General features: G+C 37.6%; 45 protein-coding genes. 23 read left to right on the top strand and 22 right to left on the bottom strand.

Annotated elements, in window-relative coordinates:
* Positions 1 to 278: 278 nt before the first annotated feature.
* Positions 279 to 614, bottom strand: coding sequence for an AzlD domain-containing protein (locus GJV03_RS07265; protein WP_151958089.1), 336 nt, complete (start codon positions 612 to 614; stop codon positions 279 to 281).
* A gap of 1 nt (position 615) precedes the next feature.
* Positions 616 to 1,278 (bottom strand): AzlC family ABC transporter permease, encoded by a 663-nt coding sequence (locus GJV03_RS07260; RefSeq protein WP_151958090.1) that lies wholly within the window; start codon positions 1,276 to 1,278, stop codon positions 616 to 618.
* Between the two features lie 116 nt (positions 1,279 to 1,394).
* On the opposite strand from GJV03_RS07260, the gene GJV03_RS07255 reads away from it, so the two are divergent.
* On the top strand, positions 1,395 to 1,943 hold the full coding sequence (locus GJV03_RS07255) for an XRE family transcriptional regulator (RefSeq protein ID WP_151958091.1): 549 nt from the start codon (positions 1,395 to 1,397) through the stop codon (positions 1,941 to 1,943).
* 103 nt (positions 1,944 to 2,046) lie between these two features.
* A complete protein-coding gene (gene pyrF, locus GJV03_RS07250) occupies positions 2,047 to 2,742 on the top strand; it encodes an orotidine-5'-phosphate decarboxylase (RefSeq protein WP_004720776.1) in 696 nt (231 codons plus the stop codon).
* A 197-nt stretch (positions 2,743 to 2,939) separates the two neighbouring features.
* Here the strand turns inward: pyrF and GJV03_RS07245 are convergent, their stop codons facing one another.
* A complete protein-coding gene (locus GJV03_RS07245) occupies positions 2,940 to 3,848 on the bottom strand; it encodes a LysO family transporter (RefSeq protein WP_004720775.1) in 909 nt (302 codons plus the stop codon).
* 88 nt (positions 3,849 to 3,936) lie between these two features.
* Complete coding sequence (locus tag GJV03_RS07240) at positions 3,937 to 5,460, bottom strand: NAD(P)/FAD-dependent oxidoreductase (RefSeq protein WP_154129755.1); 1,524 nt, start codon at positions 5,458 to 5,460, stop codon at positions 3,937 to 3,939.
* 154 nt (positions 5,461 to 5,614) lie between these two features.
* Between GJV03_RS07240 and GJV03_RS07235 the strand changes: the two genes are divergently transcribed.
* Entirely contained in the window at positions 5,615 to 6,625 is a 1,011-nt protein-coding gene (locus tag GJV03_RS07235; protein ID WP_004720772.1) for an AraC family transcriptional regulator, read from the top strand.
* A gap of 108 nt (positions 6,626 to 6,733) precedes the next feature.
* Positions 6,734 to 7,882, top strand: coding sequence for a cell division protein ZapE (gene zapE, locus GJV03_RS07230; protein ID WP_004720770.1), 1,149 nt, complete (start codon positions 6,734 to 6,736; stop codon positions 7,880 to 7,882).
* A gap of 151 nt (positions 7,883 to 8,033) precedes the next feature.
* Here the strand turns inward: zapE and GJV03_RS07225 are convergent, their stop codons facing one another.
* On the bottom strand, positions 8,034 to 9,386 hold the full coding sequence (locus GJV03_RS07225; RefSeq protein WP_004720769.1) for a potassium transporter TrkG: 1,353 nt from the start codon (positions 9,384 to 9,386) through the stop codon (positions 8,034 to 8,036).
* 8 nt (positions 9,387 to 9,394) lie between these two features.
* On the bottom strand, positions 9,395 to 10,045 hold the full coding sequence (locus GJV03_RS07220; RefSeq protein ID WP_004720766.1) for a TrkA family potassium uptake protein: 651 nt from the start codon (positions 10,043 to 10,045) through the stop codon (positions 9,395 to 9,397).
* Positions 10,046 to 10,290: 245 nt separating this feature from the next.
* Here GJV03_RS07220 and GJV03_RS07215 point away from each other — a divergent pair, with 245 nt between their 5' ends.
* Both GJV03_RS07215 and GJV03_RS07210 read left to right on the top strand, forming a co-directional pair.
* Positions 10,291 to 10,836, top strand: a complete 546-nt coding sequence (locus tag GJV03_RS07215; protein ID WP_154129763.1) for a hypothetical protein — start codon at positions 10,291 to 10,293, stop codon at positions 10,834 to 10,836.
* A gap of 48 nt (positions 10,837 to 10,884) precedes the next feature.
* Positions 10,885 to 11,385 carry a hypothetical protein gene (locus tag GJV03_RS07210; RefSeq protein WP_154129754.1) on the top strand — a complete coding sequence of 167 codons (501 nt, stop codon included), beginning with the start codon at positions 10,885 to 10,887 and terminating at the stop codon, positions 11,383 to 11,385.
* A 563-nt stretch (positions 11,386 to 11,948) separates the two neighbouring features.
* On the opposite strand, the gene ilvA is transcribed toward GJV03_RS07210, so the two are convergent.
* Positions 11,949 to 13,487, bottom strand: a complete 1,539-nt coding sequence (gene ilvA, locus GJV03_RS07205) for a threonine ammonia-lyase, biosynthetic (RefSeq protein WP_004821288.1) — start codon at positions 13,485 to 13,487, stop codon at positions 11,949 to 11,951.
* A gap of 115 nt (positions 13,488 to 13,602) precedes the next feature.
* On the opposite strand from ilvA, the gene rpiA reads away from it, so the two are divergent.
* From rpiA to GJV03_RS07180, 5 genes are all read left to right on the top strand, one after another.
* Positions 13,603 to 14,274, top strand: coding sequence for a ribose-5-phosphate isomerase RpiA (gene rpiA / locus GJV03_RS07200; protein ID WP_035372052.1), 672 nt, complete (start codon positions 13,603 to 13,605; stop codon positions 14,272 to 14,274).
* A 96-nt stretch (positions 14,275 to 14,370) separates the two neighbouring features.
* Entirely contained in the window at positions 14,371 to 15,042 is a 672-nt protein-coding gene (locus GJV03_RS07195) for a YgjP-like metallopeptidase domain-containing protein (protein ID WP_056510895.1), read from the top strand.
* A gap of 52 nt (positions 15,043 to 15,094) precedes the next feature.
* A complete protein-coding gene (locus tag GJV03_RS07190; RefSeq protein ID WP_154129753.1) occupies positions 15,095 to 15,451 on the top strand; it encodes a VOC family protein in 357 nt (118 codons plus the stop codon).
* A gap of 28 nt (positions 15,452 to 15,479) precedes the next feature.
* The gene (locus GJV03_RS07185) at positions 15,480 to 15,902 is read left to right on the top strand and encodes a VOC family protein (RefSeq protein ID WP_154129752.1); all 423 of its coding nucleotides are present in this window, start codon (positions 15,480 to 15,482) and stop codon (positions 15,900 to 15,902) included.
* A gap of 54 nt (positions 15,903 to 15,956) precedes the next feature.
* Positions 15,957 to 16,388: a GNAT family N-acetyltransferase gene (locus tag GJV03_RS07180; protein ID WP_154129751.1), complete on the top strand. Its 432-nt coding sequence runs from the start codon at positions 15,957 to 15,959 to the stop codon at positions 16,386 to 16,388.
* Here the strand turns inward: GJV03_RS07180 and GJV03_RS07175 are convergent.
* Complete coding sequence (locus GJV03_RS07175) at positions 16,378 to 17,199, bottom strand: alpha/beta fold hydrolase (RefSeq protein WP_154129750.1); 822 nt, start codon at positions 17,197 to 17,199, stop codon at positions 16,378 to 16,380. The two genes, GJV03_RS07180 and GJV03_RS07175, sit on opposite strands and share 11 nt — an antisense overlap.
* A 3-nt stretch (positions 17,200 to 17,202) precedes the next feature.
* Positions 17,203 to 17,955, bottom strand: coding sequence for a hypothetical protein (locus GJV03_RS07170; RefSeq protein ID WP_154129749.1), 753 nt, complete (start codon positions 17,953 to 17,955; stop codon positions 17,203 to 17,205).
* Between the two features lie 448 nt (positions 17,956 to 18,403).
* Between GJV03_RS07170 and GJV03_RS07165 the strand changes: the two genes are divergently transcribed.
* The 5 genes from GJV03_RS07165 to clpA all read left to right on the top strand — a co-directional run bounded on the left by GJV03_RS07165 (position 18,404) and on the right by clpA (position 24,233).
* Complete coding sequence (locus tag GJV03_RS07165) at positions 18,404 to 19,510, top strand: GGDEF domain-containing protein (protein ID WP_154129762.1); 1,107 nt, start codon at positions 18,404 to 18,406, stop codon at positions 19,508 to 19,510.
* A 114-nt stretch (positions 19,511 to 19,624) separates the two neighbouring features.
* Entirely contained in the window at positions 19,625 to 20,674 is a 1,050-nt protein-coding gene (argC, locus tag GJV03_RS07160; RefSeq protein WP_004720740.1) for an N-acetyl-gamma-glutamyl-phosphate reductase, read from the top strand.
* Positions 20,675 to 20,756: 82 nt separating this feature from the next.
* Complete coding sequence (locus GJV03_RS07155; RefSeq protein ID WP_004720739.1) at positions 20,757 to 21,500, top strand: DUF6776 family protein; 744 nt, start codon at positions 20,757 to 20,759, stop codon at positions 21,498 to 21,500.
* 21 nt (positions 21,501 to 21,521) lie between these two features.
* Positions 21,522 to 21,947, top strand: coding sequence for an ATP-dependent Clp protease adapter ClpS (gene clpS, locus GJV03_RS07150; RefSeq protein ID WP_004720737.1), 426 nt, complete (start codon positions 21,522 to 21,524; stop codon positions 21,945 to 21,947).
* A gap of 9 nt (positions 21,948 to 21,956) precedes the next feature.
* Positions 21,957 to 24,233, top strand: coding sequence for an ATP-dependent Clp protease ATP-binding subunit ClpA (gene clpA / locus GJV03_RS07145; protein WP_004720735.1), 2,277 nt, complete (start codon positions 21,957 to 21,959; stop codon positions 24,231 to 24,233).
* 59 nt (positions 24,234 to 24,292) lie between these two features.
* On the opposite strand, the gene GJV03_RS07140 is transcribed toward clpA, so the two are convergent.
* Complete coding sequence (locus GJV03_RS07140; RefSeq protein WP_151957525.1) at positions 24,293 to 25,201, bottom strand: alpha/beta hydrolase; 909 nt, start codon at positions 25,199 to 25,201, stop codon at positions 24,293 to 24,295.
* Positions 25,202 to 25,418: 217 nt separating this feature from the next.
* On the opposite strand from GJV03_RS07140, the gene GJV03_RS07135 reads away from it, so the two are divergent.
* Positions 25,419 to 25,772, top strand: coding sequence for a YnfA family protein (locus tag GJV03_RS07135; RefSeq protein ID WP_004720731.1), 354 nt, complete (start codon positions 25,419 to 25,421; stop codon positions 25,770 to 25,772).
* A gap of 13 nt (positions 25,773 to 25,785) precedes the next feature.
* Here the strand turns inward: GJV03_RS07135 and GJV03_RS07130 are convergent, their stop codons facing one another.
* The 5 genes from GJV03_RS07130 to GJV03_RS07110 form a co-directional block, all read right to left on the bottom strand.
* Entirely contained in the window at positions 25,786 to 26,853 is a 1,068-nt protein-coding gene (locus GJV03_RS07130) for a hypothetical protein (protein WP_151957524.1), read from the bottom strand.
* 134 nt (positions 26,854 to 26,987) lie between these two features.
* Complete coding sequence (locus GJV03_RS07125; RefSeq protein WP_004720727.1) at positions 26,988 to 27,218, bottom strand: hypothetical protein; 231 nt, start codon at positions 27,216 to 27,218, stop codon at positions 26,988 to 26,990.
* Between the two features lie 242 nt (positions 27,219 to 27,460).
* Positions 27,461 to 28,543 carry a tRNA (uridine(54)-C5)-methyltransferase TrmA gene (gene trmA / locus GJV03_RS07120; RefSeq protein WP_151957523.1) on the bottom strand — a complete coding sequence of 361 codons (1,083 nt, stop codon included), beginning with the start codon at positions 28,541 to 28,543 and terminating at the stop codon, positions 27,461 to 27,463.
* A gap of 152 nt (positions 28,544 to 28,695) precedes the next feature.
* Positions 28,696 to 29,595 carry a LysR family transcriptional regulator gene (locus tag GJV03_RS07115; RefSeq protein ID WP_105712741.1) on the bottom strand — a complete coding sequence of 300 codons (900 nt, stop codon included), beginning with the start codon at positions 29,593 to 29,595 and terminating at the stop codon, positions 28,696 to 28,698.
* A gap of 88 nt (positions 29,596 to 29,683) precedes the next feature.
* Positions 29,684 to 30,112: an HD domain-containing protein gene (locus GJV03_RS07110; protein WP_004720720.1), complete on the bottom strand. Its 429-nt coding sequence runs from the start codon at positions 30,110 to 30,112 to the stop codon at positions 29,684 to 29,686.
* Between the two features lie 121 nt (positions 30,113 to 30,233).
* Here GJV03_RS07110 and GJV03_RS07105 point away from each other — a divergent pair, with 121 nt between their 5' ends.
* A complete protein-coding gene (locus GJV03_RS07105) occupies positions 30,234 to 30,569 on the top strand; it encodes a hypothetical protein (RefSeq protein WP_151957522.1) in 336 nt (111 codons plus the stop codon).
* A 211-nt stretch (positions 30,570 to 30,780) separates the two neighbouring features.
* On the opposite strand, the gene GJV03_RS07100 is transcribed toward GJV03_RS07105, so the two are convergent.
* Positions 30,781 to 31,734 (bottom strand): LysR substrate-binding domain-containing protein, encoded by a 954-nt coding sequence (locus tag GJV03_RS07100; protein ID WP_151957521.1) that lies wholly within the window; start codon positions 31,732 to 31,734, stop codon positions 30,781 to 30,783.
* 345 nt (positions 31,735 to 32,079) lie between these two features.
* On the opposite strand from GJV03_RS07100, the gene GJV03_RS07095 reads away from it, so the two are divergent.
* The 3 genes from GJV03_RS07095 (at position 32,080) to GJV03_RS07085 (ending at position 36,178) form a co-directional block, all read left to right on the top strand.
* Positions 32,080 to 33,303 carry an acyl-CoA dehydrogenase gene (locus GJV03_RS07095; protein WP_004821319.1) on the top strand — a complete coding sequence of 408 codons (1,224 nt, stop codon included), beginning with the start codon at positions 32,080 to 32,082 and terminating at the stop codon, positions 33,301 to 33,303.
* A gap of 251 nt (positions 33,304 to 33,554) precedes the next feature.
* The gene (locus GJV03_RS07090) at positions 33,555 to 34,871 is read left to right on the top strand and encodes an MFS transporter (RefSeq protein ID WP_056510935.1); all 1,317 of its coding nucleotides are present in this window, start codon (positions 33,555 to 33,557) and stop codon (positions 34,869 to 34,871) included.
* Positions 34,872 to 34,948: 77 nt separating this feature from the next.
* Positions 34,949 to 36,178, top strand: coding sequence for a CaiB/BaiF CoA-transferase family protein (locus GJV03_RS07085; protein ID WP_004720710.1), 1,230 nt, complete (start codon positions 34,949 to 34,951; stop codon positions 36,176 to 36,178).
* A 147-nt stretch (positions 36,179 to 36,325) separates the two neighbouring features.
* Here the strand turns inward: GJV03_RS07085 and ppk1 are convergent, their stop codons facing one another.
* The 4 genes from ppk1 to GJV03_RS07065 all read right to left on the bottom strand — a co-directional run bounded on the left by ppk1 (position 36,326) and on the right by GJV03_RS07065 (position 40,905).
* Complete coding sequence (gene ppk1, locus GJV03_RS07080) at positions 36,326 to 38,431, bottom strand: polyphosphate kinase 1 (protein WP_154129748.1); 2,106 nt, start codon at positions 38,429 to 38,431, stop codon at positions 36,326 to 36,328.
* Between the two features lie 205 nt (positions 38,432 to 38,636).
* Complete coding sequence (locus GJV03_RS07075; RefSeq protein WP_016539444.1) at positions 38,637 to 39,065, bottom strand: hypothetical protein; 429 nt, start codon at positions 39,063 to 39,065, stop codon at positions 38,637 to 38,639.
* A gap of 137 nt (positions 39,066 to 39,202) precedes the next feature.
* Entirely contained in the window at positions 39,203 to 40,123 is a 921-nt protein-coding gene (gene argF, locus GJV03_RS07070) for an ornithine carbamoyltransferase (RefSeq protein WP_004720705.1), read from the bottom strand.
* Between the two features lie 128 nt (positions 40,124 to 40,251).
* Positions 40,252 to 40,905, bottom strand: coding sequence for a TetR/AcrR family transcriptional regulator (locus GJV03_RS07065; RefSeq protein ID WP_004720703.1), 654 nt, complete (start codon positions 40,903 to 40,905; stop codon positions 40,252 to 40,254).
* Positions 40,906 to 41,141: 236 nt separating this feature from the next.
* Here GJV03_RS07065 and prpB point away from each other — a divergent pair, with 236 nt between their 5' ends.
* Together prpB and prpC are read left to right on the top strand one after the other, a co-directional pair.
* On the top strand, positions 41,142 to 42,026 hold the full coding sequence (prpB, locus tag GJV03_RS07060) for a methylisocitrate lyase (protein ID WP_004720700.1): 885 nt from the start codon (positions 41,142 to 41,144) through the stop codon (positions 42,024 to 42,026).
* A 4-nt stretch (positions 42,027 to 42,030) separates the two neighbouring features.
* On the top strand, positions 42,031 to 43,167 hold the full coding sequence (prpC, locus tag GJV03_RS07055) for a 2-methylcitrate synthase (protein WP_004821331.1): 1,137 nt from the start codon (positions 42,031 to 42,033) through the stop codon (positions 43,165 to 43,167).
* Between the two features lie 56 nt (positions 43,168 to 43,223).
* Here prpC and GJV03_RS07050 read toward each other — a convergent pair whose 3' ends face one another.
* Both GJV03_RS07050 and GJV03_RS07045 read right to left on the bottom strand, forming a co-directional pair.
* Positions 43,224 to 43,811: a hypothetical protein gene (locus GJV03_RS07050; RefSeq protein ID WP_234624019.1), complete on the bottom strand. Its 588-nt coding sequence runs from the start codon at positions 43,809 to 43,811 to the stop codon at positions 43,224 to 43,226.
* Between the two features lie 12 nt (positions 43,812 to 43,823).
* Positions 43,824 to 44,447 (bottom strand): hypothetical protein, encoded by a 624-nt coding sequence (locus GJV03_RS07045; protein ID WP_154129747.1) that lies wholly within the window; start codon positions 44,445 to 44,447, stop codon positions 43,824 to 43,826.
* Positions 44,448 to 44,523 lie beyond the last annotated feature (76 nt).

Here is a 44,523-nt window from a genome sequence, read left to right as displayed (position 1 = left end):
TTTAATTACTTGAAAAAGAATTTATCTGCTGTAAGGATTAAAATCTAGAGAAGGCAGTGTTTTGAAAATTTTTATTTGGTGGAGTAAGTGAAGTGCTTCAAAATGATCAATATAAAATGAATTTTAAGCGCTTTATGATTGATTAAGTATTCATAAAAATAAGCATAGAGATTAAAACATTATCTTCAATCAAAAATTAAGCACACGTAGTCACTTGCATTATGCTGTTAAAAAAGCGCTTTGATTGTTGTAAAACGCTTTTTTAAGCTTTAACAGTTCTATTGGGCTAACCAGAAAAATTCTGCCAAGCGGAATATTGTGGTGACCAGCATTGCGATCACAATCGTCGTGATAAGTGAGTGGTTTTTCCAAATCAGAAATAAGCCTACCAATACCCCCATGATTTTGCCTAAGTCTGCCCAATCCGCACCTTCAAAAAAAGTGCTGAGAATCGCAATAGAAAACAGTAAAGTTGTTGCGGCATCATTAAAAAGTTGCTCGCGTTGTTGAGTGATCGTAAAATATTGGCCGAGTGAAAGTCCTGCATATCGGATCAGATAAGTCCCCATCGCCAGCAGCATGATCCCGATTAAAATGATAAATTGCTGATGCATGTTATTTTCTTCCTACAAGCAAGCCAAATAATGACATGAGTATTGGAATCCCTAAGGGGAGAAATGGAAAAGTAGCGAGGCTGATGACTGCACCAGTCATTGCCGATTTTCGAGCAGATTTTCTTTTTAATGCTTTAAAGGTAAGTGCAAACAATACGACAGGAAAAATCGTATCGATACCCAGTAATTTTGCATAAGCTAAATGACTTCCCAGTACATAACCGCTTAAAACGCCTATGGGCCAAGCAAATAAAATTCCGACTCCGCACAGCCAATAAGCACTCAGTTTTAGCTCATTTGAAGATTGGCTTAAACCAAATAAAACACTTTCATCATTCATAATATGTGTAGCAAAATATTTTAATTTATTTTTTTTTATAAAATGGGTAATTGCTAAACCAAAAGGCAGATGTCGTAAATTAATCAGCAATCCGACAATCGCAGCTGTAATTGGACTGCTTCCAGCAGCAATCATGCCAATGAAAGTAAACTCGGCAGCACCAGCCAAGACACAGATTGAAAGCAGTAAAGGTATCCAGATCGGCAGTTGATAATTGACTGCAAACGTACCTAATGAAATCCCGATCAGTGCGGTTGCGATACAGAGAATCACGATTGATTTTATCAGGGGCTTGGGTAAATTTTTTATTTCTTTATACTTCATTTAGATGAGCCTTGCTTGGGGTAATAAGATCGTTCGATAAAATGAACGATCATTTGTTATAATAGTTTGATTATTATTGTTCGTCAAACCGAACGATCGTCTTTTTTGGAAGGATAATGTCTATACCAATTGAAATCATTGCAAATAATCTGCAAAAAGAAAGAAAAAGTGCTGCATTATCTTTGGGAGAAGTTGCTCGACGTGCAGGCATTGCGAAGTCCACACTTTCGCAACTTGAATCTGGGCAGGGTAATCCGAGTCTCGAAACATTATGGGCACTTTGCGTGGCTTTAAATATTCCTTTTGCCAAACTTATGGAAGCACAAGCTCAAGCCACACAAGTGATTCGTTATGGTGAAGGTGCTTCAGTTGTTTCTGAAATATCAAATTATCAGGCTGTTTTGTTGGCGACATGCCCACCCAATGCACGACGAGATGTGTATATGCTTACAACTCAACCGGGTGAGCCGCGTTGCAGTAAACCACATCCTATTGGCAGTGTGGAGCATATTATTATCATGCAGGGCTCTGCCAAAGTCGGTTTATTAGACAGTGCTGAGTTGCTTCAAGTAGGGGACTATATTTCCTATCCAGCAGATCAAGCGCATATTTTTGAAGCACTGGAGCAAGACACACGTGCAATTTTGATTTCAGAGCAGAGATAAATCATAAGCAAGATGTAAGAATAGTTGATTGTTTTGTGATGAAGTCGATTTTCTGGCTTTGTACATGGCGTGAATCACTTTATAATGAGCGCAAATTTATGTGATGGAACTGAGATTCGTGAGTATTATTGTTGCCTTAGATGCAAAAAGCCAATATGACGCCCTAGCAATTGCTGATCAGCTTGACCCATCACTATGTCGTTTAAAAGTCGGTAAAGAACTATTTACCCATGAAGGCCCTCTGGTTGTGAAAGCACTACATGATAAGGGCTTTGAAGTATTCCTCGATTTAAAATTTCATGATATTCCTAACACAACTGCGCAGGCAGTTTGTGCTGCGGCCGATTTGGGCGTATGGATGGTCAATGTCCATGCCTCAGGTGGGCGTAGAATGATGGAAACTTGTGTAGAACGCTTAAAAGCAGGTAACTATAAAACCCAATTGATTGCGGTTACTGTACTTACTTCAATGGAACGTGAAGACTTGCGTGAAATTGGTTTAGACATTGAGCCATTTGAACAAGTGAAACGTCTGGCTAACTTGACTCAACAGAGTGGTCTAGATGGCGTGGTATGCTCGGCTCAGGAAGCCAAGATGTTACGTCAGGAGTTAGGTGCTGAATTTGCTTTGGTAACACCAGGGATTCGTCCGGCTGGTGCAAATGCAGATGATCAAAAGCGTATTGTAACGCCTAAGCAGGCCATGCTTGATGGTTCTACTCATTTAGTAATTGGTCGTCCAATTACTCAATCAGAGCATCCAAGTAAAACCCTGCAAGATATTTTAGCTACCCTATAAAAATAAACCCTCTTTTTCAGTTGATCAAGAGGGTGATTTCTTTGATTTATATAATAAAAATTGATGTATATACACTGTAGTGTACCTGCGCTACTAGATCTTTTCTTCAATAGTTTAATTAATCTTTTATATTCCAATGATTCTATTGAACAGTATTACTATCTCGTCAGATAAAGCACGATATTCAGAACTTAATTTTAAAGTGCAGCCAGAACACTTACCGCAATTGGCGCCAATACCGACAGAACAAAACCACTGACCATAGCATGTGGAATATAATCATTCCCGCAAGCTTGTTTCACCATGGGTAAGGTGACGTCCATTGCGGTTGCACCAGCAGAAGAAATTGCTGAACGTGGATAACGCCATCCAATCATATACATAAATAAAATGGCAAAAATCTCCCTAAATAAATCGTTCATTAACGCAATACTTCCCAGATGGGCATTCTTTAATTCAGTCACCACAATCCCTGTCATCGAATAGAAGCCGTAACCTTGCGATAGCATGATTAAATCTTTCATACTGATATCTTGAATCAAAAAAAATGCCGCAACAGCACCCAATAGTGAGCCAATCACGCAGGCAATCGGTACCAGCATAATTTTCCAGTTTAACCAAGAACGATCCAGTGGCGAGTAAGCCAGATCCAAGCCGATCAGTAACATGTAAACTAAAAGTAAATTCCATGTGCTGACATGTAGAGGAACATGAAAAAGGTGGGCTAACTCTGCTAAGCCATAACCTACAGCCAGGGCAATAAATGCATAGCTGATGTTGAGTAATGAACCCATCAATAATTCAGCAGAAACTTTACCTTGTGATGGTTTATAGCCAATCGCTGTAAATACCAGATAACAACAGAAAAATGCACCCAATGATGTGGTGAATGCAATCGTGATTGAACTGGTGAGAATCTGTGCAGGGCTGGCAATGTTATGAATTGTTTGAGAAAACTCCATTGCAATCGCAATTAAAAGAATATAGGTAAAATAAGGCAGTATTTTAAAAGCTATTTTTTCAATGGATTGTGGAATTCTGCGGGCTAAAATAAACCCTAAACATAAACAAAATAAAAGTTGGAAAATAAGCCAAAGTGATTGCATGAAAAAATAGATAGGCAATGGATACCTATCTATTATAGTCGAAGCGCAGAAAAGCGGTTGAAAATTTATAGAAGAATATCAACCAAGTTTATGCAGCTTTTGATTTTTGTTTTGCGCTTTGCTCACGGCCTAATAAGCGGAAATCTGCTGGGTTTACTTTGCGAGTGCTGAGCCAAAATTTCCAGGTATAGGTTGGCCATAATGCAAAGTTTTTACCGCCATCTTGTTGGTACCAACTGACACAGCCAGATTGCCATACCGTACCTTCAAGCTGTTTTTGTACATTTTCATTAAATTGATCTTGTACTTCAGCTTTTACCGTCACTGCTTGCGTCTGTGTTTTTGCAACCATTTGAATCAATTGCAAAATATAATTCACTTGAGATTCAATCATGAAAATTACAGAGTTATGACCCAGTACGGTATTCGGACCAAGCAATTGAAATAGATTAGGAAAACCTTTAGTACTGATCCCATAAAAACTTTCTGCACCATCTTTCCATGCCGTTTTTAATTCAACACCGTGTTCACCATAGCAATCAAATGATTTTAAATAGATCCGTGGGTCTGTAATAAAACCAGTACCATAAATTAAACAATCTATTTGACGTTCTTTGCCATCCTTGGTGATGATGCTATTTTCTGTAATTTCCTGAATTCCATCGGTGATTAATTCAACATTTTTACGATTAAATGTTGGAAAGTATTTGTTGGAAATCAGGATACGCTTACAGCCCATAATATAGTCAGGGGTCAGTTTTTTGGCGATTTCTTTGTCTTTGACTTGGAATTTTATATAAGCTTCCGCAAGTTTCTGACCATATTTCATGATTTGTGGTTTTACAATGGGGACGACACGTGATTCATTTGACCAGTACAAACGAGCACGGTGTAATTTTCTAAACCATTCAAAGCGACTAAATAGATTTTTATCAAGCGCATTATAGGCACGTTCATCACGAGGAATCACCCAAGCAGGGGTTCTTTGAAATACATAAAGATTTTGAACTTTTGCAGCAATTTCAGGAATATATTGAATTGCACTACCCCCAGTACCAATGGATGCTACATTTTTTTGATTTAAATTATAGTCATGTTTCCAGTGAGAAGAATGGAAAACTTCACCTTTGAATTTTTCAATCCCTTTAATTTTAGGAATCTGTGCTACATGTAATGGCCCCGATGCAAAAATAACAAATTGAGCCTCAATTTTTTGTCCACTTTTTAGTGTTAAATGCCAATTGAAATTGTGCTCATCATAACGTGTAGAGACCACTTCTTGATTAAATTGGATGTATTTCTTTAAATTGAATTGCTGAATTAAATCTTGAATATAGTCAAAAATCTCAGGCGCTTCTGCATAGCGTTTTGACCAATCCGTTTTAGGTGCAAAAGAAAGCGAGTACATATGTGATTGAACATCACAAGCCGCACCTGGGTACTGGTTCTCACGCCATGTGCCACCAACATCATCTGCTTTTTCTAAAATGATAAAATCATGAATATTGGCTTGCAATAGGCGGATTGCCATGGCTAAACCACCAAATCCAGATCCAATAATTGCAACTCGCGTTGATTGGGTTTTTGTTTCAGTCGTAGGGGCTGTACTCATTTTTGTTCGCTCTGACTTTTCCAGTTTTACATAGAATATCGGAAATGCAGTGCTGGAAATATGATTGCACTGACACAAAAATTGATATATTCGGCAATTTGCAAAAAACCATCTTTGTAGTACAAAGTTTGGGTAGAAATCAAATGATGATCCAATGAAACGCTCGATTCTCGGTTTAATGTATTTAATTCATGGTATGCGTAATGCTGGAATCGATGTAGATTCACGACTTGCTAGTATTGGGATCAAAGCAGATGCACTTGATCCCAGTTCAATCATTCACCCCAGCTTAGAGTGGGATATACAAAAAGTGATTGGGCAGGGTGTACAGCCAGAAACAGGCTTGTTTATCGGTCAGCATTATTCTTTGGCGGGTTATGGTCCGCTGCTTATGCTCTTGGTGACATGCAGTAATGTTGGTGATGCGATTCAAAATGGTGTGCATTATCAGGGTTTAACCTATTTATACGGTGTCTTAGGGCTTGAGAAAGGCGATCATCAAGTCGCATTAACCTACAAGCCTGTAGACTTAGAAACAGAAATGGGTTTGTTGAGAGCGCAATGTGAAATCTCTGGAACTTATAAATTTCTGGATGATATTTATAAAATGATGGGACTTACAGCGCCCAGCGTGAGAATCGAGTTACCCTTTCAGCAGCCTCAGGATTTAAGTGTATTAAAGCAATATCATGATTATTATGGTTCAGATTTACATTTTAATTGTGAAAAAGCCGCTTTTTGGATCAATGAAGATGTGATGCAACTGCCGATTCCATCCGCAGATCCGATTACACATCGGGTTTACGAAGCCAAGTGTATTGCTGAAATTGAGCGATTAAATGCCGAAGAACAGAAAATTGCGCCGTTGATTCAACGGGTAAATGATTATTTGGAATTACAGCAAGGGATTATTCCGTCGATGGCTGAAGTTGCACAGGCGTTGAATGTGCCTGAAAGAACCTTGCGCCACCAGTTGCAGCAATTAAATACCAGTTATAAACAAATTCGGGAACAGTTGATTAAACACAAAGCTTTACGATTGATTGAATATAAGGAATATTCAATTGAGGTGATTGCGGAATTACTCGGCTACTCAGAACCCGCTGCATTTAATCATGCTTTTAAACGTTGGTTTGGGCAAAGCCCGCGTCAATATGGTAAATAAACAGGTAGTGCTGATATGAGATATAGAGTTAGAATTATCCCAAAGTTTTATTTATCAAAAATGAATATTCGATATACTTCCTTTAGCCTTTAAAAGTAACAAAATGATATGTTAGATCAGAATACAACTTCAACAGCATTTACTCCCGTATCACCCGCTGAGCGTTATGCAAAAGCATTGTCATCTGGACAGTTTTTACCAGATGATGCTCAGGCTCAAGCAGTACATGAGTTGGAGCGGGTATGGCAAGAATTGATCAATCGTTATAAAGCATCGAAAAAAGCTTTTCGTCGTTTCCGCCGTCAAACTGCACCGAGAGGTGTATATATGTGGGGTGGTGTAGGGCGTGGAAAGACATGGCTCATGGATCAATTTTACGATTCGATTCCTTTTCGCCGTAAAACCCGTATGCATTTCCATCACTTTATGCAATTTGTGCATAAAGAGTTAAACAAGCTTTCTGGACAGCGTAATCCTTTAGATATCGTTGCAGATCAAATTTATAAAGAAGCTGTGGTGATTTGTTTTGATGAGTTCTTTGTATCGAATGTAACCGATGCAATGATTCTCAGTGATTTATTCCAAAAATTATTTACCCGTGGCATTACCTTGATTGCCACATCAAATATTGCCCCAGATGGTTTATATAAAAATGGAATCCATCGTGATCGTTTTATTCCAACGATTGAAATGGTAAAAAAACATTGTGTGGTATTGAATGTTGATGCGGGTGTTGACTATCGTTTACGGGTATTAAAACAAGCGCAATTGTTTAAATCGCCACTGACAGATGACAATAAAGTCTGGATGGCAAAGCGTTTTAATGCATTAACCACATCGCAGACAGTGTCAGAAGAACCAATTACGATTAATAACCGTGTTGTTGAAACTTTGGGCCATACAGAAGATGTATTGTGGTGTGAGTTTAGAGAACTCTGTATGAAACCGCGTAGTCCATCAGACTTTATTGAAATTGCCAATATCTATAATACCGTTTTGGTGAGTAATGTTCCGCACTTAACTGATTTGCTGTCAGAAGGTACACGTCGTTTTATTTATCTGGTAGATGAGTTTTATGACCGTGGAGTAAAGCTGTTACTAACATCTCAAGACTCGATTATTGAGATTTATGACGGAGAGAAGCTGGCTTTCGAAATTGAACGTACACGTTCTCGTTTACTCGAAATGCAATCAGATGAATATTTACAGTCAGAGCATCGTTTGATTAAAGGCAATAGTGAGTTAGAAGTAGAATAATCATCCTTAGAAAGATGTAAAAAAAGCGATCTTATCATTGATAAGATCGCTTTTTTTATGAGGGGGATACTGTCATCAGTATGCATTAAGATTAAACAAACTTATAAAACCAAAGCTGTTTTAGTTGTATTCGCTTGATGACTAAAAACAATTAACCCACCTGAATTTCAGTATTTGGGTGACGAACACGACTTTTATTCGGTGTAGCAATCAAATAAGCCAGTGTTAGTGGTCCTAAGCGTCCAGCAAACATTAGACAAATTAAAGCGATTTGGCTGCCAGCATGTAAATTTTCAGTGATTCCGCGTGATAAGCCGACAGTACAAGCCGCAGAAACGGCTTCAAATAATAAGTCTAAAAACTTTTTATCAGGCTCAAGGATCAGTAGGGTAAAAAAGCCAATCAGGATCAGCAGTGAAGTAATTGAAATGACCGCCATTGCCTTAAAGGTCGCTTGATGAGAAACAGAATGCCCAAAAATGGTAATTTCATCTGAACGTTTTAAGAAAGTAATGACACTTAAAATCATGATAATAAATGTGCCAACTTTAATTCCACCAGCGGTACTTAAAGAACCGCCACCAATAAACATCAATACCATGGTAATTAAGGTTGATGCATTGGTCATACTGCTGACTTCCAAGCTGTTAAAACCTGATGAACGAGGTACGGTAGCATGGAACCACGCGTTTAAAGCTTGGTCACCAACAGACATTGGAGCCAATGTTAAAGGATTGGATGCTTCGATTGCCCAAATAACAATAAAGGCAAAAAGGTTTAAGCCCGCAATTGTAGACAGAATTAACTTACTATTGGTGGAGAGTTTCTTCCAACGCTTGGCTCTTTTAATATCCATCAACACAACAAAACCAATCCCACCGATGATATACAGCATACTGATGGTAAATGTCACCATATACTGGTCAGAGAAGCTCATTAAGCTATTGGGGAATAAAGAAAACCCACCATTATTAAAAGCAGAAATACTATAAAAAAGCGCATAAAAAAATGCATGTTCAAGGTCATAGTGATGTGACCATGCCATGGTTAGAATCCCTGTACCAATCGCTTCAAAGAACAAGGAGTAAAGAAAAACCCCTTTTACAGTAAAGGTCGCTTTGGCCAAACTGGTTTGACCAATGGTTTCTTGTGCCATGACTTGCTGCCGAATACCAACTTTTGAGGAAAGACTCAAAGCAGCTAAGATCGCAAATGTCATAAAACCTAAGCCACCGCATTGGATCAGTATCATCACCACAACTTGACCGAAGGTAGTTAAGGAGTCTCCAATATTAACGACAGACAGCCCAGTGATGGTTACAGCAGACGTGGCAGTAAACAGGGCCTCTAGCCATGTCAAATTGCCTTGATTAGCAAAAGGAAGTTTAAGTAACAATGTTCCGATGATAATAAAGCTTAAAAAACCTAAAGCAAGTAAGCTCGGTGGGCTGAGATTAATACTATTGTGTTTTTTGTTGATTAGTTCTTTTTTAGATAAACGCATAGTTATGACTATAAGAAACGAATCGAAAATTGTCTTAACATTTCTACAGGTCCTTCAAGGATTAAAATATCCTTTTCCTGTAAAATCGTCCCCGGTGCAATATCATACAGTACATGCGAGCCGCGTTGTAATAACAAGGTTGTAAGTTCGGGGGTATTTTCCATGACCGTTTGAAATTGTGCGCCTTGTAAATTTGCACCTATTTCAATTTTGACGATATAGCGATCATTATTTAACGCCATATAACGTCTCACCATTGGATAACTGAGTGATTGTGCAACACGAATCCCCATGTCTTCTTCAGGGTGAATGATTTTTGTAATGCCTAAATGAGACAAAATCATATGATGCGATTTAGATTTGGCTTTTACAAAGATTTTTTCGATACCCAAATTTTTTAAATGCAGTACGCATAGAATACTGGCTTCAATATCTTCACCAATGGCAACCACTACGGCATCACAATTTTTGATATTCAGTTCATCTAACACATGTTCATCGGTAGCATCTGCAATAACTGCATGACTGATTTTATCTGCAATGTTTTCTACATTTTTCTTTAATGTATCAATACCTATTACATCGTGATTTAAGTTGGTGAGTTCTAGTGCAACTGCTTCACCAAAACTGCCTAAACCGATGACAGCGAATTGCGCCATTCTACAAAGTCCTTATCCCGACACTGATTTTGTGTTGGTATGATCATATTCAATTTTTATATATTTTATCTTTAAAGTATTGCAACGCCAATCTACAAACTGAGAATAAAAAGCGATAAATGTAAATAAAACCAGATTTATGTCATAAAAACTTAAAATTGATCCGATATCATTGCTTTGAAATTTAAAAATGCAAAGCCAAGATTGGGCTTTCGATCCAAGAATAAAAAATGGATGATAAAAAAATGGACGATAAGAAAATTTTTAAAATTCTCCAACATTGGTTCCCAGCGTTGGAGCAAAGAGACATTCCTAAAAAGAAACATCGTAAACGTTTTGTCGAGTTTCTCAATTGGATCGAAGCTGAAAAGTTTGGTGGGCGATTTCGTGGATATTTAATGAAAATTGATCGTATGCAATTTCATGAAAATGAGATTGAGCGTTGTGCGGTTTTTCATGAATATGCAGTAGATAGCTTGGGAATTCAAACTCAAATTCGTGAAAGAGCGAAGCCTTTATTTGATCATTATGAAGTACACAAAGATGTTATTGGACGCTATTACAATGTTCAAGATCAAGTTTATGATGTTGTTTTGGAAGAAATATTAAAACAGGCCAGACAACATGATCACGAACTGTTGCTGATTTATGCTGAAGATTATTATTGGTTGATCGTACCGAATCATGAATATAAAATTGAAAAGTTCTGCAAGTGTTTTAATAAACAATTTCACGATGAAGATGTCAGTATAGAACATTACGCATTATTTGATTGTTCAAGATCGACTTAGCTTTTTGCAATTAATTCAACATATTAATAATAAAATAGAGAGATATCCATGTCACAGAAAATATATTCATTGCTTCAACATTTAATTCCCGAGCTAAATGCACAAAAAATTCCTCAAGATACTAAATTTTATAGTTTTAGTGAATGGCTGAATCAACAGCATGATTTCCTGCATTATATTGAATTAAAAGAATATTATGACAATGGAGTTGAAGATGATTTCTACTTTAACCAGCACAATATTGATACTGAGCAATTGCAAAATGAGATTGAAGTTGCAATAGCTGAAATATTTGATCAATACGATGAAGAAGATGATGAGGTCTCATTTGATGATCAAATGGACGCAATGCAACAAACAGAAGAAATCATTTTCGATAAAATTAAACAGGTTGCAAATCAGTATCAGCTTTTTTTATTGGTTATATATCGTGAAAATCCGTATTGGATGCTTGTACCTACACAAGATGAGCAACAATTAAATCAAATTGTGGATGCTTTTAATGACGCATTTAATGATGATGGTGATTTAAATATGGCGGTTTATTAAGTTAACTTTTTCGAATTGTTTTGATGAAGCACATCATTTGATGTGCTTCATGCTATTTATCTTATAAACTTTTTAAATTCTGTTCAGTCTATATCTTACTTTAAAACGTGGGTCTTGGAAGAAGAAATAAAATCCCATTGTGAGTAATGTACTGAATAAAAGCACTACAAAAATGGATAGATCGAGTTGATTGAAATTGTGATTTAGTAAATATGATCTCGCCAATGATATAAGCCCGCCTAAGATGAACACGTAGCTTAGGGTAGATATGTACGGTGCTTTAGGTGCAAGACGTAGCATAAGATATTGAGGGATTGAAATTAAAAACAACATACTAAGCAAAGCGAATAAAGTCATGATAGAAAAGACTTTAGAAGGGGTATAGCCAAACATAAATACCAAGGTATTTATCAGTAGATAGGCTGCAAGAGGAATAAAAATAAACTTTGTCCATGTTTTCATTATTTTGACCTGTTTAAAGTTTTGCTCATTATACATGAGTCACATTTTATAAAAAATAGCCCATAAAAAATTTATAGGCTATTTCGATTTTGAAGCTATTTCTATTTTAAGAAACGTTGATAACCTAAGTTATTGGTAATTTCTTGATATGGGTAATTGATATTTTCCAAAGTCTCAATCAGTCCATCTGGATTCTGTACAGCATCTTCTGCATCCAAGCCAACCAAAACACGTCCTTCTGCTGCACCGTGATTACGATAATGGAATAGGCTAATGTTATGGGTTGGACCAAGGCGCTCCAAGAATGTTAATAAAGCGCCTGGGCGTTCTGGAAACTCAACACGGAACAAACGTTCATTGGCAATATCGGCATGACCCCCAATCAAATAACGGATATGCAATTTTGCAACTTCATCATCCGATAAATCATCGACATCATAATGTAATTTCATGGCTTCATAGATGTCATGGCGTTCTTTTTCACCAGCCTTTAAGCTAATACCGACAAAGACTTGAGCTGCAGATGCGTCACTGGCACGGTAGTTAAACTCAGTGATATTACGGCCTTGCAAAGCACGACAGAAATTCAGGAAAGAACCTTTTTCTTCTGGAATGGTCACTGCAAAAATGGCTTCTTTACGTTCACCGAGTTCGGTACGTTCAGCAATATAACGTAAACGGTCAAAGTTCATGTTGGCACCGCAAACAATTGACACCATGTTTTTGCCTTCAAGACCATGTGCAGCGACGTACTTTTTGATACCTGCAAGTGCCATAGCACCTGATGGTTCAACAATACTACGACATTCATCATAAGTGTCTTTGATTGCCGTACAGATTTCATCTGTATTGACCAGTACCACATCACGTTCAACAATTGGACCTGAGTTATCAGATTTTTGTAGTTGAATCACTTCAAATGGCTTTTCACCGATTTGAGCAACAGCTGTACCATCTGCAAATAATCCTACAGAAGGGAGTATTACACGTTGATTGGCTTCAAATGCAGCTTTTAAACATGCAGATTCATCATATTCGACAGGAATAACTTTGACATGCGGGGCAACATCACCAAGATATGCCGCTACACCTGCAATTAAACCACCACCGCCCACAGCAACAAATACGTATTCAACATCACGCCATTGACGCAATATTTCATTGGCAATTGTACCTTGGCCGGCCATAACCAGTTCATCATCATAAGGCGGAATAAAGGTTAAACCTTCGTCATTTGCACGTTGAATGGCATATTTGTTAGCAACATCAAATGAGTCGCCGTGAAGCACAACATCACCACCCAAACGTTTTACTGCTTGAACTTTAATATCAGGGGTGGTTTTTGGCATCACAATAATGGCGCGAATACCTAACTTTTGACCAGATAAAGCCACGCCCTGAGCATGGTTACCTGCTGAAGCAGTAATAACGCCACGTTCCAACTGAGATTTCGGTAATTGACTAATACGGTTATACGCACCGCGTAGTTTGAAGGAAAAGACAGGTTGTAAATCTTCGCGTTTAAAGCGAATGTTATTGTTTAGTTTTTCACTAATTCGTGGCGCTGCTTCGAGTGGGGTTTCGATTGCAACGTCATACACCGTTGCCTGTAATATTTGTCGAACCAAACGAGACAGCATGTTAATTTTCCATCTAACAGTTTAAAATGAGCGCTCATTGTAACAAACCGTTGTACCTTTGCGTTTTAAAATTATGCAAAATGTGCAGGAAATTGAAATTTTATTGAGAGATGTCATGAGCCTTTATGCAACCCAGGACGAGAAAAAACAAGCTGCAGCCCAAGCCGCTTTAAAACACTTACCAAGAGGGGGCATTTTGGGAGTCGGTACTGGTAGTACAGTGAACTTCTTAATTGAATTATTACCTCAGTTACAACTTGAAGCAGCCGTAGCCAGTTCAGAAGCAACAGCTCAACGTCTTAAGAAATTAGGCATTGAAGTGGTTGATATGAACCATGTTGGTGGTTTAGATGCTTATGTAGATGGTGCTGATGAAATTGACCGTCATTTACATATGATTAAAGGCGGTGGTGCTGCACTCACACGTGAAAAAATCGTGGCATCTATTGCGAAAAAGTTTGTATGTATTGTTGATGACTCGAAATGGGTCGATCAATTAGGCCGTGAATTTCCATTGCCTATCGAAGTGATTCCTATGGCACGTTCAGCCGTTGCACGTAAAATCGTATCTTTAGGCGGTGACCCAGTTTATCGTGAAGGTGTGGTAACGGATAACGGTAATGTCATTCTAGATGTCTATAACTTAAATATTTTGAATGCATTAGAGGTCGAAAAAACTATTAACGATATTCCTGGTGTGGTGTGTAATGGTATTTTTGCGATCAATAAAGCTGATGTTGCTGTAGTTGCCACCAATCATGGTATTGAAGAGCGTACCGCAGGATAAGAAAAATTTCCCCTAACTTCTGCTTGAGTAAAGACAAGGCTTTTCCTTGCTTTGTAAAGAAAGGTTGGGGGAGATTCTAAAAATAAGCGTATTAAGATGGCAAATCTTCCTGAAATAAAGATCACACATCATGCACGGGCAACACGCTTACGTTTACGTGTTGAACCGACGCAGATTCGCTTAACTGTGCCTAAGTATTGTACCCAACGTCAAATTCAGCATTTTTTACACGAGTCTGAACAATGGATGATTGAGACATGGCATAAACAGCAGGAAAAAATACAGCAGGTTGATCAGATATTACCGACAAGCTTGCAACTGTTTAATTTAAAACTGCCCCTAGAAATTATTTATAAAACTCAAAAAAATAGCTATATTTTAGATGAGCAAAAGCATCAGTTATTTGTCAGCGAGCGTCAGCCGGAAAGCTATTTAAAAGCTTTTGTGATTGCTTATGCAAAGCATTATTTACCGATTTATTTAAAGCAAGTCAGTGATGAAACCCATTTAAAGTTTGGACAGTGTGCTGTTCGACACCCGAAAACGCGTTGGGGAAGTTGTACAGCCCGTCATGATATTATGCTCAATAGTGCCTTAGTTTTATGTGATCAACGAATTACCCGTTATGTCTGTGTACATGAATTGGCACATACCAAACATTTTGATCATAGCGCTGCTTTTTGGTCTGAAGTTGAAAAGCATGATCAACACTATCAGCAGCATCGTAAAGTTTTAAAAAGTAGTGTAATGCCTTGGTGGTGGGCGTAATAAAATAAGTAAATTTCTAGATTGCATTAAAATAAAAAATGAGGAAAAGCGTATGACTGTAAAAAGAATCATAAGTAATATTAAAGCTTTAGATTTAGCCAGTGCCCAAGCTTTTTATGGTGATTTTTTAGCGATGGACTTGGTGATGGATCATGGCTGGATCAAAACATTTGCCAGTCAGGAAATCATGCATCCACAAATCAGTATTGCTTCGGAAGGGGGAAATAATACAGATGTACCCGATTTTTCAATCGAAGTTGACAATGTGGATGAACTTTATGAAAAAGCCAAAAAATTAGATTTAGACATTCTCTATCCCTTAACCAATGAAGACTGGGGTGTTAGGCGATTCTATGTCAAAGATCCATTTGGAAAGGTTGTAAATGTTTTACAACATATTGAATATTAAAAATTAATGAATTAAGTAGGATTTTTAAATGCAGTGGAATAAATTGGTTCCAGAATTGATCGTCACCGATTTGAAGAGAAGTTATCAGTTTTGGGTGGAAATACTGGGTTTTTCTGTAATGTATCAACGGACTGAAGAAAAATTTATCTATGTGGAACTTGATGGTGTTCAGTTTATGTTAGAGCAACAGCAACAAGGGCAATGGTTAACAGGAGTGTTGGCCTATCCATTGGGAAGAGGGATTAACTTTCAGTTCGAAGTAGACCAACTCGACAGTATTTTAAATCGTTTGGATGTCGCACAATGGCCGCTGTTTGCAGCGTTAGAAGAACGTTGGTACCGTGCAGAAACTATAGAGCATGGACAAAAGCAATTTTTAGTTCAAGATCCAGATGGTTATTTATTACGAATTGTTGAGGTGATTGGGGAAAGAGCAATAACACTAGATTAAATAAGGCTGGCTTAAATAAGCTAAGGTTATAGGGACTTTAATGGAGGTACAGCGATGCACATCAGATCTTTTCAAAATCATGACCGAGCACCATTGAGTGAACTTTTTTTAAATACCAGAAAATTAAGTTGGCCGTGGTTGGATTCTTCGAAATGGGGGCTGAGTGATTTTGAAAAATACACTGAAAATGAAATGATTTTAGTGGCTGAAAAAGACCAAGAATATTTGGGATTTACATCTATTTACCTGCAAGAGAACTTTTTACATCATCTATTTATTGCCCCAAATGCTCAAAATCAAGGTGTAGGAGCAGCATTGCTACACGCAGCAGAACAATTGTTTACGGGTACAGGCTATCTCAAATGTTTATCAGAAAATAAACAAGCTTTGTCTTTTTATTTAGGTCATGGCTGGAAAGCAATCAGCACTGGAGTAAGTGAAGAAGGTGGATATATATTGATGTCAAAAGCAAAACTTATTCAGTAAAACCATCGATCCATTCCCGAATTGTTTCGACGACTTCATCAGGCTGTTTAATCCATGCACTATGTTGATTGCCTTTGCTTTTATGGGTTAAATCCAGCGTGTTTATTTGTGGTTTTTTAAAATAACCACTTAGGCCAAGCATTGAAGACATTGGTGCAAAATCATCGCCATTTAAATAGACAAATAAGGCAGCGTTATTCACCACGTTTTCTTGCCCAATAATATGTGCATAATTTCCTGTAAAGATAACTTTAGACCAATCACGCATTAAGGATTTTGTCTCTTTATTCCCAAAAGCAATTTTATAGCCTGCAAAATAACCATCTTTTAAAATCATGGCATTGATTACCATGACTGCTTTTAAAATATTGATTTTACCTTTTAAGTCCCAATTTTTTAAACCGATATTGCCTGTGGCAACACCAATGACTTTATTTGCATGATTTTGTGCATAAAGTGTTGCTAAATGTCCACCTAAACTATGTCCAAATAAGATTGGAACTTGTTGGTTCAGTTCTAAGGCTAGCTTTTCCAGTTGAGGAATAAAGTCATTGAGTAAATCAGCATAACCATAATCAATCTTTGCTGAAACAGGCGGAGTATTACGCCCACAATGAGGATAATCAGCCACAATAACATTCAAGCCACTTTGGCTTAAAGCGATAATGAGCACCTCGTATTTACTGATTGCTATGCCTAGCGCAGCCAGCAAAATAATACTATGGCTGTTTTCAGGGTTTGAATAAATATCGACTACAATTGGATATTGCCCAAAATTAATATTCTTTTGGGTAAAAGAGGTGTTTTTCATGATTTAGTCCTTAAAAATATTCATTTGAATCATGCTTGAAAGTCCGAGTTTATGCATTAAAGCAGTCCGTGATTGAGGGTTTCTCTTTGCTTCAATTGAGATAAGTTTACGCATTTCTGAATTAAAATGTACCCGTGGATATTGGGTTAAAATTCGGTTTTTAAAACTTTTTGAAAATAAGCTGAGATCAGTCCCAATTACATCACAGGAAGTGGCTTTTTGCAGTAATAGCACTTCTTTAGAAAGACTGTGATCACTTTCATCTAAACTGCCATTCATATGTAAACAAATCGCATTTGAAATATTAACCATTTTGTCTTCGGGATAATGGTGTTTGCTACAGAGGGTTTCAGCTCTTAAGGCACTTTCAAAGCTAAAACATTGACATGCATATTGATCCAAATGATTAACCAGTCCTAAATCATGCATCAAAAATGAAATAACAAGACTCTCTTGATCAAATTGCCATTGTTTGGTGTGGGCGATAGCAATAGCCCAAAAATAGCTCCACCAAGAATGATTGATGATCGCTTGAGAGGCTGTTTGTTCTAATTCGTCCATCGCTTCTTTGACAATTGCTGTGTCAGGAATCTGAAAACTATCCAATGTAAATGAAGTTGAATCATGATTCGCCTTTCGAAATGTTTTGCCATAGTTCAGTGTGGCAGGAATGAGGACTTGTTTTATAAGCTGAGTTTTCTCTTTAAAGCTAAGTTTTCCATTACTTGTATTCATCCACGTTCGTGATCCAATCATGACCAATACGTCCTTTTGTTAATTTTAGAGTAATTACTCTAAATTATTATGCATAGATCATTGAGCAAGACAAGACAGTTTTCTTTGAATTTGTTTGAATAGTCTTTTATGCCAAAACAAGATTTAAAATGAAAAGGTTTGTTTTTATCATTTTTTAGAGGTTTAATTTGATGGTTTTATAGGCGATGTCATTAAATTACATGTTTACTTGTGTATTTATCATCATCAATTTTAAGTGATGGTATAATGCCTTAAAAGTATTTCTTAATAAAAGCAGTTAAATTACAAAATAGTCTGATTATTTTAAGCATAAGTTGGGAGTGAATTAAAAAATACTCTAAACTTGGCGACTTGCCAATATTTCCTATTTCTTATCATAAAGATATCAGACGTGAATTTTGCAGATACTCATTACTTTATTTTGATTGTACCGGTCTGCCTGATATTAATGGGCAGTTTACTTTTGATCTGCCATTACTTTTTTAAAGCACCTACTTATTTATTTTGGTTGGGTCTTGGATATATCGTGCCATCTTTTTCTTTAACTGCACAAAGTTTTATGTCTAACCTACAATTAACATTTTCTGCTCCACTTTTAGGTGGTTTATACCTATTTGGCGCGTGGGCCAGTGCATATACTATGGCATTGAGAAAGAATGCTAGTTCACACGCTTTAGTCGCTTTTTTCTTGATCTTTATCACAATATGCTTGTTGGTCTATTATGCTTTTGTTGATGAACAGCTATGGATCCGGATGCTGATTTTAAACCTGAGCATTGCCACAGTTGAATCCTTAGTTTTAGTATCTATTTTTAAAGATGATAAGCAAAGTGATTGGTTAAATAAGCTGGTCGATTATTCCTATCTTTTTATCGTTGTATATACTTTTGTCCGTGTCATTATTATTTTCTTTTTTTTGAAAAATATTGAAGCCAGTATGCTTGTGGATTCTGTATGGTGGTTAATGATGCTTGCTGCCAGTATTATCCTGAGCATGTGGTTTGCGATCGTACTTTTGGGAACATTAGTTCGAGATATTATTTTTAAATTAAATGATGAACGTTGCAGAGATCCATTAACACATTTACTCAATCGTCGTGGATTTTATGACGCAGCTAAAATAAATTTAATCGATTTACCAGAAAAGCAATATTTTTTGTTGATGTGTGATGTCGATCATTTTAAGAAAATTAATGACACCTATGGACATCTGGTGGGTGATCAGATTTTGCAGAGTGTAGGTCGTCTTGTCAGTCAGCATGTCGGTGAAAAGGGCTTAGTGGGGCGTTTTGGTGGTGAAGAGTTTATTGTTTTATTACAAGTTGAAGATCGCGATTATGCCTATAAAATTGCTGAGCGTATGCGGACTGCTATTGAAACTGAGCAATTTTTAACTCAACCCATCTTATTGACAGCCAGCTTTGGTTTAACACAAGTGCGACATCGTAATTTAGCCAGCGGTATAGAAGCTGCTGACAAACTTTTGTATGTCGCCAAACGTAGAGGGCGCAACTGTATTGCGCAAGATGCATCAATCGAACTTATGCGAATTTAACTTTGTCATAATGCTAAAATATCATAAAAACCCAGTAAAATAGTTTAGAAAGCATCAACTTCCTGTCATACTACAGCACTACAAAATGGATACTTTTAAATCGAGGTAAAAAACGTGATTTCAGTGGGTATTGTCGGTGGAACAGGTTATACAGGCGTTGAATTGTTGCGTCTTTTACTACGACATCCAAATGTTCAAGTGAATGTACTGACATCACGTACCGAAGATGGTCGCCGTGTAGATGATATGTTTCCAAGCTTACGTGGACACACCGAGCTTAAATATTCAGATTTAAACATTGATGAATTAAAAAAATGTGATGTTGTGTTTTTTGCGACCCCGCATGGTGTGGCAATGCAACATGCGCAACAACTCTTGGCAGCAAATACCAAAGTTATCGATTTAGCCGCTGATTTTCGCTTGCAGAATTTAGCACAGTTTGAAAAATGGTATGGGATGCAGCACGCTTGTCCAGAAGTACTGAAAGATTCTGTATATGGTTTATCTGAACTTAATCGTGAACAGATTAAAAATGCCAATGTTGTCGGTAATCCTGGCTGTTACCCAACCACTGTACAGTTGGGATTAGCGCCACTTTTTAAGCAAGCTGAAACATTGGTTAAACCAGAAAGTATTATCATTGATGCGAAATCTGGTGTATCAGGTGCGGGGCGTAAAGCTAGTCTAGGCATGATTTATTCAGAAAATGCTGATAATTTTAAAGCCTATGGCGTTGCTGGACATCGTCATCATCCTGAAATTGTAGAAGCATTAGAAAATATTTCAGGTCAAAAAAATGTATTTGATCAGATTCTTTTTGTACCGCATTTAGTTCCGATGATTCGTGGTATGTTCAGTACGATCTATGTTGATTTGACAGAGCAAGGCGCAGCAGCAGATTTACAAAGTATTTATGAAAAATTTTATGCAAATGAAATATTTGTAGATGTAATGCCTGCAAATAGTTCACCAGAAACACGTTCTGTACGTGGTGCAAACCAACTCAGAATTGCACTGTATAAACCGCATCCGAACAAGTTAATTGTTTTGTCTGTTCAAGACAATTTAGTCAAAGGTGCGGCAGGACAGGCTGTACAAAATATGAACTTAATGTTTGGTTTTGCTGAAGATGCTGGTTTACAAGGTATCGGATTATTACCATAAAAAACGCTTTATGGCTTCACACACATATAACTTTGCGGTTAAATGTGTGTTTTGATTCTATCAATAATACTTAGAGATGATGATGCAGAACACAGAAACAAATACCGCGTCACAACCAGCTCAAGCACCGAAAAAGCCTTTTTTAAAAGGGAATATGCCTTTGGTGATCGGTGGGGTTGTATTATGTGCTGGCAGTGTACTTTTAGGTTATACGGTTGGACATCGCCAAGGGCTAACGGTAGTCGGTTTTGATGCAGATGCAGAACAGTTGGTAGAAGTTGTGAAGCAACAAAAAACAACGCTGGCTAATTTAAATAAAAGCTTAAATGCTGCTGTACAGGAACGAGATGTGGCTGTTTCGAACTCTAACGATTTGTTAGAGTCATTGAACAAAGCCAATGCTGAAAAATCACAAGTTGATGTGATGAGTGCGATTTATCGTGAAGTGTTAAAACAACGTGGCGGTTTGAGTTTAACCATTCAAAACTTGGCCGTTAAGCCATTACCAGAAAACGCTTATGAATATCAGCTTGATCTTATTCAAGTTAGTCCAAGACGTGCGACGGGTTCTGTTGAAATTCGTTTGATTAGTGGTACTGAGGTGTTAACAGTGCCAATGGCAGATGCGAATTATAATTTTACTGATTATGAGCGCTTAACTGGACGTTGGACCATGCCTAAGGGCTTTAATCCACAATTTATCGAAATCCGCCTAAATGGTGCCACGCCAGTGGTTAAACGCTTTAGTTGGTCACGTGGGCAAGCTGTAGACAGTGCAGCTGCGTTTGCTGCAGAGGTTCCTCAAGCTGCGGCTAATTCTCAATAAATCATAAGTATTTTGAAAAATATGCGAACTAATAAACGTCAAATGAGTTTAAATGAAGTGAAATCATCATTCCGTGATTCAGGATTTATAGATTGGCACTTGAGTATTCGTATAAGTAATTCAGAAGATCCAAACCATCCAGACCATGATCAAGCAGATGTTGCAGTACAAACTGCGCCACCTGAAGTGAAGCGACCACCGATGTATTCTGTCGTTTTATTGAACGATGATTACACTCCGATGGACTTTGTTATTGAAATTTTACAACAATACTTTGCTTTGAATCTTGACCAAGCCACTCAAGTAATGTTAACAGTACATTATGAAGGAAAAGGTGAAGCTGGTGTTTATCCAAGAGACATTGCGGAGACTAAAGCCAACCAAGTTAATAACTACGCTCGATCTCAAGGTCATCCATTGCTTTGTCAGATTGAGCCAAAAGAATAAGGGGGTTTCATGCTCAGTCGTCAATTAGAAGTTTCACTCCGTTTGGCTGTTAGCATGGCTCGTCAAAAGAGACATGAGTTTCTTACGGTTGAACATTTATTATTGGCTTTACTTGATAACGATTCAGCGGTAAATGCCTTAAAAGCATGCGGTGCTGAAATTATCAGTTTGCGCAAAGAGTTAGAGGAGTATGTAGAACAACATACCCCTAAACTAGGAGAAAACAACGACCAAGCCCCTCATCCAACTGAAAGTTTTGACCGTATCTTACAACGTGCAATTTTCCACGTTCAGTCAAGTGGCGGTGATCGCACAGTAGAGGGTGCAGATGTACTGGTTGCGATGTACTCTGAGCGAGATTCTTTTGCCGTTTATTTGCTAAAACGACATCAAATCAATCGTTTGACTTTAACCCAATATTTGTCACACGGTGCGCGTAAAGAAGAAATTCAAGTTGAAGAAGAATCTGATGATTTAGAAGGTGAATCAAATGCTTCAGCAAATGCTGGACCACTTGAACTTTATACTTTGAATTTGAATATTGAAGCGCAAAAAGGCAAAACTGATCCTTTAATCGGGCGTGAAAAAGAAATTGAACGAACTGCTCAAATTCTTTGCCGTCGCCGTAAAAACAACCCATTGCTTGTGGGTGATCCTGGTGTGGGTAAAACATCGATTGCTGAAGGTCTGGCATGGTTGATTGTGAATGGTAAAGCGCCTAAGCCACTTGCGACTGCTGAAGTGTTTAGTTTAGACATCGGTGCATTGGTTGCGGGTACAAAATACCGTGGTGACTTTGAAAAACGATTGAAACAGCTTCTCAATGCTTTGAAAAAGAAACCAGAAGCAATTTTATTTATCGATGAAATTCATATGATCATTGGTGCTGGCTCAAGTATGGGTAGTACCATGGATGCATCGAATTTAATCAAACCTGCATTGGCGAATGGTAGTTTACGTTGTATTGGTTCAACCACTTTCCAAGAATATCGCCAAGTATTTGAAAAAGATCATGCACTATCACGTCGTTTCCAAAAAATTGATGTGAATGAGCCTTCTATTTCAGAAACAATTGATATTTTGCGTGGTTTGAAAAGCAAGTTTGAAGATTTTCATCATGTTAAATATGAAGATACTGCGCTAGTTTCAGCGGTTGAGTTGTCTGCTAAGTTTATTAATGATCGTTTCTTGCCAGATAAGGCGATTGATGTGATTGATGAAGCTGGTGCACAACGTCGTTTAAAAGCTGAACAAGATGATACTTTGATTACAGTTGAAAATATCGAAGATATTATTTCGAAGATTGCACGTATCCCGCCAAAAACAGTATCTAAAGATGATAAATCGGTACTTGAATATCTAGAGCGTGATCTTAAACGTGTGGTATTTGGTCAAGATGAAGCGATTACAGCCTTGGCTTCTGCGATTAAACTGTCACGTGCAGGTTTGAAAGCGCCAGATAAACCAGTGGGTAGTTTTGTTTTTGCAGGCCCTACGGGCGTTGGTAAAACAGAAGTGACCAAGCAATTGGCAAAATTGTTGGGTGTAGAGCTTGTTCGCTTCGATATGTCTGAATATATGGAACGTCATGCGGTTTCTCGTTTGATTGGTGCGCCTCCAGGTTATGTTGGTTATGATCAAGGTGGTTTACTGACTGACGCGATTCATAAGAATCCGCACTGTGTCTTGTTATTAGATGAAATTGAAAAAGCACATCCAGATGTCTTTAACTTGTTATTGCAAGTCATGGATCATGGTGCTTTAACCGATAACAATGGACGTAAGTCTGATTTCCGTAATGTGATTATTGTATTGACCACCAATATCGGTGCTGAAAGTATTTCTCGTAACAGTATCGGTTTTACTGAGCAAGACAATAGTAATGACAATCAGGAAGCGATGAAACGTGCATTTGCACCAGAGTTCCGCAACCGTTTAGATGGTGTAATTCAGTTTAAAGCATTACCTACCACAGTGATTGAGTCTGTCGTTGATAAATTCTTAACCGAACTTCAAGCGCAGTTAGATGACAAAAAAGTGGTGCTGGAAGTTGATCAATCTGCTCGCGATTGGATGGCTGAGAATGGCTATGATCGTTTAATGGGTGCTCGCCCAATGCAACGTTTGATTCAGGAACATTTGAAGAAACCTCTTGCTGAGATGATTCTATTTGGTGAGCTTGCAGATCATGGTGGTAATGTTGCTGTTTCTGTGAAGAAAGAAAATGGTAAGGCGGTAGGGCTTACATTAGAAGTCTTTGAAGATCAGACTGCTGAACCAGCATAGTTGTGAATGAACTTTAAAATAACCCGCATTGATTGCGGGTTATTTTTTGAATTATAAGCTTATAAAATATCAATTTTCTTTAACCAAGCTAGGAATAATGTGGGCCATTGCATTGTTTCAGTATTGGCTTTGCCTAAGCCCCAACCATGCCCACCATTTTTGAAAAGATGTAATTCATAAGCGATCTTGTGTTGCTGCAAAGCGGTTTGCATATTGAGGCTATTCTGAACAGGTGAAATCGGATCATCTATGGCATGGGCTAAAAAGGTTGGAGGTGTATTCTGTTTGACTTGTAAATTAACAGAAAACAAGATTTGTTTGGCTAAATCATGTTTTGAGCCAAATAAGCTTTTATAAGCATGGGTATGATCAAGCGGCGCTTGCATACTAATGATTGGATAGAGTAGCGCCACAAAATTAGGCTGAGCAGAAATTTGATCAATCGGATCATTTAAATTCGAAAATTGTTGTTGCCATTGTGTCGCAATGATTCCAGCTAAATGTCCACCTGCGGAGAAACCCAGTACACCAATTTTGTCTGGATCAATGTTGAATTGATGTGCATGATAACGAATTATACGCAGGGCTCTTTGGCCATCTTGAAAGGGTGCAAGCAGATTATTGCCATCCTGATTTGGTAAGCGGTAAATTAATTCAAATACGGTAAATCCCTGTTCTTGTAAAAACTGCGCAGTTGGCGTGCTTTCTTTGGCCAATTCCTCTCTGGCATAACCACCACCACTGATGACTAAAACAGCGATGTGATTGCTCTGTTTGGGGGGATATACCCGCAATTGAGGGGAAGTGATATGGCGAATAGCGCCGTGCTTAATTAGCGTATATTGTTCACTGGATGGTGCTAGTGTTGCGCTATTGGGCCACAATGGAAGACTTAGTGTTGCTGCATCTACATTTTGGCTAAGCCATAGGAAAATGAAGGAATTAAACAAGAAATGATTTATTTTCATTCATAAAATCAAAGATTGTAGATGCTGATATTTTATTCTATTTTTAACATAACAAAATGATCAGCATATTTAAATATGTATGTTTTTGTGGATGAGGCAAACAACAACTACAATTTATAGATAAAAGCTTAGCCGTTTTAGTATGCTCAAAATTTTATTGCTTAGCTCGCGTGAAAATCACATATACTTTAGCTTGATGATTATTCTTTGAGTATCAATGGACATTGCATTTACTAAAATTTTAACCACGATTTTATTATTTCTTGTCACAGCTGTTGCAGAAATTTTAGGTTGTTATTTTCCTTATTTAATCCTGAATCAAAATAAAAGCCATTGGTTATGGATACCTACCGTTTTAAGTTTGGCTGTATTTGTCTGGCTATTGACCTTGCATCCTGCTGCTTCAGGGCGTATTTATGCTGCATATGGCGGTATCTATATCTTTAGTGCACTGATGTGGCTGAAATTTGTCGATCAAGTCAGCCTAACTCGCTGGGATTTGTTTGGTGGATGTATTGTAATCATTGGGGCTTTGGTGATTATTCTGCAACCGCAAGGTTTGATTCGTTAAGTCTCCAACAGCATTATCCTGAAGTATCTTGTGTTGTTTCAAGCTGGCTGATCTTACATACTTTGGGAATTGCTTTACGGTATGCAGCATAATCCTGTTTATATTGTTTAAACCATTTCTGATATTCAGGATTTAGCCTTAAATTGGCAAGATTGGGCTCATTTTCAAATGAGGATGGTTCTGTATTGTTCTCATCAGAAAATTCTAATTGTTTTAAGTAGGACAATGCTCGATCCGTTTGACCAAGCAGCGCATAGAATTCAGCGAGGAACTCTTTTTCCCGTTGAGTTTGCTTACGATTCTTATTCACTACAGCTTCAATTTTAGCCTGATTATCACGCAACCATTTTTCAGCAAGTTTCGGGTCTTCACGATTGAGATATTTAAAATATTGTTGAGCTAAAATAATAAAATTTCCTGCATCGAACGCTTGATTGGGATCAGATAAATAGTGAAATAAAGGCTTTTTAAGTATATTGATGAGGCGTTTTTGCTCATTCTGATCACGATGATATTTCTGTAACAGCATCAGCTTGTCACTGAGTACAGCATAATAATTTTTCTCATACTCCTCATTGTCTGGTTGCAACTTCATTAAGGTCTCAAATAGTTGTTCAGCCTTTAGCAAATAGTTTAGACGTGGCGTTGGGTCTATGTTTTTCCGATAATACACCGACATTTGCGCGTAGAATAACCCTAAATTATTGATTGCGATTGTATCTTTAGGATCATGCTTTTTTAACGCAAAATACGCTTGTTCAGTAAGTTCTTGAAAAGGCTGAGAGAGCGTGGTGCAGTGTTGTTCAAGCAAATATTCAGCATATCCAGAAGCCAGAATCGCATAGTTGTGTAAATAGACAGAATCGTTATATTCAATGTCTTTGGCTTTTAATAGTTTTTGCACATTGGGTTGGGCTTTTTGGATTTGAGCCTTAATTTGTGGTTCAAGTTTGGCAAGATTTTTGGTTGCTAATACTTGATCAGTTAAATCTTCTATGGCTTGAATCTCATCATCGTTGATATCTGCATAGCTAATTGAAGCGTTGAGTGATAATAAAAAAATAACAATTTTAATTTTCATTGTTGATTCTGCGTTTATCTATTCTTTGAAATAATTGTATACAAGGCAAGGAGAAACATCAAAAGTTGTTCTATTGGAATTAAAAAAGCATCCAGTAAACTGAATGCTTTTTCTTTCTTAGCGGTCATCCATGACTATTGAATAGGTGGATGCTGTAATTGGTTTAACTCTTTTTTACTGAAACCTCTAGAGATAAGTACCTTTTTAATCCCAGTAATCACATCCTGATCTGTCGCTTTCATCAACGCTGATAAAAGTTGATCATTGGATTTACAAGAGCAATCATTTTCAACACATGCAATTTGATTTTTATGTTCATTTTGCAATGTATCTTCAGCCGTAAACAGCTTTTGCCAAAAACTCATAGAGCCTTCATACACAACCTAACATAGTTCGAAATATAGCCGTTTTTTAATAAAATACAAGATCTGAGCGAAATAGATGGTCGAGTTATAGGCTGATTTTTTCGATGATTTGATATGTTTTAAACGGTTTGTTAAAGGGCCATGTTTTAAATGATTTATAACTTAATGATATATCAATAAATAATTTAAAGAAATAGCTGCCATGCTAATTTACATAGCAGTCTAATCTTGTAATAAATTGTTTAAATTTTTTCGAGAAGAACCCCAGATTCTACATGATGGGTGTAGGGGAATTGATCAAACATCGCAAATTTCACAATTTTATGAGTTTTAAGCAAGATTTTTAAATTGTCGTGTAATGTATCTGGATTGCATGAAATATAAAGAATACGTTGAAAACCTTGCAATAGCATTAACGTATCGTCATCAATCCCTGCACGTGGTGGATCAACAAAAACTGTATCAAACTCATAGCCCTGAATGTCTATTTCTGCTTCTTGTAAACGACGGAATTCACGTTCTCCGTTATAGGCCTGAGTAAATTCTTCTGCTGAAAGGCGTGCAACTTGAATATTGTCGATCTGATTCTGTTGAATATTCCACTGTGCCGCATAGACCGAAGATTTCGCTAATTCAGTTGCCAAAACACGGTTAAAACTCAAGGATAAGGGAAGGGTAAAGTTACCATTACCACAGTACAATTCGAGTAGGTCTTTATTTTCGCCCTCTACTGACTGACAAGCCCATTGCAACATTTTTTGGCAAACTTGTGCATTGGGTTGAGTAAAGCTACTTTCAATTTGCTTATATTGAAATTTACGCTCAAAGACTTGTAATTCTTCAACAACAAATTCATCGGTTAAGACAACTTTTTGTCCGCGACTGCGACCAATGATTTTAACATTCAGCTTATCAGCCAATTGTTTTGCTAAAACTTCCCATTCTTCACTCAGTGGCGCACGGTAAATCAATGAAACCAGCATTTCGCCCTTGAGCGTTGCTAGAAAATGCACTTCAAAAAGCCGTTTTGATAAGACTGAATTGGCTTTTAGCTCAGCCAATAAAACTGGCATGAGCTGATTTATACTTTGATCTGCAATCGGAAATTCATCGATACGAGCAACGGTTTTCTGTTGATTTTCATCTCGTTCAAACATGGCATAGAACATATCATCGTCAGTATGCCAAATTCTGAATTCTGCACGCATACGGAAGTTTTGTTCAGGTGAAGCAAATATTTCTAATGAAGGTGGATTAAATTCTGCGAATTGAGTTTGGATACGTTCAATTTTGGCATCAAGCTGTTGTTGATAAGATGAAGTCATATAAATCAGAAAAACGTTGGAATTAAGCAGTAGCGATGGTATCAAAAATAGCACCAGATGGACACCAGATTGCAGTCCATCTTTGTCAATTTATTTAGATCGGCTTGTCTATTGAAATAATCCTAGGATTAGTGATGATGAAGATAAGTTACTCAACACTTACTTAAGTGCTTAACCAAATAGTCAATAAAGACTCTTACCGCAGGAAGTAAGCCTCGGCGAGATGGGTAAACAGCGTGAAAGATCCCATGAGGTGCTTTCCATTCGGGTAAGACACGAACCAATTCACCTGTGGCGACAAAATCATTGGCAATAGTATCTGGAAGTAAGGCAATACCGCAATTTTGACTGGCTAATTTAGCCAGCATCATTAAATCTGAACCCATAACTATCGGGTTAACTTTAATTTTTTTCTGTTGGTTTTCACTATCATGTAATACCATTTGTTGATCTAAATGCTCATCAACCATACTTAAAATTCGGTGTTCAGATAAATCTTCTGGTTTTTTGAGCATACCAAATTCATTTAAATAGGCTTGGCTTGCAAGAAGGTGCTGTTCAATATGCCCAAACTTTCTCAGCACTAGGCTCGGGTCATCATCCAGATTTGCGCGCACGCGCAAGGCAACATCAAAACCTTCATTGATGATATCTACACGACGATTACTGACCAAAAGTTGTATTCTAATTTCAGGGTAAGTTTTTAAAAAGTCAGGAAGGATTTTGGACAATTCACTTTGCGCAACCGTCACAGGTACACTGACTTTAATCACACCACGTGGTTGTTCACTGAGATGATCGACCAGATCATGCGCTGATTGTGCTGCATTCATCATCACTTGGGCATGGCGGTAAATATTCATACCAATGTCTGTAACTGCGAAATGGCGAGAACTCCGTTGAATTAAACGAACCCCTAATTTTTCTTCTAAATTATATACGCGGCGACTGAGCTTGGATTTAGGAATATCCGTTGCACGTTCAGCCGCACTAAATCCCCCATGCTCTACAACCAAACCAAAGCAGTAAAAGTCATCCAAATCAGTGAGCATAAATACATTCCATAATTGCAACAATGACGCACTATTAAACTTAATTGTTGCATCAAGTCAACTTGTTAATTGTGAAAATTTTCTAAGATTAGGCATTGCCTGTCATGAGAATATTTTGAACTTGCTTATATTCTTCTAATCTTAAAAGGTCTTTAGTGGTCGGGTGCGGAATACGGGTGATATCCATGTTATCAGCAACATCTGCCAGTTTTACCACACGTGCAATTGGATTTTTTACTGCACGGTAGGCGGCTTCGATTCTAGATTCACCTTCTTTTTTGGTTAAGGCAACAACGGCATCGACAATTTCTTGACTAAAGCCAAGTGAGATTAAATCGACCACAGTGGTGTCGGTATCTTCTAAGATGTCGTGTAATACAGCAACAATCTGTTGATTGGGTGTTTTAACTTTGAACATCAACCTCAGAGGGTGAAAAATATAAGGCTGTTGCGCTTTATCTTTTTGGCCTGCGTGTTTACGAGCTGCTAAAGCAATCGCTTTTTCAATCGTTGACATAATATCCTTAGCTTTGTTTCGTGTATTTATAAAATATGAAAAGCAGTTTTAGATTTATCTAAAACGAGTGTTTAATTTCCCTAACTCGTTTAAAATACAATTTTATTCTGTTCCAAAGCGTATGCCATTTCAACTGATCACTTTAGAAAATTCTCAAGAAAATGTTACATGCCCACATTGCCAACATGCGGTCATTGATTGGAATGAAGAACAATATCTACAACCGTGTATACATACCTTGTTTATTGCGATGGATTTGGGCTTTGAATATATTTCAGATGAATTTGAAGCGACCATGCATCGTAGCGTCGATGAAATCCATGCTCATGATGATCAGGGACTGAATATTTTCAATGAATTATCTGAGAGTAATTATCCTGATTACCTGATTTATAAAACAAGCTTAGGTGTTGTAGGGGATCAAGATTTTTATCGTTATATTGGGTTTAGCGCTTAAATTTTAAGATCTGTAGTCATTCATTTGTTTCTTTTAGCCTACTCTTATTAAAAATGCTGAATAGGTATTAAAAATAGCGGAGTAGGCTTGTATTTTCTGTTGTAGGCGCTGTTCTTTTTATCTCCTACAAGCTGAGTTTTTTCATCACAATATAGAAGCTAAACTGCATTCTATAAATCTTGAATAAGCTATTATTTAAATTGAAATCACATTATTTTAAAAAAGTACTTTGTGACTGTTCAACTTCTGTCAATAACCATTCAACAAATTTAGCAATGAGGGGTGTTTGCTGTTGTTCTGCATAGACAAAATAATAGGCACGTGAACCTTTTAGCTTAATTTCTGAGGCAATAATTAAATCACCTGAGCGCAGTTCTTTTTCCAGTAGTTTTTGTGGAATAAGCGCAACCCCCATATGATGTATGGCTGCCACCGCAAGCATCGAAAATAATTCATGCCGTTGTCCTTCTAATGCAAAAGGATGCTCATAACCAGAAACTTCAAACCACTCTTTCCAAATATAGGGGCGTGTGGTTTGTTGGAGTAAGGGCAGCGTGGCAATCTCTTCTGCCGTTAAGCTTCGATGTAAATCTCCAGAAGGTCCTCTTAGCTCTGGAAAATGCTTAAAAATTAACTCAGCAGAACACACAGGAACAACATCTTCATTCATTAAATAGTGGACTTTTGCACCTGGCCAATTTTCAATTTGTGCAGGTGTACCTGTATATATTGCTGCATCAAAAATATGCTCACTGAATAAAAAGGGTTTGGTACTGGTCTCTAAATGAATGGTAATTTCAGGGTATATTTCGTTGAACTTATACAATCGGGGTAAGAGCCAGCGTGTTGCAAATGTCGGTACAACCCCCAATTTTAGAGTACCGCCTAAACCTTTATGGCTCATTAAATCGAGTGTGCTTTGCTCAATACCCAATAAATGAGCTTTGATGTTTTTATAATAATGTTCACCCGCTTGTGTTAATTCAACGCCATGTCGTGTTCTGTTAAATAGATTGAGTCCTAAAAAATCTTCGAGTTGTTGTACTTGGCGAGAGATGGCACTTTGAGTAAGATGCAGCTCTTGAGCTGCAAAGGTATAGCTTAGATGCTTGGCAGCCGCTTCAAAACATATCAGTGATTGTAATGAGGGAATCATTCTACGCATATTCATTCCTTGAATATCAAAGTTTAATTAAGACTAAATTTAATCTATTCATATCTAGCAAAAAGAGCTTAAAGCAAAGCAGATGTTTGCAATGAAACTTTCATCAAACCACTTGGTTTTACCTCAAATAAAAAATTATAAGAGGACGTAAAGATGATAAAAATCTGTTAAAAAGCCTCGTTTAACACCAACATAATTGAACAGTAGTCATTGAGCGAGCCATGTTATAAAAACACAAGATATGCGTAAATGGAATATCTGAGTGAGAATTAATCGTTTGAAAGTATGAATTTTCACACCTAACATCAGTACTAAGACAACAAGATATGTTCAGCAAAGGATGCTATGAATCAAATGGTTAATTCTACAAAAACGGCACGCGTTCAATTTAACTGGCAAGACCCATTTTTATTGGAACAGCAACTCAGTTCTGAAGAACGCATGATTCGTGATGCTGCTTATGCCTATTCACAAGACAAACTGATGCCAAGAGTTTTGGAACAATTCCGCCATGAAAAAACAGATGCTTCTATTTTTCGTGAAATGGGTGAGTTGGGTTTGCTGGGACCGACAATCCCAGAAGAATACGGTGGTGCAGGTCTAAACTATGTCAGTTACGGTCTTATTGCCCGTGAAATTGAACGCGTAGATTCGGGTTATCGTTCAATGGCAAGTGTACAAAGCTCATTGGTGATGGTGCCTATCAATGAATTTGGTTCTGAAGAGCAAAAACAAAAGTACTTACCTAAATTAGCTACTGGCGAGTTTATTGGATGTTTTGGTCTAACAGAACCTGATCATGGTTCAGATCCAGGCAGTATGATCACCCGTGCCAAAAAGGTCGAAGGTGGTTATCGTTTGACTGGCGCAAAAATGTGGATTACCAATAGTCCAATCGCTGATGTATTTGTGGTCTGGGCCAAGGAGGTTTCTGCTGAAGGCAATGTCGGTGAAATTCGTGGTTTTATCCTAGAAAAAGGTTGGGAAGGACTTTCTGCGCCTGCGATTCATGGCAAAGTCGGTTTGCGTGCATCGATTACCGGTGAAATTGTGATGGACAATGTTTTTGTTCCTGAAGAAAATGCATTTCCCGAAATTCGTGGTTTGCGTGGACCATTTACTTGTTTAAATAGTGCACGTTACGGTATTGCATGGGGTGCGATGGGGGCGGCAGAGTTTTGCTGGCACACCGCACACCAATATACGATGGATCGTAAACAATTTGGACGCCCACTGGCTGCGAATCAATTAGTGCAAAAGAAACTTGCAGATATGCAAACTGAAATTGCTTTAGGGCTGCAGATCGCATTACGTTTTGGTCGTATGAAAGATGAAGGTATTGCTTCTGTTGAAGGCACTTCACTGATTAAACGCAACAATTGTGGTAAAGCTTTAGATATTGCGCGTGTTGCTCGTGACATGATGGGTGGCAATGGCATCAGTGATGAATTTGGTGTCGCTCGCCATCTGGTCAATCTGGAAGTGGTCAACACCTATGAAGGTACCCATGATGTACATGCCTTAATTCTCGGGCGTGCACAAACTGGTATTGCTGCCTTTAGTAACTAAAATCAACTGTTTTAAAACAGGGATGCTTAAATCTAGCTAGCATCCCTTGTAGGATTTTTTGCCTTAAATTTTATAAAAACTAAGGTAAAAATAAATCAATGATAAAAGGATTCATCGTGAAAAATATCTGATTATTCTTTTAACTCTCATACTTAACTCTAGATTGATGCGATAAAAATAACAAAGAAATAAGTAGGGAGAAAGATAAAAAGTGACCGATGACTCATTTGGGAAAATGAGGTAGAGGAAAAATGAACAATGATGTTCGATCAGTTACAACTTCAACAAAATTATCCATGCCATCCAATATTGGAACCTTTGAAAAAATAGGCCCAAATACTTGGAAATGGGCACTTTTATTCGCCTATTTCGCTATGGTCGTCGATGGCGTAGATATCATGTTGTTGTCCTATAGCTTAACCAGTTTAAAAGGTGAGTTTGCATTATCTACTTTTCAGGCTGGCGCCTTAGGCAGTGCCTCTCTGGCAGGTATGGGGATTGGTGGGATTCTAGGTGGATGGGCATGTGATAAGTTTGGCCGAGTACGTACCATTGCCAATTCTGTATCGTTTTTCTCAGTTGCAACATGTTTGTTAGGCTTTACCCAAAGTTTTGAACAATTTATGGCATTACGATTTATTGGTGCACTAGGGATTGGGGCGCTTTATATGGCATGCAATACCCTTATGGCTGAATATGTTCCTACAACCTATCGGACTACGGTATTGGGTACATTACAAACCGGGCAAACCGTTGGATATATTGTTGCTACATTATTAGCTGGTGCGATTATTCCTGATCATGGTTGGAGAGTCTTGTTTTTTATCACGGTTATTCCAGCATTTATCAATATTTTCTTGCAACGCTTTGTACCTGAACCAAAGTCTTGGCAGCTCAACAAAATCAATCAGCTTCAAGGCAAGAAACCAGTTGAAGCCACAGTTCCCGAGAAAGCGAAAAGTGGCAGTATTTATAAACAAATTTTTGCCAACTTTAAGCACCGTAAAATGTTTTTATTGTGGATGACTACGGCCTTCTTCTTACAATTTGGTTACTACGGAATCAACAATTGGATGCCAAGTTATCTAGAAACAGAAGTGCATATGAACTTTAAAAACATGACCAGTTATATGGTAGGTTCATATACAGCGATGATTTTAGGCAAGATCTTAGCGGGATATTTGGCAGATAAATTTAATCGTCGTGCAGTATTTGTGTTCGGTACCATAGCCAGCGCTGTCTTCTTACCTGTGATTATTATCTTTAATACACCAGACAATATTTTGTACTTATTGATCACTTTTGGTTTCTTATATGGCATCCCTTATGGTGTAAATGCGACCTATATGGCGGAATCATTTTCTACCGATGTCCGAGGTACAGCAATTGGTGGTGCATATAACATTGGGCGAGTAGGCGCTGCAATTGCCCCAGCAACCATTGGTTTCCTTGCTTCGGGAGGTACATTTATGACGGCATTTATCGTGATGGGCGCAGCTTATTTTGTTGCAGGAGTATTACCTGGCTTATTTATCAAAGATCGTCAATATGATCCCCAACAACAATAGTCAACGCTTGTTTAGACAGATTCAGTAAATCGTAAAATTGAGGAGTATTCGCTTACTCCTTACATAGAGGTAAACATATGGGTGCATTACAAGGAATTCGAGTTTTAGATCTGAGTCGAGTACTGGCAGGTCCGTGGTGTGGACAAGTTCTTGCAGATCTAGGCGCCGAAGTGATTAAGATTGAACGCCCTAAAGTTGGTGATGATACCCGTATGTGGGGCCCGCCGTGGATGCTTGATCAACAGGGTAGAGCGACGCGAGAATCTGGATATTACCAATCTGCGAATCGCAATAAATCCTCAGTGGCAATTGATATGGCAACGCAGGATGGGCAGCGATTATTACATCACATGGTGAAAACCGCAGATATTGTGATTGAAAACTTTAAAGCAGGTTCATTGAAAAAATATGGATTGGATTATGAAACCCTCAAGCATATTAATCCAAAATTGATCTATTGTTCTATCACTGGTTTTGGTCAAGATGGGCCGCGTGCAGAAGAACCGGGTTATGACTTTATTATTCAAGGTATGTCTGGCTTGATGAGTATTACTGGTGAAAAAGAAGGTGAGTTAGGGGCAAGTTCACAAAAAGTTGGTGTGGCAGTGGTTGATATTCAGACTGGGCTATATGCAACAATTGCGATTCAGGCCGCACTGATTTCTCGTCAGCAAACAGGTGTTGGACAATATATTGATATGTCTTTGTTAGATGTACAGGTTGCTGGACTCGCCAACCAAGGTATGAACTATTTAAGTTCAGGTATCGCACCTCAACGAATGGGTAATCATCATCCCAATATTGTGCCTTATCAGACTTTTAAAGCGCAAGATAAGGAATTTATTCTGGCCTGTGGCAATGATAAACAATTTAAAGATTTATGTATTGCCATTGGAAAACCTGAATTGTTAGATCAATCAAACTATCTTCGTAATCAAGATCGGGTGAAATATCGTCAAGAATTGGTTGCTTTGTTGTCTGAATATTTTTTATCAAATACCGCGAAGCATTGGGTCGATGCAATTCATGCGGTGAAAGTACCTGTTGGCGTGATTAATTCAGTTGCAGATGCTTTAGATGAACCCCAAATTCAATATCGTAAAATGGTGGTCAATATTCCGCATACAGATAATCCTGATTTTAATGTGATTGGTTCACCGATTAAAATGACAGGAACACCTGTTGAATATCGTAATGCGCCACCACGCTTAGGAGAACATACCAAAGCGATTTTAGAAGAATTTTGTTCAGATGAAGAATTGTTACAGTTAAAGCAACAAGGGGTTATTGAGGGTATTGGCTTATAGTTGGCTGATCTTAAAAAATATTGAAATCAACGCATAGGATCAATCAAAGTTATGACTTAATTACGATACTTCAATGCCGCATTAATCATCCAAACCCTCCTTTCAAAAAAAGGGGGGTGAGTCATTGAAAATAACAATATGAAAGAATTACGCTGTAGTGGGAATAATCCGTTGTTGCATCAACACCTGTTGGGCAATATAAGGTTTCTCATCATCTTTGGGTTGAACTGCATGCCATTGATCATTGGGATCGAGTTCCCAAGCACGAATATTGTCCTTTAAATAACTGAGTAGCCCATATTCAATAATCTGTTTTTTAAGCTTTTTATCTTCAATCGGAAAGCAAGTTTCGACCCGAGAAAATAAGTTTCGACCCATCCAGTCAGCACTTGCGCAGTATAAGTCCTCATTGGCATCATTATAAAAATAATAAACACGAGTATGTTCTAGGAAGCGCCCGACAATTGAACGAACTTTAATATTTTCAGAAAGTCCTTCAATTTGTGGTCTTAAACAACAGATTGAACGGATAATCAGCTCTATTTTAACCCCAGCTTGAGATGCTTTATACAAAGCTGTAATCAGCTTAGGTTCAGTCAATGCATTGACTTTAATGATGATACGGGCTTTTTTCCCCGCTTTTGCATGTGCTGTTTCTTGCTCGATCAAATGTAACAGTTGAGAGTGTAAGGTGAAAGGAGCGTGGAAGAGTTTTTTTAACTTTAACAATTTACCCATACCCGTCAGTTCTTGGAAGATTTTATGTACATCTTCACAAATTTCATCATTTGTGGTGAGTAAACCATAGTCGGTATACATCCGTGCATTTCCAGCATGGTAGTTGCCTGTGCCAAGGTGTACATAACGTTTAAGTTTGTCGACTTCACGTCGCACAACTAAAATCATTTTGGCATGGGTTTTATAACCGACAATACCATACACCACAACTGCGCCAGCTTCTTGTAGAAGATTTGCGACGATAATATTGGACTCTTCATCAAAGCGCGCACGTAATTCGATAATCGCTGTAACTTCTTTCCCATTGCGAGCAGCTTCTGCCAGCACTTGTACAATTTCTGAGTCTGGGCCACTACGATATAAGGTTTGTTTAATTGCTAAAACATTGGGGTCTTTTGCCGCTTCTTTGAGTAGATTGATAACGGGCTGGAAAGAATCAAATGGATGATGTAATAGCAAATCTTGCTTGCTTAATATTTCAAATATTTTATTTGAATTTCTTAAGGCTTTGGGAATAACGGCTTGATAAGGCTTAAACCTTAATTCTGGAATATCAAAATCAGTAATCAGACGTGTTAAATTGACAGGACCATTCACTTGATAAAGATGCTGTGGATCTAAATCAAATTGTTCTAATAAATAATTATTAATTGAATTTGGGCAATTATCTGCGATTTCTAAACGAACTGCACGACCAAAACGACGTGAAGATAATTCATCTTTCAATGCAACTGCCAAATCATCGACATCTTCTGCTAAAGTTAAGTCAGCATTACGGGTAACACGGAATTGATAGCATCCTGTTGCTGTCATGCCGGGGAATAAATCACTGATATGCTGTTGGATAATGGCTGACAATAAAATGTAATGTTCTGCGCCGTCTGTAAGCTCGTTCGGTAAGCATACAACACGCGGTAAGGAACGAGGTGCGGGTACAATGGCCAATTCAATCTGACGACCAAAAGCATCTTTTCCTTCTAAGGTGACAATAAAGTTTAAACTTTTATTGACCAAGCGTGGGAAAGGGTGAGCAGGATCTAAGCTAATTGGTGTTACAACAGGTTGTACTTGTTTAAAAAAGTAATTTTTAATCCATTCCGCGTGTTTTTCTAAAATGTCATTATATTGGATAAATTTGACGCCATAGTTTTCTAACTCAGGCAATAATACATGGTTTAAGGTGTCGTATTGCTCTTGAATCGCAAGATGTGCGTTATGTGAAATTTGCTCAAGAATGACTTCGTTTGGAATACCATCTGGCGCTGTGGTAATGGTTTTGAAGTCCAGTTGTTTCATTAATCCAGCGACACGAATTTCAAAAAACTCATCTAAATTACGTGAAAAAATAATGAGAAAATTCAATCGTTCAAGCAGAGGATGAGTTTCATCTTTTGCTTGGGCTAACACACGTTTATGAAATTCCAGTAAGGAAATTTCACGATTAATATAGCTGCTAGAGCTATGTTGAAATTCAGGCGTAGTTAAACTTTTTGAAGCGGGCATGATCTGCGTCATTTGAAACTGTCTTAACGACCTTGAAGGGCATAGTAAGTATTCTACATGACAAAATTGTTACAGATAGCTAAAATGTTAAAAATTGTCTTAATCTTAAACGATTAAAAAATATTAATTTTTTTAATCGTCTGATCAGCTAGAAAAATAAAATCTGTTTAGACAAAATGCGAATTGATACAATGCACCAAGACAATATTATTACAAATTAAAATTTGCATTGCTCATTTTTGAGTTTTAGCTCATATGCTTTCTGTTCAGACATCAGTTTTATTTTTACATAATAAGGATTTTGACGTTGGAATTCATTTTCAAAAAGTAAATGACAATTTTCAAGCATACCTTCCATTAAAAGTTGCTGAGTTTTTTCTTTACCCATGCTATTTGAAAACTGATTAAAATCTTTAGATGTAATTAAACCTTGCAAATCAACATGATCATGATACATATGAATTTTCTCAATCACTGTGTTTTGGTCGACTTGTACAGGCAGCACGCGAGAGTCTTCTTCACTTAACGCAGTTAAAACATCATCTAAATTTTGTTGATCTATAATTTTATAATCCTGTCCAATCAAATTCTTTTGAATCAAATAATCATCTAATTCAGTTGCATAACTACTTTGAGAAATGAGCATGTACATTGACATTGCGAATAAAGGAATTATTTTAAATTTCATTTGAATTATGCACATATTAAAAATATGGATTTTATTATACTGAAACAAAAAATAAGCACCAGTGTTGGTGCTTATTTATCTTAAAACAAAACAAATTAGTCTTTGTTTAAATTTTCATTGATTAAAAATTCAACCAAGGCTTTTTGTGCATGTAGGCGGTTTTCTGCTTCATCCCAAACCACAGCGTTTTTGTGATCTAGCATATTTTCAGAAACTTCTTCACCGCGATGTGCTGGTAGACAATGCATAAATAGACAATCTGGATGTGCTAAATCCATTAATTTTTCATTCACTTGATACGCAGCAAACGCTTTTTCACGAATTTTTTGTTCTTCTTCTTGGCCCATACTTGCCCAAACATCCGTCACGATCAGATCTGCATTGACCGCTGCATCTTCTGCTGATTCAAAAAGTTCTACGCAATGAGCAAATTCTGAAAGAAATTCAGGTTTTGGTTCATAACCTTTCGGTGACGCGATTTTTAACTTAAAGCCCCACATATGCGCAGCTTCAATATACGAATTACACATATTGTTGCCATCGCCAATCCAAGCCACAGTTTTGCCATTGATCGAACCACGATGTTCAACAAATGTTTGTACATCCGCAAGTAGCTGGCAAGGGTGGTGGTCGTCAGTTAATGCATTGATAACCGGGACTGTTGAATATTCAGCAAAACGTTCAACAATATCATGACCAAATGTACGAATCATCACGATATCAAGCATGCTCGATATCACACGTGCAGAATCTTCAATTGGCTCACCACGACCCAATTGAGTGTCGCGTGATGAAAGGAAAATTGCGCTGCCTCCAAATTGGCTCATACCAGCTTCGAAAGATACACGAGTACGGGTACTCGACTTTTCAAAAATCATCCCCATGACTTTTCCAACAAAGGGTTGAAATACTTCGTTGTTGTGTTGTTTTCGCTTTAACTCTTGAGCACGTTCAATGATACGGTTAAGTTCAGCAGTGGATAAATCACGTAAAGTAAGAAAATGTCGTAGAGCCATGGTTACTCCACAATAATTGTTTAGTCAAAACCAATAGGGAAATTGACCAACAATTCATTGTTGGTGGTTGATGAAAGTAAAAAGGAGAATCAGCTAATATACTATATGAATATGAAAACGCAAAAAAATTAGACCTTTTGATGGCCCTCTAAGAAGCGATCTACACAATAACTTACGCAATTGAATATTTCTTGATCAGATTCTTTGATTTCAATCCCCATTAAAATTCGCCATTCCAAATTTCTAAGAATTCCAAAATAAAATTGTGCTGAAAATAAAGGATTTGCACAGGTTAATATTTGATTTTCTACACAACGTTCCAAGGCACATGCAATAGAGTGTTGTACTTGCTTTGGTCCTTTTTCATGAATATAGACGGCCAATTGTGGGTCTTTTTGTGAACGTTCTAAGACCAAACGTATAAAAGCAATATTTTCAGGAATGATCATATGCTTATAAAAGTTAATCAAGGTATTGATCAAATATGCTCTGAGCTCATTCAACGCGGGGTTAAATGGAATGCAGATATCTTTAAAGAATAAATCACGACGATAGTCACAGATCGCTGTAAATAGACCTTCTTTACTACCAAAATATTTGTAAATCGAGGCTTTTGATCCGCCTGCATGATTCACGATGTCATCTAAAGATACCGCATCATAACCGTGCTCTAAAAAAAGATCGTTTGCACTAATCAGTAATGCCAAGCGACGCTCATGCCCACGTTTAGTTTGTGGAAAATCACATCCTGTAGCTTCAACTTGTGCTAAATCTTCGTTCATAAATTACTGAGGAAAAATGGGTTGTCACTATTATATCAAAGATGTCAATAAATTTCTTAGCAAACGTGCTATTGGAAAAAATGATTAAAAAAAGTGCACAAAAATGAAAAAATGAATCAAAATTCATTTTTCTTTGACTAAAGTTTTAGAGTAATATATCTAAATGGTCATATGCGAAATATAAATTATGGCTATACTCAAAACTCAATAAACAAGTGACCACTGTGGAAGGGAATATGACACAACAGACGTCTGCAGGCTTAAGATTTAGACAAGCTCTAGAAGTGGAAAAACCATTACAAATCATTGGTACAGTCAACGCTTATGCAGCGATGATGGCGAAACAGGTGGGTTATAAAGCCATCTATCTTTCAGGTGCTGGTGTGGCAAACTATTCTTATGGTTTACCTGATTTAGGGATGACCAGCTTAGACAACGTATTGGAAGATGTTCGTCGTATTACAGAACGTGTAGATACACCATTACTTGTTGATATCGATACAGGTTGGGGTGGTGCATTTAATATTGCACGGACAATTAAACAAATGATTAGTGCCGGTGCGGCAGCTGTCCATATTGAGGATCAAGTTGCACAAAAGCGTTGTGGTCATCGTCCAAATAAAGAAATTGTTTCTCAACAAGAAATGGTTGATCGCATTAAAGCAGCAGTTGATGCAAAAACAGATTCAAACTTTGTTGTGATGGCACGTACAGATGCATTGCAAAAAGAAGGTTTGCAAGCCGTGATTGATCGTGCCTGTGCATGTGTCGAAGCTGGCGCAGATGCAATCTTTGCTGAAGCAATGACGGACATTACCATGTATAAAACAGTCTGTGATGCAGTAGGTGTTCCTGTTCTTGCAAATATTACAGAGTTTGGTGATACACCTTATTACACCACCCAAGAGTTAGCTGAACAGGGCATCAGCATGGTGCTATATCCATTGTCTGCAACACGTGCAATGCAAAAAGCAGCTCTCGAAGTTTTCCGTTCAATTCGTGAAAATGGTACACAAGTTAATGTACTGGATAGCATGCAACAACGAAAAGAACTTTACGAATTCCTTGATTATCACACTTTCGAAAACACTCTAGATAAACTGTTCACCCAGGAGAAATAATAAAATGGCTGAAGGAAAAGTACTTACAGGCGCAGGATTGCGCGGTCAAGTTGCAGGTAAAACAGCACTTTCTACAGTTGGTAAGAGTGGCGCAGGCTTAACTTATCGTGGTTATGATGTGCAAGACCTTGCGGAAAATTGCCAATTTGAAGAAGTTGCATATCTTATTTTCTTTGGTGAATTGCCTACTGCAGAACAATTGGCGACATATAAAGCCAAATTAAAATCACTTCGCCAGTTACCACAAGCTTTAAAAGAAGTTTTGGAACGTATTCCTGCTGATTCACATCCAATGGATGTGATGCGTACAGGGGTTTCAATGTTAGGTAATCTGGAAACTGAAAAATCATTTGATCAACAGCAAGATGTTGCAGACCGTATTCTTGCAACTTTGCCAGCGATCATTTGTTATTGGTACCGTTTTAGTCATGATGGTGTTCGTATTGAAGAAAATACCGATGACGATTCAATCGGTGCACAATTCTTGCATTTACTGCGTGGTGAAAAGCCAAATGAATTACATGAACAAGTGATGAATGTTTCATTAATTCTTTATGCTGAGCATGAGTTTAACGCGTCAACATTTACTGCACGTGTATGTGCTTCAACATTATCTGATATGCACTCGTGTATTACTGGTGCAATTGGTTCACTGCGTGGACCTTTGCATGGCGGCGCAAATGAAGCTGCGATGGAAATGATTGAAAACTGGACGTCACCAGAACAAGCTGAACGTGAAATGCTGGGTAAACTTGAACGTAAAGAAAAGATCATGGGCTTTGGTCATGCGATTTATAAAGACAATGATCCGCGTAATGGCATCATCAAAATTTGGGCTGAGCGTTTAGCAAAAGATGTTGGTGATACAGTGCTTTACCCAGTATCAGTACGTTGTGAAGAAGTGATGTGGCGTGAGAAGAAATTGTTCTGTAATGCAGATTTCTTCCATGCATCTGCATATCATTTCATGGATATTGCAACAAAACTATTCACACCAATTTTTGTGATGTCTCGTGTTACTGGTTGGGCAGCGCATGTAATGGAACAACGTGCTGATAATCGTATTATTCGTCCAAGCGCGGATTATACTGGTCCAGAACTCCGCAAAGTTGTACCAATCACTGAGCGCTCTGCGGCGTAATGAATTGATCAAGATTGATAAAAGCAGTAAAAATAAAGCCTCCTAAGAGGCTTTATTTATTTAGGAAGCTGACCCGTAGGAAATAAAACAACAGTTTCTTCACGGCTATATCCTTCATCAAAAGGTAAGCTGAGTGATTCAAAAGTAATCAGCGCCCCTTTGTTTTTTGGCAGTTCAAAAGCCTGTTTAAGTTTAATTTCTGGACTGTAACTGGTTAAATTCTGTTGAAGACTTTGATATTGCGGACTGGATATTGTAAATATCGAGCCATAAATTGTTTTAAAAGAGTCAGAGCTTTCAGTATCAGATGGTCTTTGTTCGAGTAGATTAACGTTAAAGTCTTGAAGCACGATCTTTTTAAGCGGTTTAAGCTGAGTCTTTATGCTTGAAAGTTTTTGCTGAAAGCTTTGTTGATCTGTAATACCTGTAAAATTTTCATCGTATTTGAGCAGATCATAGCGTTTTTCACTCAGTGAATAGCGATAAACTCTTGGAATGTCATAGCTTGCTGAATTTTCAAGAATTAAAACCGCTTTTTTATCTGAATCATAGCCGAGGACTTCAAGTGAAATATTGCTATAACTTTTTGCAAAAGCGAGAGCGCTAAAACTGAATAAGAGCGTCGATGTGATTATTTTTAACACGATTTATCCTCATTATTGTATTGGTAAGAGCAAAACAGTATCTTCAACATCATAGCCTGTTTCTTCTGGAATGCCGAAATATTTAACCACAATCAGCAGCTTATTCTGATTTGGCACGACATAGTTCTGAGTGATTTTTATTGTTTTAGCATACTGTATAGCTTGTTGTTTTTTGCTTTTTAAAGAAGCTGTTGTAACTTTGTATATGGTTTTATATTGAGGAATCTTTTGGGATTGATCATGCCAAGCAGGGACGTAATGAGTTTGACTTTGCACCACTTGAATTTTTGCTGTATTGGCATTTCCTATAAGTAACGGTGTTAAACGCTTTTTAATTTTGTTTAGATCTTTTTCAAACTGGATAGCATCTTGATCATAGTCAATTTGATGCGTTTTGGGATTAATATATAACGATTGTACTTCAATCAACTTGTCAGGTGTTTTACTGTTGAGCTGATAATAGTATAACTGTGGCAAGCGCCCACGCTCATCTTCATAGTGTCGTAACAGATAAAGTTTTTGTTGTTTTGCTTCATAACCCAATACTTCTATTGTTTGTCCACCACCGACAGTTGCATAACAATGTAATGACGTTGTAAGGATAGTGGTGGCGGTTATTTGTTTTAGAAATTTCATCCGCAAATATTCTTGATGTGTTTTAAGTTATCTTGCTTAAATATTGTTTAGATTAAAATGGCGTTTGAGTAAAAAT

This window comes from Acinetobacter sp. RIT698 (genome assembly GCF_009668065.1).
GTDB lineage: Bacteria > Pseudomonadota > Gammaproteobacteria > Pseudomonadales > Moraxellaceae > Acinetobacter > Acinetobacter guillouiae.
Note: the sequence above shows the minus strand (reverse complement) of the source record. Positions and strands in the feature narration are given on the sequence as shown.

Excerpts from the sequence above, each read along its gene's own strand:
- GJV03_RS07110 (WP_004720720.1), bottom strand. The coding sequence starts at position 30,112 with ATGTCAACGATTGAAAAAGCGATTGCTTTAGCAGCTCGTAAACACGCA.
- GJV03_RS07170 (WP_154129749.1), bottom strand. The coding sequence starts at position 17,955 with ATGATTGGATCACGAACGTGGATGAATACAAGTAATGGAAAACTTAGC.
- GJV03_RS07045 (WP_154129747.1), bottom strand. The coding sequence starts at position 44,447 with ATGAAATTTCTAAAACAAATAACCGCCACCACTATCCTTACAACGTCA.
- GJV03_RS07095 (WP_004821319.1), top strand. The coding sequence starts at position 32,080 with ATGAATCAAATGGTTAATTCTACAAAAACGGCACGCGTTCAATTTAAC.
- GJV03_RS07135 (WP_004720731.1), top strand. The coding sequence starts at position 25,419 with ATGGACATTGCATTTACTAAAATTTTAACCACGATTTTATTATTTCTT.
- GJV03_RS07225 (WP_004720769.1), bottom strand. The coding sequence starts at position 9,386 with ATGCGTTTATCTAAAAAAGAACTAATCAACAAAAAACACAATAGTATT.
- zapE (WP_004720770.1), top strand. The coding sequence starts at position 6,734 with ATGTTAGATCAGAATACAACTTCAACAGCATTTACTCCCGTATCACCC.
- GJV03_RS07210 (WP_154129754.1), top strand. The coding sequence starts at position 10,885 with ATGTCACAGAAAATATATTCATTGCTTCAACATTTAATTCCCGAGCTA.
- GJV03_RS07215 (WP_154129763.1), top strand. The coding sequence starts at position 10,291 with ATGGACGATAAGAAAATTTTTAAAATTCTCCAACATTGGTTCCCAGCG.
- GJV03_RS07090 (WP_056510935.1), top strand. The coding sequence starts at position 33,555 with ATGAACAATGATGTTCGATCAGTTACAACTTCAACAAAATTATCCATG.
- prpB (WP_004720700.1), top strand. The coding sequence starts at position 41,142 with ATGACACAACAGACGTCTGCAGGCTTAAGATTTAGACAAGCTCTAGAA.
- rpiA (WP_035372052.1), top strand. The coding sequence starts at position 13,603 with ATGAGCCTTTATGCAACCCAGGACGAGAAAAAACAAGCTGCAGCCCAA.
- GJV03_RS07265 (WP_151958089.1), bottom strand. The coding sequence starts at position 614 with ATGCATCAGCAATTTATCATTTTAATCGGGATCATGCTGCTGGCGATG.
- GJV03_RS07130 (WP_151957524.1), bottom strand. The coding sequence starts at position 26,853 with ATGAAAATTAAAATTGTTATTTTTTTATTATCACTCAACGCTTCAATT.
- GJV03_RS07175 (WP_154129750.1), bottom strand. The coding sequence starts at position 17,199 with ATGAAAAACACCTCTTTTACCCAAAAGAATATTAATTTTGGGCAATAT.
- GJV03_RS07140 (WP_151957525.1), bottom strand. The coding sequence starts at position 25,201 with ATGAAAATAAATCATTTCTTGTTTAATTCCTTCATTTTCCTATGGCTT.
- GJV03_RS07165 (WP_154129762.1), top strand. The coding sequence starts at position 18,404 with ATGGGCAGTTTACTTTTGATCTGCCATTACTTTTTTAAAGCACCTACT.
- argF (WP_004720705.1), bottom strand. The coding sequence starts at position 40,123 with ATGGCTCTACGACATTTTCTTACTTTACGTGATTTATCCACTGCTGAA.
- GJV03_RS07195 (WP_056510895.1), top strand. The coding sequence starts at position 14,371 with ATGGCAAATCTTCCTGAAATAAAGATCACACATCATGCACGGGCAACA.
- prpC (WP_004821331.1), top strand. The coding sequence starts at position 42,031 with ATGGCTGAAGGAAAAGTACTTACAGGCGCAGGATTGCGCGGTCAAGTT.
- ppk1 (WP_154129748.1), bottom strand. The coding sequence starts at position 38,431 with ATGACGCAGATCATGCCCGCTTCAAAAAGTTTAACTACGCCTGAATTT.
- GJV03_RS07075 (WP_016539444.1), bottom strand. The coding sequence starts at position 39,065 with ATGCTCATTTCTCAAAGTAGTTATGCAACTGAATTAGATGATTATTTG.
- GJV03_RS07065 (WP_004720703.1), bottom strand. The coding sequence starts at position 40,905 with ATGAACGAAGATTTAGCACAAGTTGAAGCTACAGGATGTGATTTTCCA.
- GJV03_RS07240 (WP_154129755.1), bottom strand. The coding sequence starts at position 5,460 with ATGAGTACAGCCCCTACGACTGAAACAAAAACCCAATCAACGCGAGTT.
- clpS (WP_004720737.1), top strand. The coding sequence starts at position 21,522 with ATGCGAACTAATAAACGTCAAATGAGTTTAAATGAAGTGAAATCATCA.
- GJV03_RS07105 (WP_151957522.1), top strand. The coding sequence starts at position 30,234 with ATGCCATTTCAACTGATCACTTTAGAAAATTCTCAAGAAAATGTTACA.
- GJV03_RS07220 (WP_004720766.1), bottom strand. The coding sequence starts at position 10,045 with ATGGCGCAATTCGCTGTCATCGGTTTAGGCAGTTTTGGTGAAGCAGTT.
- GJV03_RS07235 (WP_004720772.1), top strand. The coding sequence starts at position 5,615 with ATGAAACGCTCGATTCTCGGTTTAATGTATTTAATTCATGGTATGCGT.
- GJV03_RS07085 (WP_004720710.1), top strand. The coding sequence starts at position 34,949 with ATGGGTGCATTACAAGGAATTCGAGTTTTAGATCTGAGTCGAGTACTG.
- ilvA (WP_004821288.1), bottom strand. The coding sequence starts at position 13,487 with ATGCTGTCTCGTTTGGTTCGACAAATATTACAGGCAACGGTGTATGAC.
- GJV03_RS07180 (WP_154129751.1), top strand. The coding sequence starts at position 15,957 with ATGCACATCAGATCTTTTCAAAATCATGACCGAGCACCATTGAGTGAA.
- GJV03_RS07125 (WP_004720727.1), bottom strand. The coding sequence starts at position 27,218 with ATGAGTTTTTGGCAAAAGCTGTTTACGGCTGAAGATACATTGCAAAAT.
- GJV03_RS07185 (WP_154129752.1), top strand. The coding sequence starts at position 15,480 with ATGCAGTGGAATAAATTGGTTCCAGAATTGATCGTCACCGATTTGAAG.
- GJV03_RS07155 (WP_004720739.1), top strand. The coding sequence starts at position 20,757 with ATGCAGAACACAGAAACAAATACCGCGTCACAACCAGCTCAAGCACCG.
- trmA (WP_151957523.1), bottom strand. The coding sequence starts at position 28,543 with ATGACTTCATCTTATCAACAACAGCTTGATGCCAAAATTGAACGTATC.
- pyrF (WP_004720776.1), top strand. The coding sequence starts at position 2,047 with ATGGAACTGAGATTCGTGAGTATTATTGTTGCCTTAGATGCAAAAAGC.
- GJV03_RS07245 (WP_004720775.1), bottom strand. The coding sequence starts at position 3,848 with ATGCAATCACTTTGGCTTATTTTCCAACTTTTATTTTGTTTATGTTTA.
- GJV03_RS07255 (WP_151958091.1), top strand. The coding sequence starts at position 1,395 with ATGTCTATACCAATTGAAATCATTGCAAATAATCTGCAAAAAGAAAGA.
- clpA (WP_004720735.1), top strand. The coding sequence starts at position 21,957 with ATGCTCAGTCGTCAATTAGAAGTTTCACTCCGTTTGGCTGTTAGCATG.
- GJV03_RS07115 (WP_105712741.1), bottom strand. The coding sequence starts at position 29,595 with ATGCTCACTGATTTGGATGACTTTTACTGCTTTGGTTTGGTTGTAGAG.
- GJV03_RS07190 (WP_154129753.1), top strand. The coding sequence starts at position 15,095 with ATGACTGTAAAAAGAATCATAAGTAATATTAAAGCTTTAGATTTAGCC.
- GJV03_RS07260 (WP_151958090.1), bottom strand. The coding sequence starts at position 1,278 with ATGAAGTATAAAGAAATAAAAAATTTACCCAAGCCCCTGATAAAATCA.
- GJV03_RS07100 (WP_151957521.1), bottom strand. The coding sequence starts at position 31,734 with ATGCGTAGAATGATTCCCTCATTACAATCACTGATATGTTTTGAAGCG.